The 56,761-nt window shown below is 49.9% G+C and carries 61 protein-coding genes (2 of these 61 cut by a window edge); 47 read left to right on the top strand and 14 right to left on the bottom strand.

Going from position 1 to position 56,761, the window contains the following annotated elements:
- From thiM to C7B16_RS05460, 9 genes are all read left to right on the top strand, one after another.
- Positions 1-295, top strand: partial view of a hydroxyethylthiazole kinase gene (gene thiM / locus C7B16_RS05495; RefSeq protein WP_107179453.1) — the 3' portion only. Its footprint begins 494 nt before the window's first position; 295 of the gene's 789 nt are visible here — the last part of the coding sequence; its start codon lies beyond the left edge, outside the window; its stop codon occupies positions 293-295.
- Complete coding sequence (thiD, locus tag C7B16_RS05490) at positions 292-1,092, top strand: bifunctional hydroxymethylpyrimidine kinase/phosphomethylpyrimidine kinase (RefSeq protein WP_016248946.1); 801 nt, start codon at positions 292-294, stop codon at positions 1,090-1,092. The genes thiM and thiD overlap by 4 nt, the downstream gene beginning before the upstream one ends.
- 65 nt (positions 1,093-1,157) lie before the next feature.
- On the top strand, positions 1,158-1,973 hold the full coding sequence (locus C7B16_RS05485; protein WP_016248945.1) for a glycoside hydrolase family 25 protein: 816 nt from the start codon (positions 1,158-1,160) through the stop codon (positions 1,971-1,973).
- Between the two features lie 85 nt (positions 1,974-2,058).
- Positions 2,059-4,602 (top strand): DUF6493 family protein, encoded by a 2,544-nt coding sequence (locus C7B16_RS05480; RefSeq protein ID WP_107179452.1) that lies wholly within the window; start codon positions 2,059-2,061, stop codon positions 4,600-4,602.
- Positions 4,603-4,629: 27 nt separating this feature from the next.
- Positions 4,630-4,890, top strand: coding sequence for a DUF6493 family protein (locus tag C7B16_RS25215; protein ID WP_258182528.1), 261 nt, complete (start codon positions 4,630-4,632; stop codon positions 4,888-4,890).
- 26 nt (positions 4,891-4,916) lie between these two features.
- Positions 4,917-7,286, top strand: coding sequence for a DUF6493 family protein (locus tag C7B16_RS05475; RefSeq protein WP_258182527.1), 2,370 nt, complete (start codon positions 4,917-4,919; stop codon positions 7,284-7,286).
- Positions 7,287-7,325: 39 nt separating this feature from the next.
- A complete protein-coding gene (locus tag C7B16_RS05470; protein WP_107179451.1) occupies positions 7,326-10,010 on the top strand; it encodes a DUF6493 family protein in 2,685 nt (894 codons plus the stop codon).
- Entirely contained in the window at positions 10,011-11,363 is a 1,353-nt protein-coding gene (locus tag C7B16_RS05465) for an SWIM zinc finger family protein (RefSeq protein ID WP_107179450.1), read from the top strand.
- A 45-nt stretch (positions 11,364-11,408) separates the two neighbouring features.
- Positions 11,409-12,155 carry a GntR family transcriptional regulator gene (locus tag C7B16_RS05460; protein ID WP_000434029.1) on the top strand — a complete coding sequence of 249 codons (747 nt, stop codon included), beginning with the start codon at positions 11,409-11,411 and terminating at the stop codon, positions 12,153-12,155.
- Here the strand turns inward: C7B16_RS05460 and C7B16_RS05455 are convergent.
- From C7B16_RS05455 to C7B16_RS05445, 3 genes are read right to left on the bottom strand one after another with little or no spacing between them, the layout of a single operon-like run.
- Entirely contained in the window at positions 12,129-13,094 is a 966-nt protein-coding gene (locus tag C7B16_RS05455; protein ID WP_107179449.1) for a carbohydrate kinase family protein, read from the bottom strand. The genes C7B16_RS05460 and C7B16_RS05455 overlap by 27 nt on opposite strands.
- Entirely contained in the window at positions 13,091-14,095 is a 1,005-nt protein-coding gene (locus tag C7B16_RS05450) for an ADP-ribosylglycohydrolase family protein (protein WP_000846195.1), read from the bottom strand. Before C7B16_RS05450 ends, C7B16_RS05455 begins: the two co-directional genes overlap by 4 nt.
- Positions 14,092-15,369 carry a nucleoside permease gene (locus C7B16_RS05445; protein ID WP_107179448.1) on the bottom strand — a complete coding sequence of 426 codons (1,278 nt, stop codon included), beginning with the start codon at positions 15,367-15,369 and terminating at the stop codon, positions 14,092-14,094. Before C7B16_RS05445 ends, C7B16_RS05450 begins: the two co-directional genes overlap by 4 nt.
- 256 nt (positions 15,370-15,625) lie before the next feature.
- On the opposite strand from C7B16_RS05445, the gene fbaB reads away from it, so the two are divergent.
- The gene (gene fbaB, locus C7B16_RS05440) at positions 15,626-16,678 is read left to right on the top strand and encodes a class I fructose-bisphosphate aldolase (protein ID WP_000129564.1); all 1,053 of its coding nucleotides are present in this window, start codon (positions 15,626-15,628) and stop codon (positions 16,676-16,678) included.
- Between the two features lie 115 nt (positions 16,679-16,793).
- Here the strand turns inward: fbaB and yegS are convergent, their stop codons facing one another.
- From yegS to C7B16_RS05425, 3 genes are all read right to left on the bottom strand, one after another.
- The gene (gene yegS, locus C7B16_RS05435) at positions 16,794-17,693 is read right to left on the bottom strand and encodes a lipid kinase YegS (protein WP_000753102.1); all 900 of its coding nucleotides are present in this window, start codon (positions 17,691-17,693) and stop codon (positions 16,794-16,796) included.
- 191 nt (positions 17,694-17,884) lie between these two features.
- On the bottom strand, positions 17,885-18,898 hold the full coding sequence (locus C7B16_RS05430) for a tyrosine-type recombinase/integrase (protein ID WP_107179447.1): 1,014 nt from the start codon (positions 18,896-18,898) through the stop codon (positions 17,885-17,887).
- A gap of 115 nt (positions 18,899-19,013) precedes the next feature.
- Positions 19,014-19,313: a helix-turn-helix domain-containing protein gene (locus tag C7B16_RS05425; protein ID WP_000020919.1), complete on the bottom strand. Its 300-nt coding sequence runs from the start codon at positions 19,311-19,313 to the stop codon at positions 19,014-19,016.
- A 121-nt stretch (positions 19,314-19,434) separates the two neighbouring features.
- Between C7B16_RS05425 and C7B16_RS05420 the strand changes: the two genes are divergently transcribed.
- From C7B16_RS05420 to C7B16_RS05375, 11 genes are all read left to right on the top strand, one after another.
- Entirely contained in the window at positions 19,435-19,710 is a 276-nt protein-coding gene (locus C7B16_RS05420) for a regulatory phage cox family protein (RefSeq protein WP_001081582.1), read from the top strand.
- Positions 19,711-19,720: 10 nt separating this feature from the next.
- On the top strand, positions 19,721-19,891 hold the full coding sequence (locus C7B16_RS24770) for a hypothetical protein (protein ID WP_001005162.1): 171 nt from the start codon (positions 19,721-19,723) through the stop codon (positions 19,889-19,891).
- Entirely contained in the window at positions 19,888-20,388 is a 501-nt protein-coding gene (locus C7B16_RS05415) for a hypothetical protein (protein WP_000217677.1), read from the top strand. The genes C7B16_RS24770 and C7B16_RS05415 overlap by 4 nt, the downstream gene beginning before the upstream one ends.
- Positions 20,389-20,451: 63 nt before the next feature.
- Complete coding sequence (locus C7B16_RS05410) at positions 20,452-20,676, top strand: DUF2732 family protein (RefSeq protein ID WP_000557703.1); 225 nt, start codon at positions 20,452-20,454, stop codon at positions 20,674-20,676.
- Positions 20,676-20,975: a DUF5405 family protein gene (locus C7B16_RS05405; protein WP_001277898.1), complete on the top strand. Its 300-nt coding sequence runs from the start codon at positions 20,676-20,678 to the stop codon at positions 20,973-20,975. The genes C7B16_RS05410 and C7B16_RS05405 overlap by 1 nt, the downstream gene beginning before the upstream one ends.
- Positions 20,976-20,977: 2 nt before the next feature.
- Entirely contained in the window at positions 20,978-21,202 is a 225-nt protein-coding gene (locus C7B16_RS05400; RefSeq protein ID WP_001113264.1) for a TraR/DksA C4-type zinc finger protein, read from the top strand.
- On the top strand, positions 21,199-21,474 hold the full coding sequence (locus C7B16_RS05395; protein ID WP_107179446.1) for a DUF5405 family protein: 276 nt from the start codon (positions 21,199-21,201) through the stop codon (positions 21,472-21,474). Before C7B16_RS05400 ends, C7B16_RS05395 begins: the two co-directional genes overlap by 4 nt.
- On the top strand, positions 21,464-23,737 hold the full coding sequence (locus tag C7B16_RS05390) for a replication endonuclease (RefSeq protein ID WP_088895536.1): 2,274 nt from the start codon (positions 21,464-21,466) through the stop codon (positions 23,735-23,737). The genes C7B16_RS05395 and C7B16_RS05390 overlap by 11 nt, the downstream gene beginning before the upstream one ends.
- A gap of 122 nt (positions 23,738-23,859) precedes the next feature.
- Complete coding sequence (locus tag C7B16_RS05385; protein ID WP_024174129.1) at positions 23,860-24,768, top strand: hypothetical protein; 909 nt, start codon at positions 23,860-23,862, stop codon at positions 24,766-24,768.
- Between the two features lie 13 nt (positions 24,769-24,781).
- The gene (locus tag C7B16_RS05380; RefSeq protein WP_000548273.1) at positions 24,782-25,246 is read left to right on the top strand and encodes a hypothetical protein; all 465 of its coding nucleotides are present in this window, start codon (positions 24,782-24,784) and stop codon (positions 25,244-25,246) included.
- A 1-nt stretch (position 25,247) separates the two neighbouring features.
- The gene (locus C7B16_RS05375; protein WP_000051061.1) at positions 25,248-27,269 is read left to right on the top strand and encodes a hypothetical protein; all 2,022 of its coding nucleotides are present in this window, start codon (positions 25,248-25,250) and stop codon (positions 27,267-27,269) included.
- A 311-nt stretch (positions 27,270-27,580) separates the two neighbouring features.
- Here the strand turns inward: C7B16_RS05375 and C7B16_RS05370 are convergent, their stop codons facing one another.
- Together C7B16_RS05370 and C7B16_RS05365 are read right to left on the bottom strand one after the other, a co-directional pair.
- The gene (locus C7B16_RS05370) at positions 27,581-28,615 is read right to left on the bottom strand and encodes a phage portal protein (RefSeq protein ID WP_107179445.1); all 1,035 of its coding nucleotides are present in this window, start codon (positions 28,613-28,615) and stop codon (positions 27,581-27,583) included.
- A complete protein-coding gene (locus C7B16_RS05365; protein ID WP_107179444.1) occupies positions 28,615-30,387 on the bottom strand; it encodes a terminase ATPase subunit family protein in 1,773 nt (590 codons plus the stop codon). Before C7B16_RS05365 ends, C7B16_RS05370 begins: the two co-directional genes overlap by 1 nt.
- 173 nt (positions 30,388-30,560) lie before the next feature.
- Here C7B16_RS05365 and C7B16_RS05360 point away from each other — a divergent pair, with 173 nt between their 5' ends.
- From C7B16_RS05360 to ogrK, 26 genes are all read left to right on the top strand, one after another.
- Positions 30,561-31,415 (top strand): GPO family capsid scaffolding protein, encoded by an 855-nt coding sequence (locus C7B16_RS05360; protein WP_001085975.1) that lies wholly within the window; start codon positions 30,561-30,563, stop codon positions 31,413-31,415.
- A gap of 58 nt (positions 31,416-31,473) precedes the next feature.
- Positions 31,474-32,547 carry a phage major capsid protein, P2 family gene (locus C7B16_RS05355; RefSeq protein ID WP_001601068.1) on the top strand — a complete coding sequence of 358 codons (1,074 nt, stop codon included), beginning with the start codon at positions 31,474-31,476 and terminating at the stop codon, positions 32,545-32,547.
- 3 nt (positions 32,548-32,550) lie between these two features.
- Positions 32,551-33,294: a terminase endonuclease subunit gene (locus C7B16_RS05350; protein ID WP_107179443.1), complete on the top strand. Its 744-nt coding sequence runs from the start codon at positions 32,551-32,553 to the stop codon at positions 33,292-33,294.
- Between the two features lie 99 nt (positions 33,295-33,393).
- Complete coding sequence (locus C7B16_RS05345) at positions 33,394-33,903, top strand: head completion/stabilization protein (RefSeq protein WP_000988646.1); 510 nt, start codon at positions 33,394-33,396, stop codon at positions 33,901-33,903.
- Positions 33,903-34,106, top strand: coding sequence for a tail protein X (locus C7B16_RS05340; protein ID WP_000846409.1), 204 nt, complete (start codon positions 33,903-33,905; stop codon positions 34,104-34,106). Before C7B16_RS05345 ends, C7B16_RS05340 begins: the two co-directional genes overlap by 1 nt.
- Positions 34,107-34,109: 3 nt before the next feature.
- Positions 34,110-34,391 (top strand): phage holin family protein, encoded by a 282-nt coding sequence (locus tag C7B16_RS05335; RefSeq protein ID WP_000123123.1) that lies wholly within the window; start codon positions 34,110-34,112, stop codon positions 34,389-34,391.
- Positions 34,391-34,888 carry a glycoside hydrolase family 104 protein gene (locus C7B16_RS05330; RefSeq protein ID WP_001144101.1) on the top strand — a complete coding sequence of 166 codons (498 nt, stop codon included), beginning with the start codon at positions 34,391-34,393 and terminating at the stop codon, positions 34,886-34,888. The genes C7B16_RS05335 and C7B16_RS05330 overlap by 1 nt, the downstream gene beginning before the upstream one ends.
- Positions 34,889-34,902: 14 nt before the next feature.
- Complete coding sequence (locus C7B16_RS05325) at positions 34,903-35,328, top strand: DNZ54_00345 family protein (protein ID WP_052936137.1); 426 nt, start codon at positions 34,903-34,905, stop codon at positions 35,326-35,328.
- Positions 35,316-35,741, top strand: coding sequence for an Rz-like lysis system protein LysB (lysB, locus tag C7B16_RS25210; protein ID WP_107179442.1), 426 nt, complete (start codon positions 35,316-35,318; stop codon positions 35,739-35,741). The genes C7B16_RS05325 and lysB overlap by 13 nt, the downstream gene beginning before the upstream one ends.
- Positions 35,623-35,886, top strand: coding sequence for an Rz1-like lysis system protein LysC (gene lysC / locus C7B16_RS24975; RefSeq protein WP_228551202.1), 264 nt, complete (start codon positions 35,623-35,625; stop codon positions 35,884-35,886). Before lysB ends, lysC begins: the two co-directional genes overlap by 119 nt.
- Positions 35,849-36,316 carry a phage tail protein gene (locus C7B16_RS05310; protein WP_107179441.1) on the top strand — a complete coding sequence of 156 codons (468 nt, stop codon included), beginning with the start codon at positions 35,849-35,851 and terminating at the stop codon, positions 36,314-36,316. Before lysC ends, C7B16_RS05310 begins: the two co-directional genes overlap by 38 nt.
- The gene (locus C7B16_RS05305) at positions 36,309-36,761 is read left to right on the top strand and encodes a phage virion morphogenesis protein (protein ID WP_107179440.1); all 453 of its coding nucleotides are present in this window, start codon (positions 36,309-36,311) and stop codon (positions 36,759-36,761) included. The genes C7B16_RS05310 and C7B16_RS05305 overlap by 8 nt, the downstream gene beginning before the upstream one ends.
- Before the next feature lie 66 nt (positions 36,762-36,827).
- Positions 36,828-37,463: a phage baseplate assembly protein V gene (locus tag C7B16_RS05300; protein ID WP_020233499.1), complete on the top strand. Its 636-nt coding sequence runs from the start codon at positions 36,828-36,830 to the stop codon at positions 37,461-37,463.
- The gene (locus C7B16_RS05295; protein WP_000127163.1) at positions 37,460-37,807 is read left to right on the top strand and encodes a GPW/gp25 family protein; all 348 of its coding nucleotides are present in this window, start codon (positions 37,460-37,462) and stop codon (positions 37,805-37,807) included. The genes C7B16_RS05300 and C7B16_RS05295 overlap by 4 nt, the downstream gene beginning before the upstream one ends.
- Before the next feature lie 4 nt (positions 37,808-37,811).
- Complete coding sequence (locus C7B16_RS05290) at positions 37,812-38,720, top strand: baseplate assembly protein (protein WP_001121478.1); 909 nt, start codon at positions 37,812-37,814, stop codon at positions 38,718-38,720.
- Entirely contained in the window at positions 38,713-39,243 is a 531-nt protein-coding gene (locus C7B16_RS05285) for a phage tail protein I (protein WP_001285334.1), read from the top strand. The genes C7B16_RS05290 and C7B16_RS05285 overlap by 8 nt, the downstream gene beginning before the upstream one ends.
- Positions 39,244-39,253: 10 nt before the next feature.
- Entirely contained in the window at positions 39,254-41,878 is a 2,625-nt protein-coding gene (locus C7B16_RS05280) for a phage tail protein (RefSeq protein WP_107179439.1), read from the top strand.
- Entirely contained in the window at positions 41,878-42,456 is a 579-nt protein-coding gene (locus tag C7B16_RS05275; RefSeq protein WP_107179438.1) for a tail fiber assembly protein, read from the top strand. The genes C7B16_RS05280 and C7B16_RS05275 overlap by 1 nt, the downstream gene beginning before the upstream one ends.
- Before the next feature lie 132 nt (positions 42,457-42,588).
- Positions 42,589-43,779 carry a phage tail sheath protein gene (locus tag C7B16_RS05270; RefSeq protein ID WP_107179437.1) on the top strand — a complete coding sequence of 397 codons (1,191 nt, stop codon included), beginning with the start codon at positions 42,589-42,591 and terminating at the stop codon, positions 43,777-43,779.
- Positions 43,780-43,791: 12 nt separating this feature from the next.
- Positions 43,792-44,310, top strand: a complete 519-nt coding sequence (locus C7B16_RS05265; RefSeq protein ID WP_032153542.1) for a phage major tail tube protein — start codon at positions 43,792-43,794, stop codon at positions 44,308-44,310.
- Positions 44,311-44,366: 56 nt separating this feature from the next.
- Positions 44,367-44,642: a phage tail assembly protein gene (locus C7B16_RS05260; RefSeq protein WP_001031312.1), complete on the top strand. Its 276-nt coding sequence runs from the start codon at positions 44,367-44,369 to the stop codon at positions 44,640-44,642.
- Positions 44,639-44,794 (top strand): GpE family phage tail protein, encoded by a 156-nt coding sequence (locus tag C7B16_RS05255; RefSeq protein WP_000143830.1) that lies wholly within the window; start codon positions 44,639-44,641, stop codon positions 44,792-44,794. Before C7B16_RS05260 ends, C7B16_RS05255 begins: the two co-directional genes overlap by 4 nt.
- Positions 44,787-47,234 carry a phage tail tape measure protein gene (locus C7B16_RS05250; protein ID WP_107179436.1) on the top strand — a complete coding sequence of 816 codons (2,448 nt, stop codon included), beginning with the start codon at positions 44,787-44,789 and terminating at the stop codon, positions 47,232-47,234. The genes C7B16_RS05255 and C7B16_RS05250 overlap by 8 nt, the downstream gene beginning before the upstream one ends.
- Positions 47,235-47,248: 14 nt before the next feature.
- A complete protein-coding gene (locus C7B16_RS05245) occupies positions 47,249-47,728 on the top strand; it encodes a phage tail protein (protein WP_107179435.1) in 480 nt (159 codons plus the stop codon).
- Positions 47,728-48,891 (top strand): phage late control D family protein, encoded by a 1,164-nt coding sequence (locus C7B16_RS05240; protein ID WP_094324057.1) that lies wholly within the window; start codon positions 47,728-47,730, stop codon positions 48,889-48,891. The genes C7B16_RS05245 and C7B16_RS05240 overlap by 1 nt, the downstream gene beginning before the upstream one ends.
- 81 nt (positions 48,892-48,972) lie before the next feature.
- Positions 48,973-49,191, top strand: coding sequence for a prophage transcriptional regulator OgrK (ogrK, locus tag C7B16_RS05235; RefSeq protein WP_000468308.1), 219 nt, complete (start codon positions 48,973-48,975; stop codon positions 49,189-49,191).
- Between the two features lie 272 nt (positions 49,192-49,463).
- Here ogrK and yegQ read toward each other — a convergent pair whose 3' ends face one another.
- The 6 genes from yegQ to mdtC form a co-directional block, all read right to left on the bottom strand.
- Positions 49,464-50,825: a tRNA 5-hydroxyuridine modification protein YegQ gene (gene yegQ / locus C7B16_RS05230; RefSeq protein ID WP_000476033.1), complete on the bottom strand. Its 1,362-nt coding sequence runs from the start codon at positions 50,823-50,825 to the stop codon at positions 49,464-49,466.
- A 343-nt stretch (positions 50,826-51,168) separates the two neighbouring features.
- Positions 51,169-51,501 (bottom strand): YegP family protein, encoded by a 333-nt coding sequence (locus C7B16_RS05225; protein ID WP_001516646.1) that lies wholly within the window; start codon positions 51,499-51,501, stop codon positions 51,169-51,171.
- A gap of 207 nt (positions 51,502-51,708) precedes the next feature.
- Positions 51,709-52,431, bottom strand: coding sequence for a two-component system response regulator BaeR (gene baeR, locus C7B16_RS05220; protein WP_000137876.1), 723 nt, complete (start codon positions 52,429-52,431; stop codon positions 51,709-51,711).
- The gene (gene baeS / locus C7B16_RS05215) at positions 52,428-53,831 is read right to left on the bottom strand and encodes a two-component system sensor histidine kinase BaeS (RefSeq protein WP_000675181.1); all 1,404 of its coding nucleotides are present in this window, start codon (positions 53,829-53,831) and stop codon (positions 52,428-52,430) included. The genes baeR and baeS overlap by 4 nt, the downstream gene beginning before the upstream one ends.
- Positions 53,828-55,243: an MFS transporter gene (locus tag C7B16_RS05210; protein ID WP_107179434.1), complete on the bottom strand. Its 1,416-nt coding sequence runs from the start codon at positions 55,241-55,243 to the stop codon at positions 53,828-53,830. The genes baeS and C7B16_RS05210 overlap by 4 nt, the downstream gene beginning before the upstream one ends.
- Positions 55,244-56,761: the 3' end of a multidrug efflux RND transporter permease subunit MdtC gene (gene mdtC, locus C7B16_RS05205; RefSeq protein WP_107179433.1), read on the bottom strand. Its footprint extends 1,560 nt past the window's final position; 1,518 of the gene's 3,078 nt are visible here — the last part of the coding sequence; its start codon lies beyond the right edge, outside the window; its stop codon occupies positions 55,244-55,246.

The following is a 56,761-nucleotide window of genomic DNA, read 5'->3' as shown; positions in this document are numbered from 1 at the left end:
GGCTGTCGTCGTGGTCACGGGCGAGGTAGATTATGTTACCGATGGTCGTCGCATCGTTGGCATTCACGGCGGCGATCCGTTAATGACCAAAGTAGTAGGAACTGGTTGTGCATTATCGGCAGTTGTCGCTGCCAGTTGTGCATTACCGGGCGATACGCTGGAAAATGTTGCATCTGCCTGCCACTGGATGAAACAAGCCGGAGAACGTGCGGTCGCCAGAAGCGAAGGGCCGGGCAGTTTTATCCCCCATTTCCTTGATGCGCTCTGGCAACTGACGCAGGAGGTGCAGGCATGAAACGGGTTAACGCTCTGACGATTGCCGGTACTGATCCGAGTGGTGGTGCGGGGATTCAGGCCGATCTTAAAACTTTCTCGGCACTTGGCGCTTATGGTTGTTCGGTAATCACCGCACTGGTGGCGCAAAATACCCGCGGTGTACAGTCGGTGTATCGCATTGAGCCTGACTTTGTTGCCGCACAACTCGACTCAGTGTTCAGCGATGTGCGAATCGATACCACCAAAATCGGCATGCTGGCAGAGACGGATATTGTTGAAGCGGTGGCAGAACGGCTGCAACGTTACCAGATCCAAAACGTGGTGCTGGATACCGTTATGCTGGCTAAAAGCGGTGATCCGCTGCTTTCACCTTCGGCGGTTGCCACGCTACGCAGTCAATTATTGCCGCAGGTTTCATTAATCACCCCAAATTTGCCGGAGGCTGCTGCTTTACTCGATTCTCCACACGCGCGTAATGAACAGGAAATGCTGGAGCAGGGGCGTGAATTATTGGCGATGGGCTGTGGTGCCGTGTTGATGAAAGGTGGTCATCTGGATGATGAGCAAAGCCCGGACTGGTTGTTTACCCGCGACGGCGAACAACGGTTTACCGCACCGCGTATTATGACCAAAAACACGCATGGCACTGGTTGTACATTATCTGCGGCGCTGGCAGCGCTGCGTCCGCGTCACACGAATTGGGCTGACACCGTACAGGAAGCAAAAAGCTGGCTATCAGCGGCGTTAGCCCAGGCCGACACGCTGGAAGTTGGCCACGGGAATGGTCCGGTTCACCACTTTCACGCCTGGTGGTGAGCATCATACTATAGCTGCTTTGGCATTTTTCAGCGTGTTCGCGCTGAAATTCAGGGATGAAACCAATGCAGCTAAAAATAGCCAGTCGAAAAAAATTCACCGCCTTGTTCTGCGCTCTGGGGCTAATTTCCATCGTGGCGATTTATCCTCGTCAGACGGTGAATTTTTTCTGGTCGACAGCAATTCAGATTAAAGACTACATCCACTTTTATGGTTATCGCCCGGTCAAATCTTTTGCTATTCGAATCCCTGCCAATTACACCATTCATGGTATTGATGTTTCACGCTGGCAGGCGCGGATCGACTGGCAACGTGTCGCAAAAATGCGCGACAATGGTATCCGCTTACAGTTTGCTTTTATTAAGGCTACGGAAGGCGAAAAGCTGGTAGACCCGTATTTCTCGCGTAACTGGCGTCAAAGCCACAAAAATGGCTTATTGCGCGGGGCATATCACTATTTTTCTCCGTCGGTCTCAGCTTCCGTTCAGGCGCGATTATTTCTGCAAACGGTGGATTTCTCACAAGGCGATCTGCCAGCGGTGCTGGACGTAGAAGAACGTGGGAAATTATCGGCAAAAGAATTACGCAAGCGGGTAAGTCAGTGGCTAAAAATGGTTGAAAAGAGCACGGGCAAAAAGCCGATTATTTATGCGGGGGCGACGTTTTATCACACGAATCTGGCGGGATATTTCAATGAATACCCGTGGTGGGTGGCCCATTATTATCAGCGACGCCCGGACAATGACGGCCTGGCCTGGCATTTCTGGCAGCATTCCGACCGTGGACAGGTGGATGGCGTAAATGGTCCGGTGGATTTTAATGTGTTTAATGGCACGGTGGAGGAGCTGCAGGCATTTGTGGGAGACACACTTACGAAGTAAATTATAAAAATCAGAATTTCGGGGGCTGATAAAACAGGTAAACAACTTGGTATCATTGATAAAATTTCATGGAAGAGACTATCTGATGATACCTGTAGAACTCATTCAACAAAAAAATTATTCAGCCATTGTAGACTGGGCATTGTCATTAACCGAAGTTGAGCGAATTACTACCTTAAAGGAATTGTTGACGCTTGATTATAAATCACTTTGTTTGGGTGAATGTGTAGACGATGTAATCTCTTTGACAAAAATTGTTTGTGCTCGCAGTTATGCAGAACAAAAAATGTTTCCAGTTAGCTGGCCAGTGAAACATACATTGCTTCATGAAGTTAGCAGAAGTCGTTATCATACTATACACGATGCACTAATTACTTTTTTTACCCATTGCCCTCCTGATTATCTGGATAGTGTGCTTAAGGATTGTTTGCGCACGCCGCATACATACCCAGATATCCGCCTTCTATGGAGCTGCTATAAACATGGTTGGGTTATTTTTGACGAATCAGCATTTGCCAACGCATTATTTCACATTGAGATTTATACTCGTAATGCTCAGAATGAAATTGTTTGGATGCGGGAGAATTCACAGGTAATAGAAAAGGTCATTTTACCATTCCCGCAATATGACGTCCCAGTGCTTTTGCAAAGCCACTTCCATAAGGCCGACAACTCACATCAGTGTGGTGTTGTTACCGAGTACTGGGATGATGTGTTTATGCAACTGATTGCGGAAAATCTTCTGCCTCGTCAATTAATCAAGGAATTATTAACTTCATTAACAAATAACTTTAAAAAAGATCGCCTTAACTGGCATATTCGTCTAATAAAGATGTTTAACCCGCAAGAGGATGAATGGATTGCTAACCAGCAATTATTATTTTTAGGACTGAATGCCAGTAATAATACGGTAGTAAATTTTGTTATTCAGATGATACAAACATTTTGCTGTCATCCTGAGTTTGACCATTCATCATTTATGCAGTATTTTCCGGTTATTAGCGGACGTGAAAAATGCGATAAAATATTATTCTTAGCACTTGATATTGCCGAGGTGTTGGCAGAACGCTATCCCCAATATCGTACAACACTGGCGAAAAACGTATCTGGCACCTTAATTCAGCGCACCGAAAAATTACAACTACGCACAGTTGAATTAATGATGAAATACCAATCAGCACAGGATGTGGCCGCGTTAGCTGAGCCATGGTTGGGGAGCTTAAAGCACAGTGTACTGGCACTGTTGCAATGTGATTCACCGTTGGGCGAAGGTTATGTAATTCCCATGCTACAACATGAGATGGTCATTATTCCTGATAGCTGGGATGGGGTGTTGTTTCAAACAGGAAAAATGTTGGAAAATAAAGAAGAACTGGATATTGAGATTTTTTATGCCGGGATTATTGCTTTGCAAGATAAACTTCCTGGTGATTATAAAAAACAATTGCAACCCTATTATAAAAAATTGCATAAAAAGTATCTCGGATCATCAATACTCTATAGCCTGCGGGATTTTTTTCAGCAGTGGTTTAATGATGAATACGCATCAACGCCAGAGTGGCATGAACGGCGTTTACCGCATTTACAGAACCAAAACCAACTGGTGCTGGCGCGACTGCGTGATAACTGCCACTTAACGTTACTGGCAACACCAAGTCACACGCCGTTCTATGTTTCGCCGCAAATATTGGTGGAGCGATTATTGGCCCACGAACGCGAGAATTATCCGGTTGATCTTGATGATTTAATTGTCGCCTGTAATCGTATTTTGCCTGGCGAGATAATAGCAGAAGTGAAGCAACAGGCATTAATGTTAACAGGGAAATATGCCCAGGCGGTGCAATATTTGTTGGGGATCACTGATGAAATATCGGCAACAAATGATGCGTTTTTACCACTCTGGACGCAGATTACACGTACCCGAAGTACAAACGGGGTGTTTCCACAATATGAATCTATCGCCAAAGAGCTGGTGAGTTGGCCTGGCATCCTCCAACCATTTACCTGTACATATCGCATATTAATTGATAAGAATAAATATAAAACCTGGTACAGACTGGTATTAAATAACAGTGTGATTCATTACGGGAAGAGAGATAGTCTTCACTCTTATCCTGCTCATTATTACTATATTAGTCTCCGTCGTGATGAGTGTTGTCACTGGAAGGACTTTTTGTATTATTTATCCCTGGTGCCAAATTATCCAGATTGCTGGTTAAGTTTTTTTGTTCCAGATACAGCAACGGGAAACGAAGTCGATGGGGTTGAAGAATGTTTATACCCTTTGCAATATTTACTTGAAAAACAACTTCACGTTCATCACGCAGGTTGGATCTACATTGCAGTTTGTTTACTTTTTGAGAAAAAAATTAGCCGCAATTTGGCCGCTGAATATATACAATTGGCTATCCAGCATAACTTTATAGACAGTCACTATCTGTCTGAATGTATTGCTTATTTATTGATGAATAAGTATGCTCCGGTTAATAGATTTATAGAATATCTTGATAACCACAACAGCGATCCAGCAGTACGAAAATTCCAAAAGAAAATTGTTGAGAATTGCATCACACTGGCTGGTGACAAAGAACTCCCCATTAATTATAAAAAAATTAATAGCTTATCTTAATGAATTTACTCTACAAGGATGTGAAGAGTGACCGATATTAAAGAACAATACACTAATATTATTGAGTCGGGAAATTCAGAGCAGTTTATTGCTTTCTTGAAAACGCAGGATGAAAAACTGCGCAATACGTTGGTGCCGTTGATTAAAAGGGATGTAAAACGGTTATACGAACAGTTTGACCGACAAAGTGGGCGGTATAAGGCTACTGCTGTTCAATTAGATATGTTAGGTGTCGCTATACTAAGTTGTTTTACGTGGAATGATATAAAAAACTTTCGCCACAATTAGTTCGCCAAAATAATACTATTAACAGAGTGCTTCAATGGTATTGTCCACCATGGTTTGCTAAATTTATAAACTTGTATATACAGGAATCTCATAAACGTGGCTACGGTTTTATATTTTATGAAGAGTTAGCCGAATGGTTAAGTCAGGGGTATCTGGAACGTCAGACTCTGGAGGATGAAACAATAGCACAAACATTAGTTCCTCCACATGAGTCACTGGAAAAGTATCCCTTTTATTTTGAAGAGCATATCTGGTTAGTATTTCACTATCCGAACTATCTTTCTACCCGATGGCTGGAGTCTATAAAAACATACACAAAAAACCAACGCTTAGATCGCTTCCGCCTTCTTAATGAAAGCCTTCTGGCCGTTAATCGTGGTTTTAATAAAGATCAAACGAATTTTTATGCCACATTATTCAGCGCACTGGAGCCGACTGGTGATGAATGCTTGCAACTTCAGGATGAACTCATAGCAACATTTTGTTGTCCGCATAGTAAACCTGTTACGACGTCCCTACAGGCTATCAAAAAGATCCTTGATAACGACGATTTTCATCGTGATGAGTTTCTTACCCAATTACCATTACTGTTATCGTCAACGACCAAAGGCGTTGTTGATAGCACTTTAACCATTACCGATAAACTTGCGAAGCAGAATCCCGAGAAAAGGGCGGAAATCTGTCAACATCTGACGGGAGTCTTTATAAATAAAGATGCCAGTTTGCAAAATAAAGCAGCAAAATTAATTTCCAAATACGGTAGCCCTACTGAACCTGAACTAAGCTCACTATTAATGAGTTACTCCGATAACATACTTATTGGCGCTCGGGAATTATTAACTGACTTTCTTGATACCAAACCCATGGTTGTTGATGAAACGGTACAATTGTACCCGGTTATGCCGCTGATTCGTGATGATAATCGTATCCCCGAAATTGAAACCTGGGATGATTTTATTTTCCTGGTTGGTAGGGCGTTTCATAATCTTGACTCCTTTTCTTTTGACCAACTCCCTGCGGCACTGTTACGTTTTTCAGAACAAATTAATAAAGACAATATTGAACAATTGAAACCCGCTTTTGCCAATGCTTTGAAAACACTTCATACCTGGTCAGGTACTCAAGGAAGTTTCGATAAAATACTGGCAAGTTTCTTTATGGAGTTTGCAGATTTTATCCAAACAAAATATCACAATGAAAATATTGACAGGCAATGTCAAAAATATCATGAGCTAATTAATCATCAAGATAAGTATCAAAAGCTAAATTGGGGATTTAATGAGTGGCAGAAATCAACGAAAGCAGTATTTCAGCCATGGATTAATATTTTATTAAACACACTTACATTACTTAAAAAATCAAGCGGCCTACCGTTGCTTTCGACACCAACTCATCTTCCCTGTTTTATTGAACCACGTATTTTAATTGACCGTCTATATCGATATCAGCAGGCTGGAGAATCACCTTGCGGATTCGATTTTCAACTCGCGATACAGCGATGTGTTCCAGGCACAGAAAGCCTGTTGCCCAATGATTTTAACCGCCAATATTCAGAACTGATGAACTACTTGCGCTCTGGTAATGTTTCTTCTCTGGACGCCGTAAATGATGATGATCTAGTGCTTACTGCAATTTTAACACGTCAGGTTTTTTTACCCGATGTTGATTCTTATACCAGAGGGAATTTGTTATTGGCGAAGCGAGACACTCCGGTAGAAATATTGAAAAATAAGTATGATTGGAAATTATTAACAAAAGTTAACCAGAATCAATATACCAATAAAGAAATTGTTTATAAGCAACTCCATTTTGATATTCCCCGTTATTGGCACGATGAAAATTCAACATTATTTTATGAATATAGTTTTATGCGGTTTCCTGAAGGGCATAGTGCAGATCGAAAGCGAATATTATTCTCTTTCCCCTGGCATAGTGAGGCAATGCTGGCGCGCTTCATAGCAATTAATTTTAAAAATGCTTCTAAAGAAGCCAGAGAGATCATTAACCTGCTTCAGGCCATGCTTGAACTGCCTTTGCCACTTTCACCCATGGGTCATCTACTTACCGCTTTTTGCATGCTTCACGCCGACAAAACGGTGCGTGCTCTTGCTGGCGAACTATGGATTGAAAAGCTGCGTTATCCACAAGGTGTGAATTCTACCCATATCGGCGACATCCTTGGACGGTTGGAAAAAGAGAGCTGGGCACCACTCAAACGCTTTACCGATCTCGCCATGCAGTCGCTTATCAATATCAGTTTCCGGCACAATCAGGCATTACTTGAGATGGTATGTGCAATGGATAGCCATTTGAGCACGGTAAAAATCACCAATTACAAAAAGCTGACTGAACTACGGCAGGAACTTGAAGGTTTGGTGCTGCATTGTAAAAGCTAATTTAGTACGTATAAAAAAAGATATTCAGAGAGGAGAATAATGGATACGACTCAAGAGCATTACAGCAAAATCATTGAATCAGGGAATTCAGAACAATTATTAGCATTTCTGAAGTCGCTGGATGATAAGCAGCGGAAAAATTTAGTGCCGCTTATAAAGAAAGACGTGAAACGATTAGGCGAGTATCAATGGCATGAAGTAAGCATCGGTGGTTTTCGTGGAAGAACTTACCAGCAAGATGGTACAAAAAATCAGTTAGAGATGCTTAGCGTGGCGATCATCAGTTGCTATGCACGAAAAGACTGTAAAAATATTGAACGTAACTTGTTGAGTTCTAATGAGGCAGTTAAACAAACACTCAAATGGCACTGCCCGGAATGGCTTACTGATTATATTAATGGTGATATTAAAGGTGGAGATTTTTCAATAGATTATGCCACTCTCTGCGACTGGATTGCCGAAAAATATGTTGGTAATATTACACCGCAGGTTATTGTTAATAAAATTACTTCAGCATCAACTCTTGAAAACCATCGTTTTTCTTTAGACGATCATATCTGGATGGTGTTTAATTATCCGTGCAGTGTTTCATGGTCAGATCAGTGGTATCCAAAGGAAAGTAAACCTGAGGATGCCGGGGAACGAAAATGGATATATTTCTTCAAAAAATATATCACGGAAAAACGCATCAACAGAATAAAAGTATTAAAAGAAAGTTTGCTCGCGGTTAATCGTAATTTTAATCGTGAACAAACATGCTGGTACGCAACGTTATTTTCTTCACTGCAACCGACAGCGGACGAATGTTTGCAACTTCAGGAGGCGCTATTTTCAACATATTATTGCCCGCACAGTAAACCTATCACTACGGCATTGCAGGCAATCAAAAAAATATCCGAACATCCTCAATTTCACCATGATGAGTTTATCTCCTGCCTTCCACAGTTATTTTCTTTCACCACTAAAGGTATTGTCGATAGCGCATTAACGATTGCTGATAAACTGGCGAAACTGCACCCTGATAAAAAATTTGAAATCTGCCAACACCTCACCACGGTATTCCTCAGCAAAGATGTCGGGCTACAAAATAAAGCAGCGAAGTTAATTGCAAAATATGCCAGTCCCTTAGAACCAGAAATAAGTTCGTTATTAAGTCGTTATGGCGATAATCTGCTTACAGGCGCTCGTGATTTATTAACCGACTTTCTTGATGTTACGCCGCTTACGTCCGATAAATCTGCTGAACTTTCTCCCGTATTTCCACTGATTCGTGAAGATAACCGTATCGCAGAAATTGAAACCTGGGATGATTTTGTCTTCCTGGCAGGCCAGGCATTTCATAACGTCGAGTCGTATCACTTTGACCTGTTACCAGCCGCATTATTACGTTTTGCTCCTGAAATTAATGAAGAGAATGTGAACCAACTGGAACCGGCGTTTATGCAGGCGCTTGAGGCATCTGAACATATTTCTTTTTTTGAAGGAATGCTGGGCTTTTTCTTTATGGAATATGCGGCAGAACTTATCTCACGTTTTCCACTACAGACAGCAAAAATTAAAATAATGTATGAAGATTTTAAGAGTTTAAAAAATACAACTGACAAATGGAAAAAGATAGACTGGGGGTTTCATTCCTATGATACAGAGAACAAAAAACGAAACCGCTCATGGATTGCGTTTTTCAAAAATATTCTGTTGTTATTAACAAACCAGGCAAATCTGCCTTTGCTTTCAACACCCACGCATCTACCTTGCTTTATTGACCCGGCGGTGTTTGTTCAGCGCCTTTTGCAATACCAGAATGCGGGTGTGGAGCCTTGTAGTCAGGATATGCAACTTGCGATTCAACGGTGTGTATTTATTGGCAATCAGCCTGACATTTCACAACTTAACCCCGGATATGCTGCATTAGTGCGATATTTGTTATCCGGTGAGCAAGACGCATTAGCACACGTTGCGCATGATGAATGGAAACTGGCGGCCATTATTACCCGCAGTGCGGTGAACGCTGATACAACCTCTTTTGATGTAGGGTATGCATTGCTGGAAAAACATGCGTTACCGATGGCGTTATTAAGCAATATGTTCCCCTGGTTCATCAAGGAAAACAAAGCTCACCTCCCTGTTCGAACATTCAACTTTGACGTCACAACGGCTGTTCAAAATCTGGAGATGACTTTGTTCTATGCTGACAGTTTCATGCCTTGCGATAAATACAGTTACTTTGGCGGAGAGTATAAGCGGCGAACGCTGTATGCTTTCCCCTGGCAGGGTGATGTCACACTCATGCGTTATATTGAAATGAATTTTCATGATCCAAACATTTCATCAACGAAATCGAATCTGGAGATCCTTCAGGCCCTGTATGATCTACCATTGCCACTTTCTCCAGTAGGGCATTTGCTTACCGCGCTTTGTATGCTTCACTCTGACAAAACTGTCCGTGCACTTGCCGGAGAGTTATGGATTGAGAAGCTACGTTACCCACAAGGTATCAATTCTGCCCATATCGGCGACATTCTGGGGCAGCTTGAAAAAGAGAGCTGGGCACCACTCAAACGCTTCACCGATCTCGCCATGCAGTCGCTTATCAATATCAGTTTCCGCCACAATCAGGCATTACTTGAGATGGTAAGTGCAATGGATAGCCATTTGAGTACGGTAAAAATCACCAACTATAAAAAGCTCAACGAGCTGCAACACGAACTTACAAGGAAGTCATAAATGGAAGAGATACTCACTTATAGTTACAACATCCCATCCGCTTTGCACAAAACGAACGGTAAAGATGAATTACGCCTGGCGAAATACAGCGAGATTCAAAAGGCGTCTGACGCGCCCTGTTTTTTTATCGGCCAGGTCAGGCAACCTTTTATGATGGCGCGCTGTTTAATTGCACTTTCCAATGTGGTGAAGTCGAGTTTTAACCTTTCGCCTGCGCAACTGGCGCAACTGGCGCTACTGAAAGATCCTATTGTCAGCGCAGGATATGAACGGGTGCGTTTTGAAGGCTTTTCTCATTGTGCCGGAGTTTATGCGCGGCTTGATATTTTGCCCGATGGCTTAAACGGTGAGTTTTTACAAAGCGGCACGACCAATGTCGATTTTAACCAGCCCATGCTTTCGGCATTAGCGGGGGTAAGCAATAGTGGAGATGTTACATTATCCGTCGGTCAGAAATCGGTGGGGTTACATCTGGAAAATCACAAGGTTATTGAACGCAAAGTGCCACTTCCGGTGAAATGGATCAAAGGCTTGAGTAGTGTGCAGGTCTATCTTGCGCAATCAGCAAAAGGTCACCAGTTCACAAAAGTCCAGGCGCAGCAACTGTTTCGCTCATTACCCAAAGGGCAGGTGAAAACCGATTACTATTTACAGGTGCGTGGTACGACACCACAGTTTTCGCCCGTAAAATCAGTCAATGCGATTTGTATTGGCGGGCTGCATCGTCTGCGCTTACTGGAACCCTTGTTACCTTTTGCTGATTGTTTGCAGGTCTTCGCGCAACCAGATATGCAATCCACCACCTGGCAACTCTGGTTTGGCGATCTGCGTTTTACGCTTTCTTTATCTCGTGATTGCTGGCGTGGATTTTCTGGCGAAGGGGCGACGCTGGATGCGCTAAATGAGGGGATTGATGAGAGTTGGCTGACTATTTTTGATGAGCATGCACAGGCCAACCAGACCATTAGCCCGGCATTTTTTGCTTCTGGTGGCAGTCAGTGGCTGGGAAAAACCGACACCCTGGCCGCGCAACTGGCGGCAATGGGATTACTGGGTTATGACCTTACCGATAATGCATATTTTTATCGCCAGTTGCCGTTCAAACTCTCCCGCATAATGACTCTGAATCCCCGTCTGAAAGGGGCAGATAAATTACTGCAAGAGAACAAAGTTGAAATTATTAGCCAGCAGCCAGCCAGAACAGAGGCGCGAGTTGAAGGAAGTGGGGTACGACATACCGTCATTCTCGATGCAAATGGTGAACGCTGTACCTGTGAATGGTTCAGTAAATATCAGGGCGAAAGAGGGCCGTGCAAACATGTGCTGGCGGTGAAGAAACTGCTAAGGCAATAGGTGCGTGATATACTCCTACCAGACTCCCCGGCAGGAAAAAGACAAATGGAACAAGCGCATACCCAGCTTATCGCTCAACTGAACGAACGTATTTTAGCGGCGGACAACACGCCGCTTTATATTAAGTTTGCCGAAACGGTAAAAAATGCCGTGCGCAGTGGGGTGCTGGAGCATGGAAATATTTTGCCCGGCGAGCGTGATTTAAGTCAGTTAACCGGCGTTTCGCGCATTACGGTGCGCAAGGCGATGCAGGCGCTGGAAGAAGAGGGAGTGGTGACGCGTTCGCGTGGCTACGGAACGCAGATCAACAACATCTTCGAATACTCGTTGAAAGAAGCGCGAGGTTTTTCTCAGCAGGTGGTGTTGCGTGGGAAAAAACCCGATACGTTGTGGGTTAATAAGCGAGTGGTAAAGTGTCCCGAAGAAGTTGCGCAGCAACTGGCGATTGCCGCGGGCAGCGATGTCTTCTTGCTTAAGCGTATTCGCTATGTGGATGAAGAAGCGGTATCGATAGAAGAGTCGTGGGTTCCAGTGCATTTAATTCATGATGTTGATGCCATCGGTATTTCTCTCTATGACTATTTCCGCAGTCAGCGTATCTTTCCCCTGCGCACCCGTTCCCGCGTTAGCGCCCGAATGCCGGATGCCGAGTTTCAGTCACATATTCAGTTAGATAGCAAAATACCGGTGCTGGTGATCAAGCAAGTGGCGCTTGACCAACAGCAACGGCCTATTGAGTACAGCATCAGCCACTGTCGCAGCGATCTATACGTTTTTGTGTGTGAGGAGTAGTTCTTCGCGCGTTGGCGCGCAATCACCGCCGCGATGTCCGACAACCCACGACGCTACCGCATTGCCCAGCAATACGGCGTCTGCCAGTGGGAGACCGGAGGCCAGTCCGGCAAGCACGCCACCAGCATGGCTATCACCTGCGCCAATAGTGTCCACGACTTGCGTTGGAAATGCCGGAACGCAATCAGAAGCGTTGTTGCTGAAATACCACGCGCCTTCTTTATCGAGACGAACGATCAGCGGCGCGGCAAATTTCTCCTGCCATTGCGTGCCAAGCATTGTGATATTTGCGGATAAAGCAAAACGTTCGGCGGCAATCTCAGCTTCCTGGCGATTGAGCGACACCAGTGGCCGACAGGCCATGATGCGCGCAAGCAATGCATCCGAGATATCGTCAATCCGCGGGCCGAAATCAATAAACGGCGTCACGTCTTGCAGTCCTTCCAGCCATTCCACTAACAATTCGCCACAGGGCGAGGACAGTTGATAACCGGAAAAATAGAGCAGGCTATCTGGTGCAACGGTTAATCGCGTCAGCCACTGGCTATTCCACTGATTTTCCACACCGCTGAACGACATAAAGGTACGTTCACCATCAGGTTCAACCAGCGCCAGACACCAGCCGTTATCGCCTTCGGCGTTATCGAGCAGGCTGAGCAATCCCTCTTTTGCCATCCGGTTACGAATAATCTCCGACCACACCCCCTGACCGAGCGGCAGGGCGTTATCCGCTTCTATACCGAGGCGTTTTAACGTCACGGCAATGTTCAGCGCACAGCCGCCAACATTTACGCTCTGCTGTTTCAGTTCGATATCGCACCCGCGCCAGGGCAGGGCGTAAGCGTCAGCGATCACATCAATGACAGCCGCACCGACAACCATCACCGGTTGACGCGTAGTTAATTGCGACAGCAGCGTGTGTAACCTGGTGCCGCTCATACCGCCTCCCGTTGTTGGCGATACTTCGCCAGCGCCGTGGCATAGCGGTTGAAATCAAGCTGATTAACCGCATCCAGCTCAGCCTTTAATGCCGGATCGATAGCATTTACGCCATGCAATGCGCCACAAATCGCCGTCGCCATAGCGCCGATGGTGTCAGTGTCACCACCAAGATTGGCGCACAGAATAGCGCAGCGGTTCGGATCGGTTTGTGCCAGTTCAACCAGCGCAATGGCGCACGGAACGGACTCAATAGTGCTGGTGCCTGCGCCAATCACTTGATATAGCTGTTCGCTGGCAGATTCGGTGCCGTCGGCGTGACGAACGATTTTTAGTGCAATCTCCAGACGTGCCGCCAGTGAGGCGCTGAAGGTAGTGATGCGTTTTTGTTGAGCATGTCGCGCAATCGAGGGTAGAGAATCAACAATCGCTGACCAGCTTTCGCCGTCAATGGCACGAGAAATCGCCCATGCAATAACCACCGCCCCCGCAATCGCCAGATCGGATTTATGGGTCGGGCTGGACGCCAGCGCCACATCATCAATAAAGGAATCAACATCACGCGCCGGGAGTAAACACCCCAATGGTGAGACGCGCATCGCCGCACCGTTAGTCACACCGTTGTTTTCCAGTTCAGCGACGGGTTTACCGTCGCGAATGGCGTTAAGCGCAATTTTTGAGGTCGGGCCAAGCACGTTTTTGTTGAAGGCGTCGAAACGCAGTGCCCAGTCGAGGATTTTACGCCCAATCAGATCCGGGTCGATCTCGCCTTCGCGTTCCAGCAACGCATCCGCCAGGCACAGCGCCATCGAGGTGTCGTCGGTAAATTCGGCGCGGTTAAAATAGCAGGCCGCGTTATTCTCCTTTGGGCCGGGCAGAAAACGGTCAATCCAGCCAAAATGCGCTTTGACGCGGCTGCGCGGCCAAAGCTCGGAGGGCATCCCCATCGCATCCCCTAACGCCTGCCCGTAAAGAGCACCGAGAATACGTTCTGTTTTCATTTTGCTTCCCCTTGTGTCAACGCAATATCGCGATCATCGACCCTAATAGCCGTAATTTCGTTGTCGGATTCGCGGAAAAAAATCATGAACAGCACGGCGATAATGGCAATCATCACCGCACCGAAAGCCCATATCCCGGCCCAGTTGAAGGTCAGCCCGTTGACTGGTTCCTGATAAGCGAACATCATTTCCATCATCACGCCGCCAAGACGATAGCCGAGCAAACTACCGAAACCTTGGCAGCAGAGCGTAATCAACCCCTGCGCGGCAGTACGCATGTGCACGGGGGCTTTTTTGTCGACATAGATGTATGCGGTAACGTAGTAAAAATCGTAACTTACGCCGTGCAGCAAAATGCCGAGGAACAATAGTGCGTAGGTGAAATATTCATCCGCGCTGCCGTAAATAAAGAAGCCATAACGAATCGCAGCGGTGACCAGACCAAGTAATAATACCTTTTTGATACCAAATCGTTTGGTGAAAAACGGCAATGCCAGCATAAAGAAGATTTCAGAGAACTGGCCGAGCGTCATCCAGCCGGTCGCGTTTTTCATACCGACTTCGGTCAGATAACCGTTGGCAAAGATGTAATAGAACGCCAGCGGCATAGCAAACAGGAATGAACAGAAGAAAAAGACGAGGAAGTTTTTATCGCGCAGCAGGATCAGTGCATCCAGGCCAAGCATGACTTTAATATCCATTTTGCCAGTGCTTTTTGGTGGTGTGTCGGGTAGGAAACATGCAAACACACCGAGCAGAGCAGAACTTCCGGCGGTAATCAGCAGCGGAATATTAGTCGGTGAGATATCGGCATAACCCAGCATTTGCGGCAAGAATCCACATGCCAGACCAGAGGCAATCCAGCCGATAGTACCCATCACACGAATGCGTGGGAAATCACGTTCCACATCCGGCACGTTGGCAAAGGCGATGCTATTAGTCAGTGCAATGGTCGGCATATAGGTTAGCGAGTAGGCCAGCAGTAACGGGAAGAATCCGGCAAAAGTGGTCTGTTGCGCAGCGAAATACATCAGCACTGCACCAGCGAACATCAATACAGCCAGCACTTTCTGCGCCGAGAAAAAGCGGTCAGTGATGGAGCCAACCAGAATAGGGGACAGGATCGCCGCGATGGCGGTACAGGCATACGACCAGCTAATTTCTCCGGCACTAAACCCGCTTTTACTTAACCACAGCCACAATGGTACAAACCACGCGCCCCAGATAAACCATTCAACAAACATCATGAACGACAGCTTTGCTGTTGTTTTCATCTTTTGATTCCTTCATGACAGGTAATGTAAGGTACGCGCTGACAATACCATTTGGTGATACCTTTTAAATACCTTTGTGGTGAAATCTTGACCGTGGTAACACTTTTTCTGATGAGTCGTGCCAACAGGAAACGCTGAAAAAACAGCCGAAAGATGGAAAAAATAGCTCATAACGACCAGGATTATAATTGCCCGCAAAAGGTGGGCCAGGACAATCCATAGCCGATATCCAATCGGAATTTACGGGAGCATAGTAATGACAGATATTGCGCAGTTGCTTGGCAAAGATGCCGACAACCTTTTACAGCATCGTTGTATGACTATTCCTTCTGACCAGCTTTATCTCCCCGGACATGACTACGTAGACCGCGTGATGATTGACAATAATCGTCCGCCAGCGGTGCTGCGTAATATGCAGACGCTGTATAACACCGGGCGTCTGGCCGGAACCGGGTATCTTTCTATTCTGCCGGTTGACCAGGGGGTCGAGCACTCCGCGGGGGCTTCATTTGCTGCTAACCCGCTCTATTTCGACCCGAAAAACATTGTTGAACTGGCGATAGAAGCGGGCTGTAACTGTGTGGCGTCAACTTATGGCGTGCTGGCATCGGTATCGCGGCGTTACGCTCACCGCATTCCATTCCTCGTCAAACTCAACCACAACGAGACGCTAAGTTACCCAAACACCTACGATCAAACGCTGTATGCCAGTGTAGAGCAGGCGTTCAACATGGGAGCAGTGGCAGTTGGCGCGACCATCTATTTTGGCTCGCAAGAGTCACGTCGGCAGATTGAAGAAATTTCTGCGGCCTTTGAACGTGCACATGAGCTGGGCATGGTGACCGTGCTGTGGGCTTATTTGCGCAACTCCGCCTTTAAGAAAGAGGGCATCGATTACCATGTTTCCGCTGACCTGACCGGTCAGGCGAACCATCTGGCGGCGACCATTGGCGCGGATATTGTCAAACAAAAAATGGCGGAGAATAACGGCGGCTATAAAGCGATTAATTACGGTTATACCGACGATCGCGTTTACAGCAAGTTAACCAGCGAAAACCCGATTGACCTGGTGCGTTATCAGTTAGCTAACTGTTATATGGGGCGCGCAGGGCTGATTAACTCCGGCGGTGCCGCGGGCGGTGAAACCGACCTTAGCGATGCGGTGCGTACTGCGGTTATCAACAAACGCGCGGGCGGAATGGGGCTGATTCTCGGGCGTAAAGCGTTCAAGAAATCGATGGCCGACGGCGTGAAACTGATTAACGCCGTGCAGGACGTTTATCTCGATAGCAAAATTACGATTGCCTGATGTGCTTCATTTATCTGGCCTGCGAACAACACACCTCCCGTAGGCCGGATAAGGCGTTCGCACCGCATCCGGCAAAAATTGATGTACCCCTGTTCAGGAGAGAATAAATTTTTGACTAGCGCAATAACGGGCAGTCCGGCGGTAATCGACAACGCAACGCCGCCGGAAGTATTTCTATATGAAAACGTTGGCCACTTAATGGTTCGCCATCAAGGTTAAAGGTGATTTCATGCGGCGCTTGTATCTCGAACCACGCCGAAGCGCCTTCAACAATATTCGGGTTTTCTTCATCAGGTTTTAAGGTTGAGAAGAGAGCGGGAAGAATTTCGTCACCGGTGAAAATACGCAGTTGCAATAACCCATCGTTAATCAGCGCATTCGGGCACAGTTGCTGACCGCCACCGGCCTGACGCCCGTTGCCAATACCAATAACCAGCGCATCGCCTTGCCAGTGAAAATTTTCACCACGGATTTCGCAGCGGTCCGGTTGCAACGTATCCATGCGCATTAAGCCGTGAATGATGTAAGAGACGCCACCCAGCGCGGCTTTTAATTTCTCCGGTGTTTCGGTGGTAATGCGCGTACCAAATCCGCCCGTCGCCATGTTGATAAAACAGGTTTGTTTGTTGACCTGCGCCATATCAATCGCAATAGCGTTACCGGCAATTGCCAGTTTAAGTGCCTTATCCAGCGCTTCAGGAATACCCACACTGGTGGCAAAATCGTTCGCTGTACCTAGCGGCAATATTCCCAAAGCAGGAATGTCATCACCTTCGCACTGAATCAATGCCGTGGAGACTTCATTAATAGTGCCATCTCCACCTCCGGCAATTACCGTTGCAACGCCAAGCTGACGGGCTTCAGCAACATAACGCGCGGCATCATCTTTCTCCCAGGTGGTTCGTACATGGATCGTCATTCCTTCCTCACGCAACAGCATAATCGCTTCGCGCAATATCTCATTGCCAGCACTTTTGCCGTTAAGAATCAGTAAGCTGGCGGGAAAATCTGCCATGGTCGTCTGCCTTTATGATTGGTCTGTAGATAGTGTAGAGCAGAAAAGAAAAGGCGGAGTCAGAACAGGATGAAAGCGTGGTACAAAAAAATAAGCCCGTGTAAGGGAGATTTAGGGTGTCACCAGTAGGGGCTTTCAACGGTACAATGCGGGTTTGAGCGGCATAAATTACCACTGAAAGCCCTTAAACGTTACTCTACTGTGGACACTGTGTGGACACTCTCGGCCTCAGTACCACCTCTTAGCGGATTAAGAGAAATGGCGTCCTGAAGGTACTCTGGCGCAAAATGAGCGTAAACCATAGTTTGCTCAATCCGCGTGTGACCTAGTATCCGTTGTAGCGTGATAATACTTCCTCCATTAATCATGAAATGAGTGGCAAAGCTGTGCCTTAGTGCATGTGTGGCTTGCCCCGTTGGCAAATCCGGTTTTATTGCTTTCATTGTTCGTCTGAAGCGAGGGTAATCAGCTTCAGGGAATAAAAAACCTCGTTTGTTATCCGCGATCATTTTGGCAACAGCCTCTGAGATCGGGACGGTGCGTGGTTTGTTTGTTTTCGTTTTAACAAACGTGACGCGGTTATGGATGATATTTTCTGCTTTCAAACGAGCTGCTTCTCCCCAACGTGCTCCTGTACTCAGGCAAAGAATCGCAATCTTTTTATTGTCGCCGTCAAGTGCTGCAAGCAGTAAGGCAATTTCTTCCTGTGTGAGATAGCCTGTTTCTGGTTTTTCCTCCTTAAGCCTCTTTGTCCCTCTGATAGGGTGCTCACCAAAGAATAACTCCGCTTCAATCAGGGCTGTAAACATGCCGCTAATACATGTTAAATCACGATTGATACTCGAAGGTTTAATACCCTGACTTCTTCGGGTGGCGCAGTACTGGCTGATAAGGGATTTCGTGATTTGAAATGCGCATGGGTCATTCGTTATTTTTGTGAAGATTTCAATTTTTCCAAGATTAGATTTCCCATGCTCTTCGTGTTTACCCTTTAAATCCCACCAGATCTGTGTCAGTTCCGACAGACGTCGTTTGTCTGTTGGTTTTGATAGCCATTCTTTATTGTGGTGGTTGTACAACGTGTATTTTTCGAAAGCGACAGCTTCGCTTTTCTTATCAAACTTCCTACGGATGCGTTTTCCGTTACGTCCAGTAGGGCGGATGTCCACTTCATATCGACCATCATCGAGTTTTTTGATTGCCATCAGAAAACCCTCCGAGTGGTACTTTTTTTTGCTACTACTAATCGCTTTTTTCGTGGTGGCTGAAATTTAGCCACCAATAGTAGGCACTTGTGATGAATATATTCACGATAAATTGTTAACCAGTCTTTTGACCGGAGTGGGGCGACGTTGTTTCGTTTTGCCCAAAGTGTGCGAGAGCGGGCGCAATTTGCCCGGCTTCTGGAGCTACCTGATCAGTCATGAACCACAAAGTATATTTAGTAAATCTAGGATGTTGTAAGACCTTCATTATGGCTTCAACTCCAGCGTTTTTTGACCGGCTCTCATAGCTCGAAAGTGAGCTGTAGGCTACACCAGTTAATTCACTGAATTCTTTACGGTTTAACCTTTCAGATTCACGGATTAGCTTCAACTTCTCCGAAACGTCTATTGACATAATTACTCCGATTGCGTAATTTCTTGCTGATGGTATGAAATGTTGTGCTTCTGGAGTTATCCTTTTAGGCAATAATTAGCCATTAGGAGCCATTAGAAGCACTAAGGGAGAATCGTAGCAGATGAATAGACAGCTTGTAAGCGTGACTGATGCCGTGCCTTATCAGGAGTTTGCAAAACTCATTGGCAAAACTCCAAGAGCTGTAAGGGGCATGATTGAGAAAGGGAAATTACCAGTTATTGAGATTACTGACCCTCAGTCAGTATCGGGGCGTGCTGGTGAATATTGGGTATACCTTCCGGCATGGAATAACGGACTAAAACTGGCTTATGAAAGCCGTCCTAAAGAGATTCGTGACGGCTGGTTGATGTGGTTAGGTCTCGGTGAACCACGTTAAGGAGAACCGTATGAATGAGCCTCGTTGTATTGCTCAGTTATTGCGTAACGAAAGCCCCAGGGCGATTGACTTCACCATCACCCACGGTAAGGGGCGTAAGGGAATCATTATCCGCACCAAAAAACAGAGTCCGTTAAAAAAGGCTCTGACCTTTCTGAAAAGCCGGAGGGTCTGGAAATGACAGTGATGACGCTTAATCTCGTTGAAAAACAGCCAGCAGCTATGCGCCGGATAATTGGTAAGCATCTGGCCGTCCCTCGCTGGCAGGAGACATGCGATTATTATAATCAGATGATGGAACGCGAACGGCTAACGGTTTGCTTCCATGCGCAGTTAAAACAGCGTCACGCAACGATGCGTTTTGAAGAAATGAACGACGTCGAACGTGAACGGCTGGTTTGCGCAATTGATGAATTGCGTGGGGCATTCTCAAAACGCCGTCAGGTTGGCGCAAGTGAGTATGCATATATTAGTTTTTTAACAGTCAGTCAGCGTCGTACTTTATTTATGCATGCCGGATTGACTGAAAAAGAATTCAACCAGCCATACTGGCGAATTAATGAAGAATCATGTTACTGGCGTGATGCTTTATTCCGTGCATTACGTGAATTGTTCAGCCTGTTTGAGTATGCACCGACAATTCTGACGTCGGTAAAACCAGAGCAATATCTGCATTAAGTAATTAACCAGAGTTTTTAACGCACTTAATTGTGCGGGGCTTCTTTTTGCCTGGAGAAAGTCATGCATACAGTTTCTGAAAATCAGTGCGGTAAATACGCATTACTGCTGCAACAGGCCAGAACCGAAGCACAGGCCGACGCAGCGACACGCTTTTCTTCTCATCTTGACGCCATGATTCGCCATATCACAAAGGCGGAGTTATCCCGCGTGGAGATAGTCGAGCTGCTCAGTCAGGAGTCGGAAAAATTTCACAATATCGGATTGTCTCGCGGGGAGGTGCTTTGATGTCCTGTTCTCATTCAGTTGTATTACTGAATAACGCCTTAAAAATCGCCGTTATGAAAAATGGCGATTTGTCTCTTATTCAACTTTGCCTTGATAAAGAAAAACGCGACATAACTGAATCTGTTATCGCGATTTATCAGAATGAATTAAACCTCCTGTCTGATGTGGTCAATTTACTTGTTAAACGCGCTGTATTCCACAAGCAAATTTCCTCAGTGGATGAACTGACAAAATTAACGACAGAGCTTGCCAGTTATTGCGCTGATGTATCCAGGAAACTTAACGATAAAAGGAGCTGATAATGCCGGACAACGTAGATTTTATTCAGGAACAACAGGCTGAATTACTGGAGCGCCAGATTAACGCGGCAAGGGTAAAACATTGCGGTGCTTCTGCGCTGGTTTGCGAAGAGTGTGACGCGCCAATACCTGCTGCCCGTCGTGCGGCTTACCCGTCAGCCACGCGTTGTGTTTCCTGTCAGTCAGTCTTTGAAGCAAAAAACAAACATTACCGGAGAACGGCATGAGTATTCGTATTGAAATTGGCGAACGTTATGTCGTTACCAGTGACAGCTTTCAGTTTATTCTCCACCAGAAAAAGAGAGCGGAAAGCGGTAAAAACGCCGGTCAGGAATGGCTGGCGGTGGTTGGTTATTACCCGAAATTAAGCCAGCTCGTTTCCGGCCTGATGCATCACGATATTCTGACCGGAAGCGCAAAGTCTTTTGCTGATTTAAACGCGCAGGTTGAGCAACTCAGCAGGCGTTGTTCAGAGGCTTTTGGCTCATATGGCCGTTAAAGCCTCCGGGCGTTTTGTCCCTCCGTCAGCATTTGCCGCAGGCACCGGTAAGATGTTTACCGGTGCTTATGCATGGAACGCGCCACGCGAGGCTGTCGGGCGCGAAAGACCTCTTACACGTGATGAGATGCGTCAGGTGCAAGGTGTTTTATCCACGATTAACCGCCTGCCTTACTTTTTGCGCTCGCTGTTTACTTCACGCTATGACTACATCAGGCGCAATAAAAGCCCGGTGCACGGGTTTTATTTCCTCACATCCACTTTTCAGCGTCGTTTATGGCCGCGCATTGAGCGCGTGAATCAGCGCCATGAAATGAACACCGATGCGTCGTTGCTGTTTCTGGCAGAGCGCGACCAGTATGCGCGCCTGCCGGGAATGAATGACAAGGAGCTGAAAAAGTTTGCTGCCCGTATCTCATCGCAGCTTTTCATGATGTATGAGGAACTCTGCGATGCCTGGGTGGATGCGCATGGCGAGAAAGAATCGCTGTTTACGGATGAGGCGCAGGCTCACCTCTATGGTCATGTTGCTGGCGCTGCACGTGCTTTCAATATTTCCCCTCTCTACTGGAAAAAATACCGTAAAGGACAGATGACCACGAGGCAGGCATATTCTGCCATTGCCCGTCTGTTTAACGATGAGTGGTGGACTCATCAGCTTAAAGGCCAGCGTATGCGCTGGCATGAGGCGTTACTGATAGCTGTCGGGGAGGTCAATAAAGACCGTTCTCCTTATGCCAGTAAACATGCCATTCGGGATGTGCGTGCACGCCGCCAGGCAAATCTGGAATTTCTTAAATCGTGTGACCTTGAAAACAGGGAAACCGGCGAGCGCATCGACCTTATCAGTAAGGTGATGGGCAGTATTTCTAATCCTGAAATTCGCCGGATGGAGCTGATGAACACCATCGCTGGAATTGAGCGTTACGCCGCCGCAGAGGGTGATGTGGGGATGTTTATCACGCTGACCGCGCCGTCAAAGTATCACCCGACTCGTCAGGTCAGAAAAGGCGAAAGTAAAACCGTTCAGCTTAATCACGGCTGGAACGATGAGGCATTTAATCCAAAGGATGCGCAGCGTTATCTCTGCCGCATCTGGAGCCTGATGCGCACGGCATTCAAGGATAATGATTTACAGGTCTACGGTTTGCGTGTCGTCGAGCCACACCACGACGGAACGCCGCACTGGCATATGATGCTTTTTTGTAATCCACGCCAGCGTAACCAGATTATCGAAATCATGCGTCGCTATGCGCTCAAAGAGGATGGTGACGAAAGAGGAGCCGCGCGAAACCGTTTTCAGGCAAAGCACCTTAACCGGGGCGGTGCTGCGGGATATATCGCGAAATACATTTCAAAAAATATCGACGGCTATGCACTGGATGGTCAGCTCGATAACGATACCGGTAAGCCGCTTAAAGATACTGCCGCGGCTGTTACCGCATGGGCGTCAACGTGGCGCATCCCGCAATTTAAAACGGTTGGACTGCCGACAATGGGGGCTTACCGTGAACTACGCAAATTGCCTCGCGGCGTCAGTATTGCTGATGAGTTTGACGAACGCGTCGAGGCTGCTCGCGCTGCCGCAGACAGTGGTGATTTTGCGTTGTATATCAGCGCGCAGGGTGGGGCAAATGTCCCGCGCGATTGTCAGACTGTCAGGGTTGCCCGTAGCCCGTCGGATGACGTTAACGAGTACGAGGAAGAAGTCGAGAGAGTGGTCGGCATTTACGCGCCGCATCTCGGCGCGCGTCATATTCATATCACCAGAACGACGGACTGGCGCATTGTGCCGAAAGTTCCGGTCGTTGAGCCTTTGACTTTAAAAAGCGGCATCGCCGCGCCTCGGAGTCCTGTCAATAACTGTGGAAAGGTCACCGGTGGTGATACTTCGTTACCGGCTCCCACACCTTCTGAGCACGCCGCAGCAGTGCTTAATCTGGTTGATGACGGTGTTATCGAATGGAATGACCCGGAGGTCGTGAGGGCGCTCAGAGGTGCATTAAAACACGGACTGAGAACACCAAATCGTCAGCAAAGAAACGGAAGCCCGTTAAAACCGCATGAAATAGCGCCATCAGCCAGGCTGACCCGGTCGGAACGATTGCAAATTACCCGTATCCGTGTAGACCTTGCTCAGAACGGTATCAGGCCGCAGCGATGGGAGCTTGAGGCGCTGGCGCGTGGTGCAATTGTGAACTATGGCGCAAAAGAATTTCATTACCATGTTCAGAAGGCGTGGGAAGCATTTTCGAGGTGGTAATCTAAATATGAAAAATCTGCACACCGAAACACTCTTGTAGGTTGATAATTTGCAAACTAGGTGGATTTACTCTTTGATGTGTAAGAAGTTATACTACAAAAAATTGATTTATGGGCTTGGCGATGTATAACGATCCTTATAGTGACCCAAAAGCGTGGGAATCATATTTCAAAAATATTGTTTGGCTACATTATAAGCCTGCTAACTGTTGTGACTTGCCAGATGAGCATGGAGGCGACTTTGGGCTGGAGTGTTACACTCTGAGTGGTCATGTTTTTCAGTGTTACTTGCCTGAGCAGTCGAGTGATATTGATAAGCTTTATAAAGCGCAACAAAAAAAGATTTATACTGATATAAAAAAGTTTTCTCAGGATAACATTAAAGAATTAGAGGAGCTTTTTGGCACATTAAAAATTAGCCGCTGGATATTAGCTACACCATATAATAAATCGGCGAAATTAAGTCAATATTGCACAAAAAAATCATTAAAAGTAAGAGAGTTAGGGATTTCTTACGTTGCTGATGATTTTCAAATAGTAGTGCAAACAGATCGAAATTATATAGAAGAAGCGTTCTTTCTTCGCAAAAATAACTATCAATTAAGCTTTAATATAAATGATGCGACGGCTGAGAATGCTGCTAACTTTATTAGTGAAAATACATCTTTTTTAGATAAGCTAAATTTAAAATTACCTAAGATAAATGATGATGTATCTAGGCAGGGTTTATATAGAGAGTTTTTAATACAAAAATATCTTGATTATCAAAACTTGCTGGATGCTTTGAAGAGAGACTGGGTTGATATCTATGAAATTATCTATAACTGTGTTCAACATAGAGAACGTAATTTGGTAGGTCTCTTTCTTCTTACTTCATCAGATGCGAAACCATCAGATATAATGAAAGATGAAATCGCTTTGTTAAAGAAATGTATTGAAGAGGAAGTTAGTACGCTTAAACAGGCTGACTTGGATAAGATAACATGGGGAGTTATTTCTGATTGGCTTATAAGATGCCCTTTAGATTTTTAGAATGGAAAAGCAAATGCATATAACGATAGATGAAATAATAGGAAGGCCGTTTACGTTTAATAAACGACCTGAACATTTGCCATGTGATATGAGACCATTGTGGCGTTGCAGTTTGTTGCTGATAATATTCCTTGTCACAGGGAGAGCTGGTTGCTGTTCTTTAAAAAAACTTCATTTAATTAATTGGATGTTAAAGTCAGAGAATAATGAAGCAATGTTTGAATTCTGGCTTTTAAACAAAGAAGGTTTAAAGCCTGAAGTAAGATTGGATCCAACTTTAGATAGAGCAATACAGCTATTATTAGCAGAGGATTTTATTTTGAGAAATGAACGAGCGTTCAAAATAAATGAAAAGGGGCTTAAGGTCGCTGAGAAATTGCTTTCTCTTGATGTGTTCAAAGAAGAAAGGTTGGTGCTAAATAAACATAAGGCTGGACTGTCCGAAACTAACATTAATAAAATATTTCAGGTGGGTTAATATGTCGTTGGAAATTATTTCATTGGAGTTAGTAGCAAATACTTCGGATGGGCGTTATGGTGTTAGTATACCTTTTTCAAATGGCTTGTTTTTATTAAGAGTTGAGAATTCTCATGGTAAATCAACTTGCATGAATGGGATTGCATATGCACTTGGGATGGAAAAGGCATTAGGTGTCGGTTCTGGAAAAATCCCATTCCCTCCATCTTTGACTAGAGCACTAACGACAAAAGATAATGTTGAAGTTAGTGTAATATCATCTTATGTTTTGCTAAAAATAAAGAATCATAAGGGAATAGAAGCATCTTTGAAAAGGAATATTATCGGTCACGATAATAATAATGTTATTTATATAGATGAGAAGAATAATGTAAAAAGTAAGAGTGGTACTTATTTTTTACATAGAGAGGGCGATACTGAAAGGGAACGTGGTTTCTATAAGTGGTTAGCTGATTTTATAGGTTGGAGTTTGCCAAATGTTCCAAACCATAATGGGAAGGACACTATTCTTTATCCATCCGTACTTTTCCCTGCATGGTATGTTGAGCAAAAAAAAGGATGGTCGTCAATTATGGCGACTGTACCAACACAATTTGGAATTAAAGAGCCAAAGAAAAGAGCTCTAGAATTTTTAATGTCTCTTGATGTTAATGATAATATTTTATTGCGTAGTTCGTTAAGAAATGAACTTGATATTATTTATCATGATTGGAAGTTAATTAAACACAATGCAGAAGTTATTGCTTCTAAATTGTCGTCAGTTGTCACAGGGATTCCTGAACAACCAGTGGCAAAATTTGATCATTATAAGATAGATTTGATTATTAAAAATGGTAGTGTCGTTAGATCTATTGTTGATGTTCGTAATGAACTGGAAAAAGAGTTGCAAGAAATTAAGTTTGACACTCTTGGTGAGCAAGAAGAACAAACTTTACAATTATCAGTGGTTAAGTTATTAGGTCAAAAAAATGATGAAATTAACTCTCTGGAATTAAAGATTAAAGAGATTTGTGAGCATAGAAGTTATATTCAATATCAAATTCAGGCGACCAAAAACAGATTGTATAATCTGTTGGAAGATAAAAGGAAGTATGAAGATTTAAAGAAAATATCATCTTCGGATGCGTATAAGTCAACAGATTTAATGTCAAATATTTGTCCGACTTGTGGTGCAAGTTATAATGATAATTTGCTAAGTTTTTCATCGCAAGAAAATCTGATGACATATGAAGATAGTTTGAACTTTATTAAAGAGCAAGTAAAAGCATTTGAGTTTGTTCTGTCGGATAGTGAAAAGCAATTAAAGCTTAAAGATGTTGAGAGGAGTGATTTAGAGGGGGAAATAGCCAAGATTAGAGTTGATATTAATGCATTAAGGGAGTCAAAATATCCCTCAATGGTTGTTCAGGAGGAGTTTCTGAGACGTAAAATAAACATTGAGAATAAAATTAATGCCATTAACGATGGCATTAAAAGTATATTGGACATTAGACTGGAGTTGGATTCATTACACCGTAGATATAAAAAGCTTATCGCGAAAAGAAAAGGATTGCCAGATAATTTCTTGTCGCGTAATGATGCCGATAAGTTAAAATTTCTTAATAAAGAAGTCGTTGCACGATTAGAAAAATATAATTTTACAAGTTTTGATTCTAAACTTGTGTCAATATCAGAAGATAATTACTTACCTACTAGGGAAGGATATGATATAGGTTTTGACACATCAGCTAGTGATGGAATAAGAATCATTTGGGGTTATTTAATAAGTTTATTTGTTGTTGGTTCTAAATTTCAAACAAATCACCCTGGATTGATTGTGTTTGATGAGCCTCGTCAACAAGAAGCAAATAAAGTAAGTTTTGCCGAGTTACTTAAAGATGCTGCAGAAACAACAAAAGGACAAGGGCAGATCATTTTTGCTACATCAGAAGATGAAAATGTCTTAAAAGAGGCATTAGAAGGGTATGACTATACAATGATATCCTTTGATAAGAACAATGGGAAATTGTTGAGGAAATTATAAACTTTTATGTTGCTGCATTAGAATGCATGATTATTGTTTATCTGTTAAGAGTGCTCCGTGCCAGTGTCGGCGCGGAGAAATCATGTCATGCACCTGCATTAAAACCGACCCATGAAGCGGGCGGGCGAGGCGGGGAAAGCACTGCGCGCTGGCGGTGGTGCTGATTTTATTTTTTCAGCGTCTGAGCGCGTCGTGATGGCGTTTAGATTGTGTGCCGGGGCGTTGGTTTGTCTGCGGGCTGTTTTGCGCGGTGGTGAGCGTGTGAGGGCGTGATGACGGGGTGTAAAAAAGCCGCCCGCAGGCGGCGATGTTCAGCCGTTGTCAGTGTCCAGTGAGTAGTTTTTAAAGCGGATGACCTCCTGACCGAGCCAGCCGTTTATTTCCCGAATCCTGTCCTGTAGCGGGATAAGCTCATTGCGGACAAAGACCTTTGCCACTTTCTCAATATCGCCCAGCGACCCGACATTCTCCGGCTTACCGCCCATCAACTGAAAGGGGATGCGGTGTGCGTCCAGCAGGTCAGCGGCGCTGGCTTTTTTGATATTAAAAAAATCGTCCTTCGTTGCCACTTCACTGAGCGGGATAATTTTAATACCGTCGGCTTTTCCCTGTGGGGCGTAGAGAAACAGGTTTTTAAAGTTGTTGCGGCCTTTCGACTTCACCATGTTTTCGCGAAGCATTTCGATATCGTTGCGATCCTGCACGGCATCGGTGACGTACATGATGTATCCGGCATGTGCGCCATTTTCGTAATACTTGCGGCGGAACAGCGTGGCCGACTCATTCAGCCAGGCAGAGTTAAGGGCGCTGAGATATTCCGGCAGGCCGTACAGCTCCTGATTAATATCCGGCTCCAGCAGGTGAAATACGGAGCCGGGCGCGAAAGGTGTCGGCTCGTTGAAGGACGGCACCCACCAGTAAACATCCTCCTCCACGCCACGGCGGGTATATTTTGCCGGTGAGGTTTCCAGTCTGATGACCTTACCGGTGGTGCTGTAACGCTTTTCCAGAAACGCATTACCGAACACCAGAAAATCCAGCACAAAGCGGCTGAAATCCTGCTGGGGCAGCCACGGATGCGGGATAAATGTCGAGGCCAGAATATTGCGTTTGACGTAAATCGGGGAGCTGTGATGCACGGCAGCACGCAGGCTTTTTGCCAGACCGGTAAAGCTGACCGGTGGCTCATACCATCTGCCGTTACTGATGCATTCGACGTAATCCAGAATGTCACGGCGGTCGAGTACCGGCACCGGCTCACCAAAGGTGAATGCTTCCATTTTCGGGGCGCTGGCGGTGATTGTTTTTGCCGCAGGTCGCGGTGTTTTCCCTTTTTTCTTGCTCATCAGTAAAACTCCAGAATGGTGGATGTCAGCGGGGTGCTGATACCGGCGGTGAGTGGCTCATTTAACAGGGCGTGCATGGTCGCCCAGGCGAGGTCGGCGTGGCTGGCTTCCTCGCTACGGCTGGCCTCATAGGTGGCGCTGCGTCCGCTGCTGGTCATGGTCTTGCGGATAGCCATGAACGAGCTGGTGATGTCGGTGGCGCTGACGTCATATTCCAGACAGCCACGGCGGATAACGTCTTTTGCCTTGAGCACCATTGCGGTTTTCATTTCCGGCGTGTAGCGGATATCGCGCGCGGCAGGATAGAACGAGCGCACGAGCTGGAACACGCCGACACCGAGGCCGGTGGCATCAATACCGATGTATTCGACGTTGTATTTTTCGGTGAGTTTGCGGATGGATTCCGCCTGGGTGGCAAAGTCCATGCCTTTCCACTGGTGACGCTCAAGTATTCTGAATTTGCCACCGGCCACCACCGGCGGTGCCAGCACCACGCATCCGGCACTGTCGCCACGGTGTGACGGGTCGTAACCAATCCATACCGGGCGGGAGCCGAACGGATTCGCGGCAAACGGCGCATAGTCTTCCCATTCTTCCAGCGTGTCGACCATGCAGCGTTGCAGCTCCTCGAACGGGAACACCGACGCCTTGTCGTCAACAAATTCACACATGAACAGGTTTTTAAAATCGTCGGCGCTGTTTTCACGTTTGAGCTGCTCAATGTCGAACAGTGTGCAGCCACCTTTCAGGGCATCTTCAATGGTGACAATCTGCCGCCACTGGCCGTCCGCACAGAGAAGCCCTCCGGCAAGGGCGTTATGACTGACGTTGATTTCCACGCGTTCGGCGGCGCTGGCGCGTCCCCGGTTGAACAGTTCACCTGACCAGAACGGGTAGGCGTCGTGCGCCAGCGTGGACGGGGTGGAGAAATAGGTCGAGCGCAGGTGACTCTGTGAGGCCATACCTGATGCCACCTTACGCAGTACCTGAAAATTCGGGATCCAGAAAATCTCGTCGACGTACAGGTCGCCGTTATGGCTCTGCGCGGTGTTGGAGTTGGTGCCGAGAAAAATCAGTTTTGCGCCGTTATTGCCCAGGACAATCGGGTCACCGGTCAGGTCAACGTCAACCAGACGGGCAAAGGCGATGATGTATTCACGGAATACATACGCCTGCGTTTTACTGGCCGACAGAAAAATCTGGTTATGACCGGTTTTCAGGGCACGCAGCAGCGCCTCGCGGGAAAAATAAAACGTCGCGCCAATCTGGCGGGATTTCAGGATATCTCGGATGCGGTGCTCAAGCCCGGCGCGATACCAGTGCAACTGATAGTCGAAAGACTGCTCAAAGAAAATCTGCTCCAGCTTTTCGATGGCCTCGTCACTGAAAAAATTCTTTTTCGGTTTGCGCCGCCCGCCTTTGTTGCGGTTAGCGACGTTCGGATTAAGGTCTGCTTCGTTGCCGGTCTGACTGTAGCGGTTTACCCGTGCCAGTCGTTCAATCTGGCGTCCGAGCAGGTCAATTTCCTTGAAGTCACCGCCGGTTTTCTGCGGTTTGATGATGAGCTGGGTCAGCCGCGCTTCCAGACTCATTTCGACACGGCTGATGGGGGCTACGCTGTCCCAGCCGTCGCGCTGTTTCCAGCTCTGCACCGTCGGGCGTTTCATCTGCAACATGGCGGCAATCTGCGGCACGGAAAACCCCTGCCAGTACAGCAGCGCCGCCTGACGACGCGGGTCGTGTAAAAGAGTGGTGTCTGTGGTGATGGTCATGAATACCTCGCCGTGATGAATACACGGCAAGGCTACTGAGTCGCGCCCCGCGATTCGCTAAGGTGCTGTTGTGTCAGTGATAAGCCATCCGGGACTGATGGCGGAGGATGCGCATCGTCGGGAAACTGATGCCGACATGTGACTCCTCTAATCACTATTCAGGACTCCTGACAATGGCAAAAAAAGTCTCAAAATTCTTTCGTATCGGCGTTGAGGGTGACACCTGTGACGGGCGTGTCATCAGTGCGCAGGATATTCAGGAAATGGCCGAAACCTTTGACCCGCGTGTCTATGGTTGCCGCATTAACCTGGAACATCTGCGCGGCATCCTGCCTGACGGCATCTTTAAACGTTATGGCGATGTGGTCGAACTGAAGGCCGAAAAGATTGACGATGATTCGGCGCTGAAAGGCAAATGGGCGCTGTTTGCGAAAATCACCCCGACCGATGACCTTATCGCGATGAACAAGGCCGCGCAGAAGGTCTACACCTCAATGGAAATTCAGCCGAACTTTGCCAACACCGGCAAATGTTATCTGGTGGGTCTGGCCGTCACCGATGACCCGGCAAGCCTCGGTACGGAATACCTGGAATTCTGCCGCACGGCAAAACACAACCCCCTGAACCGCTTCAAATTAAGCCCTGAAAACCTGATTTCAGTGGCAACGCCTGTTGAGCTGGAATTTGAAGACCTGCCTGAAACCGTGTTCACCGCCCTGACCGAAAAGGTGAAATCCATTTTTGGCCGCAAACAGGCCAGCGATGACGCCCGTCTGAACGACGTGCATGAAGCGGTGACCGCTGTTGCTGAACATGTGCAGGAAAAACTGAGCGCCACTGAGCAGCGCCTCGCTGAAATGGAAACTGCCTTTTCCGCTCTTAAGCAGGAGGTGACTGACAGGGCGGATGAAACCAGCCAGGCATTCACCCGCCTGAAAAACAGTCTCGACCACACCGAAAGTCTGACCCAGCAGCGCCGCAGCAAGGCCACCGGTGGTGGCGGTGACGCCCTGATGACGAACTGCTGACCGGCGTCAGTCAGTCCGGGAAAACCTTCACGATTAACCCTTAATTTCAGGAAAAACTATGCGCCAGGAAACCCGCTTTAAATTTAATGCCTACCTGTCCCGTGTTGCCGAACTGAACGGCATCGACGCCGGTGATGTGTCGAAAAAATTCACCGTTGAACCGTCGGTCACCCAGACCCTGATGAACACCATGCAGGAGTCCTCTGACTTTCTGACCCGCATCAACATTGTGCCGGTCAGCGAAATGAAAGGGGAAAAAATTGGTATTGGTGTCACCGGCTCCATCGCCAGCACCACCGACACCGCCGGTGGCACCGAGCGTCAGCCGAAGGACTTCTCGAAGCTGGCGTCAAACAAGTACGAATGCGACCAGATTAACTTCGATTTTTATATCCGCTACAAAACGCTTGACCTGTGGGCGCGTTATCAGGATTTCCAGCTCCGTATCCGTAACGCCATTATCAAACGTCAGTCCCTTGATTTCATCATGGCCGGTTTTAACGGCGTGAAGCGTGCCGAAACCTCTGACCGCAGCAGCAATCCGATGCTGCAGGATGTGGCGGTCGGCTGGCTGCAGAAATACCGCAATGAAGCCCCGGCTCGCGTGATGAGCAAGGTCACTGACGAGGAAGGCCGCACCACCTCTGAGGTCATCCGCGTGGGTAAGGGCGGTGATTATGCCAGCCTCGATGCACTGGTGATGGATGCGACCAACAACCTGATTGAGCCGTGGTATCAGGAAGACCCTGACCTTGTGGTGATTGTGGGGCGTCAGCTACTGGCGGACAAGTATTTCCCCATCGTCAACAGGGAGCAGGATAACAGCGAAATGCTGGCTGCTGACGTCATCATCAGCCAGAAACGCATCGGTAACCTGCCAGCGGTACGCGTCCCGTACTTCCCGGCGGATGCGATGCTCATCACGAAGCTGGAAAACCTGTCCATCTACTACATGGATGACAGCCATCGCCGCGTGATTGTGGAAAACCCGAAACTCGACCGCGTGGAGAACTACGAGTCAATGAACATTGATTACGTGGTGGAAGACTACGCCGCCGGTTGTCTGGTGGAAAAAATCAAGGTCGGTGATTTCTCCACACCGGCTAAGGCGACCGCAGAGCCGGGAGCGTAACCGATGACGAGTCCCGCACAGCGCCACATGATGCGGGTCTCGGCAGCGATGACCGCGCAGCGGGAAGCCGCCCCGCTGCGACATGCAACTGTCTATGAGCAGATGCTGGTCAAGCTGGCCGCAGACCAGCGCACACTGAAAGCGATTTATTCAAAAGAGCTTAAGGCCGCGAAAAAGCGCGAACTGCTGCCGTTCTGGTTGCCGTGGGTGAACGGTGTGCTGGAGCAGGGCAAAGGTGCACAGGATGACATTCTGATGACGGTCATGCTGTGGCGTCTGGATACCGGCGATATTGCCGGTGCGCTGGAGATTGCCCGTTATGCCCTGAAGTATGGTCTGACCATGCCGGGGAAACACCGCCGCACCCCGCCGTACATGTTCACCGAGGAGGTGGCGCTCGCGGCCATGCGTGCCCACGCTGCCGGTGAGTCTGTGGATACCCGCCTGCTGACGGACACCCTTGAACTGACCGCCACGGCTGACATGCCTGATGAAGTGCGCGCAAAGCTGCACAAAATCACCGGTCTGTTTCTGCGTGACGGTGGTGATGCCGCCGGTGCGCTGGCTCACCTGCAACGTGCGACACAGCTCGACTGTCAGGCAGGCGTCAAAAAAGAGATTGAACGACTGGAGCGGGAGCTGAAACAGAAGCCGGAGCCACAGCCAAAAGCGGCCACCTGCGCCCCGCGTAAGACCCGGAGCGCGACACCGGCAAAACGTGGACGCCCGAAAAAGAAAGCCAGTTAACAACCGAATGCGCCCCGCGCCAGGGCGGCACGCCGGTCAGTGAGGGTGAATCACCTGACCCTGCACCGGCGTCCACCGCCCGACTTTTCAGAGGTAGTCATGATGACGCTGATTATTCCGCGAAAGGAGGCTCCCGTGTCCGGTGAGGGTACGGTGGTCATCCCGCAACCGGCAGGCGACGAGCCGGTGATTAAAAACACGTTCTTTTTTCCCGATATCGACCCGAAGCGCGTCCGGGAACGTATGCGCCTTGAGCAGACCGTCGCCTCCGCCCGTCTGCGTGAGGCCATCAAGTCAGGCATGGCGGAGACGAATGCGGAGCTGTACGAGTACCGCGAACAGAAAATTGCCGCCGGTTTTACGCGTCTGGCGGACGTTCCGGCGGACGACATCGACGGCGAAAGCATCAAAGTTTTTTACTACGAGCGCGCCGTGTGTGCGATGGCGACCGCGTCGCTTTATGAGCGTTATCGCGGTGTGGATGCCAGTGCGAAAGGCGACAAGAAGGCTGACAGCATTGACAGCACCATTGATGAGTTGTGGCGGGATATGCGCTGGGCAGTGGCGCGCATCCAGGACAAGCCGCGCTGCATCGTGAGTCAAATCTGATGAAGACCTTTGCGCTACAGGGCGACACGCTCGACGCCATTTGTGTCCGGTATTACGGGCGCACTGAGGGCGTGGTTGAGACCGTGCTCGCCGCAAATCCGGGACTGGCTGAACTGGGTGCGGTGCTGCCACACGGCACCGCCGTCGAACTGCCCGACGTTCAGACCGCGCCCGTGGCTGAAACTGTCAATCTGTGGGAGTAACGCATGACAGCAGAAGAAAAAAGCGTCCTGTCGCTTTTCATGATTGGGGTGCTGATTGTTGTCGGCAAGGTGCTTGCCGGTGGTGAACCCATCACCCCGCGTCTGTTTATCGGGCGCATGTTGCTCGGTGGTTTTGTCTCGATGGTTGCCGGTGTTGTTCTGGTGCAGTTTCCTGACCTGTCACTGCCTGCGGTGTGCGGCATCGGCTCCATGCTGGGTATCGCCGGTTATCAGGTGATTGAGATTGCCATTCAGCGCCGTTTTAAGGGCAGGGGGAAACCGTAATGCCGGTAATTAACACGCATCAGAATATCGCCGCCTTTCTCGACATGCTGGCCGTGTCCGAAGGGACGGCGAATCATCCGCTGACGAAAAACCGGGGCTATGACGTGATAGTCACCGGACTGGACGGAAAGCCGGAAATTTTCACCGACTACAGTGACCACCCGTTCGCGCATGGCCGACCGGCGAAGGTGTTTAACCGTCGCGGTGAAAAATCCACGGCCTCCGGTCGCTATCAGCAGCTTTACCTGTTCTGGCCGCACTACCGCAAACAGCTTGCCCTGCCGGATTTCAGTCCGTTGTCACAGGACAGACTCGCCATTCAGTTGATCCGCGAACGCGGTGCACTGGATGACATCCGGGCGGGACGTATTGAGCGCGCCATTTCACGCTGTCGCAATATCTGGGCGTCCCTGCCGGGTGCCGGTTACGGTCAGCGTGAGCATTCACTGGAAAAACTGGTCACCGTCTGGCGTACCGCCGGCGGCGTACCGGCTTAAACGGAGTAAACGCCATGAAGAAATTATCCCTTTCACTGATGCTGAACGTGTCGCTGGCGCTGATGCTGGCACTGTCCCTGATTTACCCGCAGAGCGTGGCCGTCAGTTTTGTCGCTGCCTGGGCGGTTCTGGCGACGGTTATCTGTGTGGTTGTCGGTGGTGTCGGCGTGTATGCCACGGAGTATGTACTGGAACGCTACGGGCGGGAGCTGCCACCGGAATCGCTGGCCGTGAAGATTGTCACGTCGCTGTTTTTGCAGCCGGTGCCGTGGCGCAGACGGGCGGCGGCTCTGGTGGTGATGGTGGCGACGTTTATCTCGCTGGTCGCTGCCGGGTGGATTTTTACCGCGCTGATTTATCTCGTGGCGTCGCTGTTTTTCCGGCTGATACGTACGGCCTGCCGTCAGCGTTTTGAGGGGCGGGAACCATGTCAAAGCTGATGATTGTGCTGGTTGTGTTGTTATCACTGGCGGTGGCCGGTCTGTTTCTGGTGAAACACAAAAATGCCAGCCTGCGCGCCTCGCTGGACAGGGCGAACAGTGTCGCCAGCGGGCAGCAGACGACCATCACCATGCTGAAAAATCAGCTTCATGTTGCCATCACCAGGGCAGACAAAAACGAGCTGGCGCAGGTTGCACTGCGTCAGGAGCTGGAGAACGCCGCGAAGCGTGAAGCACAGCGCGAGAAAACCATCACGAGGTTACTGAATGAAAACGAGGATTTTCGCCGCTGGTATGGCGCTGACCTGCCTGATGCTGTGCGCCGGTTGCACCAGCGCCCGGCCTGCACCGACGCCAGTGATTGTCCACAACGCCTGCCCGAAAGTGAGCCTTTGCCCGATGCCGGGCAGTGACCCGCAGACGAACGGCGATTTAAGTGCCGATATCCGGCAGCTTGAGAACGCGCTGGCACGCTGTGCCAGCCAGGTAAAAATGATTAAACACTGTCAGGACGAAAACGATGCTCAAACCCGACAGCCTGCGCAGGGCGCTGACTGATGCCGTCACGGCGTTGAAAACTAACCCCGATATGCTGCGGATATTCGTGGATAACGGGAGTATTGCCTCCACACTGGCGGCGTCGTTGTCATTCGAAAAGCGTTACACGCTCAATGTCATTGTGACCGACTTTACCGGTGATTTTGACCTGCTCATCGTGCCGGTGCTGGCGTGGCTGCGGGAAAATCAGCCCGACATCATGACCACCGACGAAGGCCAGAAAAAGGGCTTCACGTTTTATGCAGACATCAACAATGACAGCAGCTTTGATATCAGCATCAGCCTGATGCTGACCGAGCGCACGCTGGTCAGTGAGGTTGGCGGCGCACTGCATGTGAAGAATATCCCGGAACCTCCGCCGCCGGAGCCGGTCACCCGCCCGATGGAGCTTTATATCAATGGCGAACTGGTGAGCAAGTGGGATGAATGAGTTTAAGCGTTTTGAAGACCGGCTGACCGGACTTATTGAGTCGCTGTCACCGTCAGGGCGTCGGCGGCTGAGTGCAGAGCTGGCGAAGCGTCTGCGGCAGAGTCAGCAGCGTCGGGTGATGGCACAGAAAGCCCCGGACGGCACACCCTACGCGCCACGCCAGCAGCAGAGCGCCAGAAAAAAGACCGGTCGTGTTAAGCGAAAAATGTTTGCGAAACTTATCACCAGTCGTTTTTTGCATATCCGCGCCAGCCCGGAACAGGCATCAATGGAGTTTTACGGCGGGAAGTCACCGAAAATAGCCAGTGTGCATCAGTTCGGTCTGTCGGAAGAAACCCGGAAAGACGGTAAGAAAATTGATTATCCGGCGCGTCCTCTGCTCGGCTTTACCGGTGAGGATGTGCTGATGATTGAAGAGATTATTCTGGCTCACCTCGACCGTTAGTTGTGCCATTCCTGACACCTCATCGTCACATTGCCGCCGGTATGACCCGGCGGCATCCTTCCCGTTATGAACACTCTCGCAAATATTCAGGAACTCGCGCGCGCACTGCGCAACATGATTCGCACCGGCATTATCGTCGAAACCGACCTTAACGCCGGTCGCTGCCGCGTGCAGACCGGCGGCATGTGCACCGACTGGCTTCAGTGGCTGACCCATCGCGCAGGACGTTCGCGCACATGGTGGGCACCTTCCGTGGGGGAGCAGGTGCTGATTCTGGCCGTGGGCGGTGAACTCGACACGGCGTTCGTTCTGCCGGGGATTTATTCCGGCGATAACCCTCCGCCGTCTGCGTCGGCGGATGCCCTGCATATCCGTTTCCCTGACGGGGCGGTGATTGAGTATGAACCCGAAACCAGTGCTCTGACGGTAAGCGGAATTAAAACGGCCAGCGTGACGGCTTCTGATTCTGTTACTGCCACGGTGCCGGTGGTCATGGTGAAAGCATCAACCCGCGTCACCCTGGACACACCGGAGGTGGTCTGCACCAACAGGCTGATTACCGGCACGCTGGAAGTGCAGAAGGGCGGGACGATGCGCGGCAACATTGAACATACCGGTGGTGAACTCTCATCAAACGGGAAGGTACTGCATACCCATAAACACCCCGGCGACAGCGGCGGCACAACCGGGAGTCCTCTATGACAGCGCGTTATCTCGGAATGAATCGCAGTGATGGCCTGACTGTCACTGACCTTGAGCATATCAGCCAGAGTATCGGCGATATCCTGCGCACACCGGTCGGCTCACGGGTGATGCGTCGTGATTACGGCTCGTTGCTGGCGTCAATGATTGACCAGCCGCAGACCCCGGCGCTTGAGTTGCAGATTAAGGTCGCCTGTTACATGGCGGTACTGAAATGGGAACCCCGCGTCACCCTGTCATCTGTCACCACGGCGCGCAGTTTTGACGGGCGAATGACTGTCACTTTGACCGGCCAGCACAACGACACCGGCCAGCCACTTTCGTTAACCATCCCTGTGAGTTGAAACCATGCCGATTATCGACCTGAACCAGCTACCCGCACCGGATGTGGTCGAGGAGCTGGACTTTGAAACCATTCTCGCCGAACGCAAGGCGACACTGATTTCCCTTTACCCGGAAGACCAGCAGGAGGCGGTCGCCCGTACCCTGACGCTGGAATCCGAGCCTCTCGTCAAACTGCTGGAGGAAAATGCTTATCGTGAGCTTATCTGGCGTCAGCGTGTGAATGAGGCCGCACGGGCGGTGATGCTGGCCTGTGCAGCCGGTAATGACCTTGATGTGATTGGTGCCAATTACAACACCACGCGCCTGATTATCACCCCGGCAGATGATTCGACCATCCCGCCGACACCGGCAGTGATGGAATCTGACACCGATTATCGTCTGCGTATTCAGCAGGCGTTTGAAGGTTTAAGCGTCGCCGGGTCGGTGGGTGCCTATCAGTATCATGGCCGCAGTGCCGACGGGCGTGTCGCGGATATCTCTGTCACCAGTCCGTCTCCGGCCTGCGTCACCATCTCTGTGCTGTCACGTGAGAATAACGGTGTGGCATCCGAAGACCTGCTGGCTGTGGTACGTAACGCCCTTAATGGCGAGGATGTCAGGCCGGTGGCCGACCGCGTGACCGTGCAGTCTGCCGCCATCGTTGAATACCAGATAAACGCCACGCTTTACCTTTACCCTGGTCCCGAAAGCGAACCCATCCGCGCGGCCGCAGTAAAAAAACTGGAAGCGTATATCACGGCACAGCACCGGCTGGGGCGCGACATCCGTCTGTCTGCCATTTATGCCGCTTTGCATGTGGAAGGCGTGCAGCGTGTCGAACTGACTGCACCACTGGCTGACATCGTGCTCAACAGTACGCAGGCGTCTTTCTGTACCGAATACCGCGTCGTGACCGGAGGCTCGGATGAGTGATTCGCGACTGCTGCCGACCGGCTCATCACCGCTTGAAGTTGCTGCCGCAAAAGCCTGTGCGGAAATTGAAAAAACGCCGGTCAGTATTCGTGAGCTGTGGAACCCGGATACCTGTCCGGCAAATCTGCTGCCGTGGCTGGCGTGGGCGTTTTCGGTCGACAGGTGGGATGAAAAGTGGCCGGAAGCGACAAAACGCGCCGTTATCCGCGATGCGTATTTCATTCATTGTCATAAAGGCACTGTCGGCGCAATCCGGCGTGTGGTGGAGCCGCTCGGCTATCTCATTAACGTAAAGGAATGGTGGGAGACAAACGACCCGCCCGGAACCTTTCGCCTTGATATCGGTGTGCTGGAAAGCGGTATCACGGAGGAGATGTATCTGGAAATGGAACGGCTGATTGCCGATGCCAAACCCGCAAGTCGCCACCTTATCGGTCTGAACATTATCCAGGACATTCCCGGCTATCTGTATACAGGCGGTGTGGTCTGTGATGGTGATGTTATTACTGTTTATCCCGGATAAGTGAGAAACAATGAGCACGAAATTTAAAACCGTTATCACTACTGCCGGAGCCGCAAAGCTGGCAGCCGCCACTGTCCCCGGCGGGAAAAAAGTAAACCTGTCTGCAATGGCCGTGGGTGACGGTAATGGCAAATTGCCGGTGCCGGATGCCGGTCAGACGAAACTGGTGCATGAGGTCTGGCGTCACGCTCTGAATAAAGTCAGCGTGGATAACAAGAATAAAAACTATATCGTGGCTGAACTGGTTGTACCGCCCGAAGTGGGCGGCTTCTGGATGCGTGAACTTGGTCTGTATGACGATGCCGGAACACTGATTGCGGTATCCAACATGGCAGAAAGCTATAAGCCAGAACTGGCTGAAGGCTCCGGACGTGCGCAGACCTGCCGCATGGTTATTATTCTCAGCAACGTGGCGTCCGTTGAGCTGAGTATTGATGCCAGCACAGTGATGGCGACGCAGGATTACGTCGATGACAAAATCGCAGAGCATGAGCAGTCCCGCCGCCATCCTGACGCCACGCTGACAGAAAAAGGTTTTACTCAGTTAAGCAGTGCAACAAACAGCACCAGTGAAAAGCTGGCGGCAACGCCAAAGGCAGTAAAAGCAGCCTATGACAATGCTGAGAAACGTCTGCAGAAAGACCAGAACGGTGGCGATATTCCAGATAAGGGCGCTTTTCTGGACAATATTGGCGTTACCAGCCTGACGTTTATGAAACACAATGGAATGATTCCAACCACTGACAATCTTGACTCCTATGGCCCAGAAGAAAAATATCTTGGAACGTGGTCATGTCCGTCACAATCCACTGCAAAACCAGAGTCTGGTTACCCTGAAGATAAAGGCAATGGGGTTCTGGAAGTATTCAATGCTGGTCGCTTTCACTGCACACAACGCTACACCACCCGAACCGGTAATATTTACATTCGGATGCTTGATGCAGAATGGAACCCAGCCAGTCCAACATGGAGTGCATGGAGAGTTATTACAAGCGGGACTCGACCATTAAGCACGTCAATTGACCTGAATTCTTTAGGTGGTGCGGAACACCTGGGAATATGGCGCAATAGCAGTACATCAATAGCCTCATTTGACCGTCATTTCCCGGAGGAAGGGAGTTTGGGGCAGGGTATTCTGGAAGTCTTTGAAGGCGGTCTGTATGGGAGGATGCAACGTTACACCACCCGTAGTGGGACTATGTACATTCGCGGACTGACAGCCTCATGGGATGCAGAAAATCCACAATGGGAGGACTGGATTGCTGTTGGGTATCAGTCCACGGGATGGACTTATTCAGGGGATCTTGATGACCTTTTAAAGCCTGGTATTTATAGCGTCACGAAACAGGCCACAAATGCACCTGTCACCGACTCTAAAGATCTTGCTGTTGGCTCAATAGTTGAGGTGAAAAAACGTTGTGATATTGAATCGTATATCCAGACATATACGACTGTTTCAGCAACGGATGCCTATAAAAACCGGACATTTCAGCGAACCCGCGCCACCGGTGAAACTGACTGGGGGGAATGGGCGGAAGTATACAACTCAAAATCATTACTCACTAAATTAGGTGTCGGCGGTGTTACCGACAGGTTATCCAGTCTGGACTGGCAGACCTACGACTTTATACCGGGCAGCATGATAACTGTCAGGCTTTCAGATATGACCAATATTCCCGATGGGATGGAATGGGGCGTCATTGATACTAACCTGATAAATATCACTGTTGGCCCCAGTGAAGGCGGAGGTGTCGCCCGTTCAATGCATGTATGGCGCAGCACTTCAAACAAAACCAACTATCGTTTTTTTACAGTCCGCTTATATGGCAATCCTGGGGAGCGTAGCTTCAATATTCGTCGGCTACCAATTATCGACGAAGCCCAGACATGGGAGGCAAAACAGACATTCAGTGCAGGCCTTTCTGGTGAACTGTCCGGCAATGCGGCTACAGCAACAAAGCTGAAAACGGCAAGGACAATTAACGGCGTAAAATTTGACGGCTCGGCAAATATTGAAGCGTTTCCGCCTGGTGTTCCGCTGCCGTGGCCATCAGATACACCACCTGCAGGATATGCAATCATGCAGGGGCAGACGTTTGATAAGGCTGCATATCCGAAACTGGCTATTGCCTATCCTTCTGGTGTTATTCCAGATATGCGCGGCTGGACAATCAAGGGCAAACCCGCCAGTGGGCGAGCCGTATTGTCTCAGGAACAGGACGGGATTAAATCGCATACTCACAGCGCCAGTGCGTCAAATACGGACTTAGGAACGAAAACGACCAGTTCATTTGATTACGGGACGAAGACAGTCAGTACGTTTAACTACGGAACAAAAACCACTAATACCACTGGTAACCATACACATACCATTTACAGAGGGAATGCCAATACTAATGGTGAAACCGGTAAAACAGGCTTTGACAACCCATCGTTTAATGGCACATCAGGAGCTGCCGGGAATCATGCCCACACGGTAGATATTGGTGCACATAATCATACGGTTGGTATTGGTGCACATTCACACACGGTTGCTATTGGCTCTCACGGGCACTCTATTACCGTTAATGCTACAGGTAATACAGAAAACACCGTCAAAAACATCGCATTTAACTATATTGTGAGGCTTGCATAATGGCTTTCAGAATGAGTGCAGAAGCACAAACTATCCGCGTATTCAATTTGCTGGATGGAAGCAATGAATTTATTGGCGAAAGTGATGCATATATTCCGCCGCATACAGGTCTGCCTGCAAACAGTACAGACATTGCACCGCCTGATATTCCTGCTGGTTATGCAGCCGTTTTCAATGCAGATGAAATGAAATGGGAGTTGATGGAAGATCATCGCGGAAAGACTGTCTACGAAACGAAAACGGGAGCAGCCATTTATATTTCTGAACTTGGCGTATTACCTCCAGACGTGACAGCCATTTCCCCGGATGGGGATTATCAGAAATGGAACGGAAATGCGTGGGTGAATGATGAGAATGCAGAGCGCGATGCACTTGTCAGAGCGGCGGAGTCTCAGAAGAAAGAGCTGATTGCATATGCCGGTGAAATTATTGCCACGCTGCAGGATGCTGTCGATTTAGATATGGCTACCGAGGAAGAAAAGTTAAGCCTGACACACTGGAAAAAATACCGTGTGCTACTGAATCGCGTTCAGCCGGAAAATGCCCCGGATATTGAATGGCCGGAACTACCGCAATAAACACAGGCGGGCTGATTGCCCGCCTTTTCTTTACCGGTGGTTGTGCTGTTGATTAGCCAACCGGGACAAATAGCCTGACATCTCCGGCACAACTGAAAATACCACTCACCCATTAACCACGGAGTTAAACGGATGAGTGATTATCATCACGGCGTGCAGGTGCTGGAGATTAACGACGGCACCCGCGTCATTTCCACCGTATCAACCGCCATTGTCGGCATGGTCTGCACAGCCAGCGATGCGGATGCGGAAACCTTCCCCCTCAATAAACCGGTGCTGATTACCAATGTGCAGAGCGCAATTGCAAAGGCTGGTAAAAAAGGCACGCTGGCGGCATCGTTGCAGGCCATCGCCGACCAGTCAAAACCGGTCACCGTTGTCGTGCGTGTGGAAGACGGCACCGGCGACGACGAGGAAACGAAACTTGCGCAGACCGTTTCCAATATCATCGGCACTACCGACGAAAATGGTCAGTACACCGGACTGAAAGCCCTGATGGCGGCGGAGTCGGTAACCGGTGTTAAACCGCGTATTCTCGGCGTGCCGGGACTGGACACCAAAGAGGTGGCAGTTGCACTGGCATCAGTCTGTCAGAAGCTGCGTGCTTTCGGGTATATCAGCGCATGGGGCTGTAAAACCATTTCCGAGGTGAAAGCCTACCGCCAGAATTTCAGCCAGCGTGAGCTGATGGTCATCTGGCCGGATTTCCTCGCATGGGATACGGTCACCAGTACCACCGCCACCGCGTATGCCACCGCCCGTGCGCTGGGTCTGCGTGCCAAAATCGACCAGGAGCAGGGCTGGCATAAAACGCTGTCCAACGTCGGGGTAAACGGTGTTACCGGCATCAGTGCCTCTGTATTCTGGGATTTGCAGGAGTCCGGCACCGATGCTGACCTGTTGAACGAGTCAGGTGTCACAACGCTGATTCGCCGTGACGGTTTCCGCTTCTGGGGTAACCGTACCTGCTCTGATGACCCGTTGTTCCTCTTTGAAAACTACACCCGCACCGCGCAGGTGCTGGCCGACACGATGGCTGAGGCGCACATGTGGGCGGTGGACAAGCCCATCACCGCAACGCTGATTCGCGACATCGTTGACGGCATCAATGCCAAATTCCGTGAGCTGAAAACAAACGGCTATATCGTGGATGCGACCTGCTGGTTCAGCGAAGAATCCAACGATGCGGAAACCCTCAAGGCCGGAAAACTGTATATCGACTATGACTATACCCCGGTGCCTCCTCTCGAAAACCTGACCCTGCGCCAGCGTATTACTGATAAATATCTGGCAAATCTGGTCACCTCGGTTAACAGCAATTAAGGAGCCTGACCGATGGCAATGCCGCGCAAACTCAAATACATGAATGTCTTTCTGAACGGCTACAGCTATCAGGGCGTTGCAAAGTCCGTCACGCTGCCAAAACTGACCCGTAAGCTCGAAAACTATCGCGGTGCGGGGATGAACGGCAGCGCACCGGTAGACCTCGGCCTTGATGATGATGCTCTGTCAATGGAGTGGTCGCTCGGTGGATTCCCGGATTCGGTTATCTGGGAGCTTTACGCTGCAACCAGTGCTGATGCCGTACCGATTCGTTTTGCTGGTTCTTACCAGCGCGACGATACCGGCGAAACGGTGGCCGTCGAAGTGGTCATGCGTGGGCGTCAGAAAGAAGTCGACACCGGAGAGGGTAAACAGGGAGAGGATACCGAATCGAAACTCCCGGTGATTTGTACTTATTTCAAGTTGACGATGGACGGTAAGGAGCTGGTCGAAATCGACACCATCAACATGATTGAGAAGGTGAACGGCGTCGACAGGCTGGAGCAACACCGCCGTAATATCGGCCTGTGATTTTCATACGGTCAGCCAGGCTGACCGGTTAACCCTGATTCAGAAGTGAGAAAACCATGAACAAAGAAAATGTCATTACCCTGGAAAATCCGGTCAAACGTGGTGAGCAGGTTATCGAACAGGTCACGCTGATGAAACCCAATGCCGGGACGCTGCGCGGTGTCAGTCTGGCTGCGGTTGCAAACTCCGAAGTCGATGCACTGATTAAGGTGCTGCCGCGCATGACGGCACCGATGCTGACCGAGCAGGAAGTCGCCGCGCTGGAACTGCCTGACCTTGTGGCGCTGGCCGGTAAGGTGGTCGGTTTTTTGTCGCCGAACTCGGTGCAGTGACGTTTCCGAAAAATCTGTCGGTCGATGACCTGATGGCGGATGTGGCAGTGATATTTCACTGGCCGCCATCAGAACTGTATCCCATGAGCCTGACCGAACTCATCACATGGCGCGAAAAGGCGCTCCGGCGAAGCGGAAACACGAATGAGTAACAATGTAAAATTACAGGTATTGCTCAGGGCTGTTGACCAGGCATCCCGCCCGTTTAAATCCATCCGCACAGCGAGCAAGTCGCTGTCGGGGGATATCCGGGAAACACAAAAATCACTGCGCGAGCTGAACGGTCACGCATCCCGTATTGAGGGATTTCGCAAGACCAGCGCACAGCTCGCCGTGACTGGTCAGGAACTGAAAAAAGCCAGACAGGAAGCCGCAGCTCTGGCTGTCCAGTTTAAAAATACTGAACGACCGACAAATGCACAGGCAAAGGCAATGGAAGCCGCGCGTAAAAATGCGTCTGAGTTACAGGCGAAATATAACAGCCTGAGATTGTCGGTACAGCGCCAGCGTCAGGAATTGAGTCAGGCGGGTATTAATACCCGTAATCTGGCGCATGATGAACGAGGGCTGAAAAACCGTATCAGTGAAACCACCGCACAGCTTAACCGGCAGCGTGACGCGCTGGCGCGTGTCAGTGCACAACAGGCAAAACTTAATGCAGTAAAACAGCGTTATCAGGCCGGAAAGGAACTGGCCGGAAACATGGCCTCAGTGGGCGCTGCTGGTGTGGGGATTGCGGCGGCGGGAACGATGGCCGGAGTTAAGCTGCTGATGCCCGGCTATGAGTTTGCGCAGAAAAACTCAGAATTGCAGGCCGTGCTCGGAGTGGCAAAAGACTCCGCCGAAATGGCCGCGCTCCGCAAACAGGCGCGCCAGCTCGGCGACAATACCGCCGCCTCGGCGGATGATGCAGCCGGTGCGCAGATTATCATTGCGAAAGCGGGTGGAGATGCTGCGGCTATTCAGGCGGCAACGCCGGTCACGCTGAATATGGCGCTGGCGAACCGTCGCACGATGGAAGAAAACGCCGCCCTGCTGATGGGGATGAAATCCGCCTTTCAGCTTTCAAACGATAAGGTCGCTCATATCGGGGATGTTCTCTCCATGACGATGAACAAAACCGCCGCCGATTTTGACGGTATGAGCGATGCGCTGACCTATGCCGCACCTGTGGCAAAAAATGCCGGTGTCAGCATTGAAGAAACCGCCGCAATGGTCGGGGCACTGCATGATGCAAAAATTACCGGTTCAATGGCGGGGACGGGAAGCCGTGCCGTGTTAAGTCGCCTGCAGGCACCAACGGGAAAAGCATGGGATGCACTCAAAGAGCTTGGTGTGAAAACCTCAGACAGCAAGGGGAATACCCGACCAGTATTTACCATTCTGAAAGAAATGCAGGCCAGTTTTGAGAAAAACCGGCTCGGTACTGCCCAGCAGGCTGAATACATGAAAACCATTTTCGGGGAGGAGGCCAGTTCAGCCGCCGCCGTGCTGATGACTGCCGCCTCAACCGGAAAGCTGGACAAACTGACCGCTGCGTTTAAAGCCTCAGACGGAAAGACCGCAGAGCTGGTAAATATCATGCAGGACAACCTCGGCGGTGACTTTAAGGAGTTTCAGTCCGCTTATGAGGCGGTGGGGACTGACCTGTTTGACCAGCAGGAAGGCGCACTGCGTAATCTCATGCAGACAGCCACAAAGTATGTGCTAAAACTCGACGGCTGGATCCAGAAAAACAAATCACTGGCGTCAACCATCGGCCTCATTGCCGGTGGCGCGCTGGCGCTTACTGGCATCATCGGTGCAATTGGTCTTGTAGCCTGGCCGGTTATCACTGGCATCAATGCCATCATCGCGGCAGCAGGCGCAATGGGGGCAATCTTCACGACGGTTGGCAGTGCTGTTATGACGGCCATCGGGGCGATTAGCTGGCCGGTTGTGGCCGTGGTGGCCGCCATTGTCGCCGGGGCGTTGCTTATTCGTAAATACTGGGAGCCTGTCAGCGCATTCTTTGGCGGTGTGGTTGAAGGGCTGAAAGTGGCATTTGCGCCGGTGGGGGAACTGTTCACGCCACTTAAGCCGGTGTTTGACTGGCTGGGTGAAAAGTTACAGGCCGCGTGGCAGTGGTTTAAAAACCTGATTGCCCCGGTCAAAGCCACTCAGGACACCCTGAACAGTTGCCGTGACACGGGGGTCATGTTCGGGCAGGCACTGGCTGACGCGCTGATGCTGCCGCTTAATGCGTTCAACAAACTGCGCAGTGGTATTGACTGGGTACTGGAAAAACTCGGTGTTATCAACAAAGAGTCAGACACACTTGACCAGACCGCCGCCAGAACTCAAGCCGCCACGTATGGCAGCGGTGGTTATATTCCGGCGACCAGCTCTTATGCAGGCTATCAGGCTTATCAGCCGGTCACGGCACCGGCTGGCCGCTCTTATGTAGACCAGAGTAAAAACGAATATCACATCAGCCTGACGGGTGGTACTGCGCCGGGGACACAGCTTGACCGCCAGTTACAGGATGCGCTCGAAAAATACGAGCGGGATAAACGTGCGCGCGCCCGTGCCAGCATGATGCATGACGGTTAAGGAGGTGACGAAAAATGATGCTCGCGTTAGGTATGTTTGTTTTTATGCGCCAGACGCTGCCACACCAGACCATGCAGCGTGAATCAGATTATCGCTGGCCGTCAAATTCCCGTATCGGCAAACGGGATGCCTTTCAGTTTCTCGGTGTGGGTGAGGAAAACATCACGCTGGCCGGTGTGCTTTATCCCGAACTGACCGGCGGCAAGCTGACGATGACCACGCTCAGGCTGATGGCAGAGGAAGGCCGGGCGTGGCCGTTGCTGGATGGCACCGGCATGATTTACGGCATGTATGTCATCAGTAAGGTGAGTGAAACAGGGAGTATTTTCTTTGCAGACGGCACACCCCGAAAAATTGATTTTACGCTGTCGCTCACCCGCGTTGATGAATCACTGGCCACGCTTTATGGCGATATCGGTAAACAGGCGGAATCGCTCATCGGTAAGGCTGGCAGTATGGCGACTAAATTCACGGGTATGACGGGGGCGGGATAATGCTGGATGCGCTGACATTTGATGCAGGCAGTACGCTGACGCCGGATTACATGCTGATGCTCGACAGCAGGGATATTACCGGCAATATCAGCGACCGTCTGATGAGCATGACCCTGACGGATAACCGGGGCTTTGAGGCTGACCAGCTTGATATTGAACTGAACGATGCCGACGGGCAGGTCGGGCTGCCGGTTCGTGGCGCTGTCCTGACGGTGTATATCGGCTGGAAAGGTTTTGCCCTGGTATGCAAAGGGAAATTTACCGTTGATGAGGTTGAACACCGGGGCGCACCGGATGTGGTCACCATCCGCGCCCGGAGTGCAGATTTTCGCGGGACGCTCAATTCCCGCCGGGAAGGCTCATGGCATGACACCACGCTCGGTGCGATTGTTGAGGCGATAGCCTCCCGTAACAAGCTGGAAGCCAGTGTCGCTCCGTCACTGGCCGGAATTAAAATTCCGCACATCGACCAGTCGCAGGAGTCTGATGCGAAATTCCTGACCCGTCTTGCAGAGCGCAACGGCGGTGAGGTGTCGGTAAAAATGGGAAAACTGTTGTTTCTCAAAGCGGGGCAGGGGGTGACGGCAAGCGGTAAAAAAATCCCGCAGATTACCATCACCCGCAGCGACGGCGACCGTCATCATTTTGCGATTGCTGACCGTGGAGCCTATACCGGCGTAACAGCAAAGTGGTTACACACCAAAGACCCGAAACCGCAAAAGCAGAAGGTAAAACTGAAACGCAAAAAGAAAGAGAAACACCTGCGCGCACTGGAGCACCCGAAAGCGAAACCGGTCAGGCAGAAGAAAGCGCCTAAAGTACCGGAAGCGCGCGAAGGTGAATACATGGCCGGTGAGGCTGACAACGTTTTTGCCCTGACTACGGTATATGCCACGAAAGCGCAGGCCATGCGCGCCGCTCAGGCGAAGTGGGATAAACTGCAACGGGGTGTGGCGGAGTTCTCCATCAGCCTGGCTACCGGTCGGGCAGATATTTACACGGAAACACCGGTTAAAGTGTCAGGCTTTAAGCGCGTCATAGACGAGCAGGACTGGACAATCACTAAGGTGACACATTTTCTGAATAATAGCGGCTTCACGACGTCCTTAGAACTTGAGGTCAGGCTTTCTGATGTGGAGTACGAAACAGAAGATGATGAGTGATGTTTTTGTTTTATCTGTTTGTTTTATAAGGATAAATTAACTAAAATGGCACCATCAACAAAACCGGAAGAGGTGCTCGCGATGTTTCATTGTCCTTTATGCCAGCATGCCGCACATGCGCGTACAAGCCGCTATATCACTGACACGACAAAAGAGCGTTATCACCAGTGTCAGAACGTGAATTGCAGCGCCACGTTCATCACTTATGAGTCGGTACAGCGATACATCGTGAAGCCGGGAGAAGTCCACGCCGTAAGACCGCACCCGTTGCCGTCAGGGCAGCAAATTATGTGGATGTAATTACAAACAGGAAGCCCCTCAGTCGAGGGGCTTTTTTGTCGATGTGGTCAATGTGTGGACGTGACCAGAAATAAATCCTTTTATTTCATTGTATTACGCGTAAAAAATAAGCCCGTGTAAGGGAGATTACACAGGCTAAGGAGGTGGTTCCTGGTACAGCTAGCATTTTATGGGTTATGTTTTTCAGCGAAACAGATAATAACCTTAATAAATGCAGCCGTATGTGATCGGTTTCTAAGAATTTTCTATCCGGGAAAAATAATCGAAATGAATCACTTACCGTGCGGGTTACGCGTGGTTTCCCCGGAGAAATTACGCATCAGCAGTGCGTAATTCAGCTCGAGATCCTGCGGAACCGGGAGCCACACGGTATAGCCATCGCCAGGTGCGACCGGCATCGCTTCACCTTTGGCGTTTTCCATGTGCTCAAGGGTAAAGTTGATATTGCCCTGTGGCGTCATCAGTTCCAGGCTGTCGCCAACGGAGAATTTATTTTTCACCGCTACGGCTGCCAGAGAGCCTTTACGCTCACCGGTAAACTCTCCAACAAACTGCTGGCGGTCAGAAACGGAATAACCGTATTCGTAGTTCTGGTAATCGTCGTGAGTATGACGACGCAGGAAACCTTCGGTGTAACCACGATGCGCCAGGCCTTCCAGTGTTTCCAGCAGGCTGGTGTCGAACGGTTTGCCCGCAGCGGCGTCATCGATAGCTTTACGATAAACCTGCGCGGTACGTGCACAATAGTAGAAAGATTTAGTGCGGCCTTCGATTTTCAGCGAATGCACGCCCATTTTGGTCAGGCGTTCAACGTGGGCGATGGCGCGCAGATCTTTCGAGTTCATGATGTAAGTGCCGTGCTCATCTTCAAACGCGGTCATATACTCGCCCGGGCGCTGGGCTTCTTCGATCATAAACACTTTGTCGGTTGGCGCACCGATACCCAGCGTCGGCTCGACGTTTTGCACCGGAATCGGCTCGTATTTGTGTACGATGTTGCCAACGTCATCTTCTTTCCCTTCCTGCACGTTGTACTCCCAACGGCAGGCGTTGGTGCAGGTGCCCTGGTTTGGATCGCGTTTGTTGATGTAGCCAGAGAGCAGGCAGCGGCCGGAGTAGGCCATGCACAGCGCGCCGTGAACGAAGATTTCAAGCTCCATATCCGGAACCTGATTGCGGATCTCTTCAATCTCTTCCAGCGACAGCTCGCGGGAGAGGATCACGCGGGTCAACCCCATTTGCTGCCAGAATTTCACCGTCGCCCAGTTTACGGCGTTGGCCTGCACGGAAAGGTGGATCGGCATTTCAGGGAAGTGTTCACGCACCAGCATAATCAGCCCCGGATCGGACATAATCAGTGCGTCCGGCCCCATTTCCACCACCGGTTTCAGATCACGGATAAAGGTTTTTAGCTTGGCATTGTGTGGCGCAATGTTGACCACGACATAAAACTTTTTCCCCAGCGCGTGGGCTTCATTGATGCCGAGCTGGAGATTTTCGTGGTTAAATTCGTTGTTGCGCACACGCAGGGAGTAACGCGGTTGCCCCGCATAAACAGCATCTGCGCCATAAGCGAAAGCGTAACGCATATTTTTCAGCGTTCCCGCCGGGGAAAGGAGTTCCGGTTTAAACATAATTCTCTCGTTCTGATGACAGGTCAGATCCGCTTCACCTGATGAAGCGGTTAGGGGAGTGTCCCCACTTTAAGGGCGGGCATTGTAGCGCAATCGGTGGGGTTGGCTCCAGTGCAAATGTCTGGTCGCGTCCTGGTTTTGGTAAGGATACGGATAACGATAATTTCTTCGGCACTTGCAGGAAATAAATAACGTGGCGTTCAAAAAGAAGAACAAAAATTCTTTCACCTGATATGAAACTTATCCTCCCATTATTTTAATGGCGCGGATTGATCCTTAGCATCAATAAGTAAGTGTTTATTAGAAATAAAGCCGGGCGCGTTATCCGCGCCCGGCATAACAATTAAGTCTTATCTTTCACAGTCTGGCTTACGCCATTGTTTTTTACTGAGGCAATTCCGATTTCGCGTGATTGAGCGGTGGCGTACATTTGACTGGAGCCGATTATCTGATGATTAGCGGCTTTCAGATTGAAATAAAATTTGCCGTTGCTCGCTGTTTTTTTCTCATAGCGTTCATCCTGCGGGCTGTTGCTTTGCACAGAGGCAATGCCCTTTTCCGCAGCGGCTTTTGAGGTATACAGTTCGCTGGTGAGAATAGTCTCACCGTTACCCGCTTTTAACACAAACCGGAACTGATTATCACTGCTCTTATTGAGTTCAAACCAACCAGCCATAATGACTCCTTGATTGAAATTGCGTATTGAAAACAGTATGTAACGATTTAAGTATGGGTGATATTCATAAGGTTGCCAATCAGGGGAATACCCCCCTAAAGGAGCTGTCTCTTGATCAGATCTCCTGATCAAGAGACAGCTCCTTTCAGAGAGGTGCATGACGGATTAATAAACAAGGAATTCAGCCCTCGCGAGGGCAAAGATACGTTAAACAATGCGGCAGGCGTCGGCTTCCCAGCGATAACCGACACCGTAAACGGCGCGGATAAATGACTGCTCTTCGTCCAGTGCTTCCAGCTTGCGGCGCAGGTTTTTAATGTGGCTATCGATGGTACGGTCGGTCACTACGCGGTAGTCGTCATAAAGATGATTGAGTAACTGCTCGCGGGAGAACACTTTTCCCGGTTCATGGGAGAGTGTTTTCAGCAGGCGAAATTCCGCAGGGGTCAGATCAAGCATTTTGCCGCGCCACGAAGCCTGAAAACGACCTTCGTCGATAATTAACGGGCTTTCTGCATCTTGCTGTTGCAACTCACGCTGCGGTTTGCAACGACGCAATATAGTTTTGACGCGCGCTACCACTTCCCGCGGGCTATACGGTTTACAGATGTAATCATCAGCACCGATTTCCAGCCCCAGCAGGCGGTCGATCTCTTCGATTTTCGCTGTCACCATAACAATGGGAATATCAGAAAAACGACGAATCTCCCGACACAGTGTCAGACCATCGGTGCCTGGTAGCATCAGATCTAACAGGATCAGATCCGGTGGCGTCTGGCGCACATACGGCAGTACCTGATCGCCGTGGCTAATCAACGTCGGCGCATAGCTTGCGGCACGCAGATAATCAATGAGCAACTGCCCCAGTTTGGGTTCATCTTCCACGATCAAAATACGCGGCGTGTTTTCGTCGATAGGTAACTCGGTCATACTTCTCTCTGTAAATCCCGTTCCAGCGGTAACTCTACTGTAATGCTAACCCCGCCAAAAGGCGAATGGGCGGCAACAATGCGACCATTATGTGCTTCAACAATGTTCAGGCAAATTGCCAACCCCAGCCCGGAGCCGCCGCTGGCACGGTTGCGGGAACCTTCCGTGCGATAAAAACGCTCAAACAATTTTTGTAACTGATCGTCGCTGACTCCCGGTGCGCTGTCGGCAAAGGTCAGATGCACCATTTTGTCGTGCTGTTCGGCGGAAATATGCAGGCCACCGCCACTGTCGGTGTAGCGCAGGCTGTTTTCCAGTAAGTTATTAAACAACTGCATTAAACGATCGCGATCGCCAAATACGGTAATGCTGTCCGGCAAGGAGAATTGCAGAGTCAACCCACGACTGGCGAAACGTTCGCGAAATGCGCCGCCCGCGACTTCAAGTAGTGGAACGAGATCCACCGTTGCTTTCTGGTAGGCGAGAGCGCCTTCATCAGACATCGACAACTGATGGAGATCGTCGACCAGTTTAGTCAACGTTCCGACCTCCGCCTGTAAAGAAGCCACTGTCTCTGGCGTGAATTTACGTACACCATCCTGGATGGCTTCCAGTTCGCCGCGCAGTACCGCTAAAGGCGTGCGCAGTTCGTGAGAAATGTCGGCCATAAAATCGCGGCGCATCTGCTGGTTTTTCTCCAGCGTACTGGCGAGCTGGTTGAAGTCCTGTGCCAGTTTGCCCAGTTCGTCTTCGCTGGTGGGCGTCACGCGAGTGGTGAAATCACCTGCTGCCAGTTTGTGCGTGCCGTCAACTAACCGTTTTACCGGTGCCAGCAAGCCGCGTGCCAGTGGGAACGTCGCCAGCGCTGCCAGTAAAGTAGATAAAGCCACAATCAGCCAACTGGTTTGCCGTTGTTGCTTATCAAAATTGATATCGGTATTGCGGGTCAGCCGCTCGACAGGGGAGGCGATCACCGCGCCGACTTCCAGACCATTGACCAGAATAGGCCGCCGTGTGCCGTCCGGTGGAATAGGTGAGCGAGGGCCAACCAGCACTTTGTTATTTTGATCGACCACCCAGAACTGGGTGCGCCAGCCGTGCGGCGGCATACCGGGGCCGGGCTTATCGTCGTTGCTATCATGTTCAAGTGAACGCAGGATCTGAAACACAAAACGATCGTTGTTACGCAGGAAGCGCCAGTTGCCATGCTGGGCGTACTGCTCGCCAAGTGCGTCGCCAAGCATTTGCAGCCGTTGCTCATTGCCATGCTTAATGTAATCGATAAAGCCGCGCTCAAAACTGATACGCACCGCCCAGTGCATCGTGATCAGCAAGACGATGCAGGTGGCGAAGATCGCCAGAAACAGTTTGCCGGTAATGCCGGGCCGCCAGAACTTCATTCAGTGCTCCTTTTGCGCCGCGAAATAGCCACATTTTGATGTGTATCGTTCGGAACTCTGGCAAAGATGAACGCCGGAAGGGCGATAAGAAACGCCATGCTTAGCCAGGTGTACATAAAGACGGTTTGTGTGGCACCGCTGTCGACGCTGACATGCTGCGAACCAAAAAGCCCAAGCAACAGCCCGGCGATGGTCACGCCGATACTCATCGACAATTGCATAATCATCGACAGCAGGCTGTTGCCACTGCTTGCCAGTTTGTCCGGCAGATCTTTCAGTGTCAGCGTGTTCATGGAGGAAAAACGCGTTGAGTTGACCATCCCTTGTAAAAACAGAACGAATGGTAAAACGTAGTACCAGCCAAGCAGCGCGGTGGCCATAAACAGCAGTGTGACCAGCGACAGGCCCAGCGTAGTCGCCACCAGTACCCGACGATAACCAAAGCGGTTCACTACCTGCACGACTATCCGCTTCATCCCCATGCTGCCGAGCACCATTGGGATCATCATCAATCCGGCATGAAAGGGTGAGAAGCCGAGACCAATCTGCAAGAAAACCGGCGTCATAAAGGGCAACATACCGCTGCCGATACGTCCGGCGAAGCTCCCCGCCAGGCCCAACGAAAAGGTACGGGTGCAGAACAGTTTCAGGCTGAACAGGGCGCGGGCGTTATTTCTGGCATGTATGAGATAAAGCATAAGCGCCACCACGCCAACAGCAACCAGGCCAGCAATCGCCAGCGGCGATAAGCCCGTACCTTTACTGCCATCCAGCGCCAGCGTTAATACCGCCATGCCAACCGCCAGCAACAGAAAGCCGGAGAGATCAAAGCGCCGCGTCTGCATGGTGTAGTTCGGCATTAACATTAGTGTGGCGATCGCGCCGATAATTCCAACCGGAATGTTGATCAAAAAGATCCAGTGCCATGACGCGTACTCCACCAGCAGTCCGCCCAGCGCCGGGCCAAGCAGTGGGCCAACCTGGCCAGGCAGCGTCACAAAGGTCATCGCCGCCATATATTGCTCGCGCGGAACAATTTTCATCACCGTCAACCTGCCAACCGGCACCATCATCGCACCGCCCACGCCCTGCAATGCGCGCGCCAGCAACAGTTCATTAAGGGTGCCGGAAAGCGCGCAAAACAGTGAACCAAGGGTAAACAGGACAATAGCGGTAAAGAAAATATTGCGCACGCCGACTTTGTCCGCCAGCCAGCCGCTGGCAGGCAGCATCACCGCCACGGTCAGCACATAAGAGACAATGACCATGTGCATATGCAGCGGGCTTTCCCCCAGGCTTTGCGCCATTGAGGGAAGGGCAGTGTTAACGATGGTGGTGTCCAGCGACTGCATAAAGAAGCCGAAAGCCACAATCCACAATTGCCAGCGGGTGCTGTCGGGAAGATCTGTCATTTACTCGGTTACCGTTTCTTTAGATTTTCGCGAAAAACGCAGTCGCAGACGGTCGAAAAAGAGATACACCACCGGCGTGGTATACAGCGTCAGGAGCTGACTCATCACCAGGCCGCCGACAATGGTGATCCCCAATGGTTGCCGCAGTTCCGAGCCATCGCCGCCCGACAATACCAGCGGCAGCGCGCCAAACAGCGCCGCCAGGGTCGTCATCATTATCGGGCGAAAACGCAGCAGGCAGGCCTGGAAAATGGCCTCCTGCGGCGTCAGATTAGCGTGGCGTTGGGCTTCAAGCGCAAAATCGACCATCATGATGGCGTTTTTCTTCACGATGCCGATTAATAGCATAATCCCTATCAGGGCGACCAGGCTGAACGGAGCATTAAACAGCTCCAGCGCCAGTAGCGCTCCAACGCCCGCCGAGGGCAGGGTGGAGAGAATGGTCAGCGGATGCACGTAACTCTCGTACAACATCCCCAGCACGATATACACCGTGGCGATGGCCGCGATAATCAGGATCACCTGCGAATTCATCGTCTCCTGGAACACCTGCGCCGTTCCGGCAAAACTGCCGCGCACCGTGGAAGGTACGCCAAGCTGCGTCATTGCGCGGTCGATTGCCGCACTGGCGTCCGAGAGTGATTTCCCGGTCGGCAGGTTGAACGAGATGGTTGAGGCTGCGGACAGTCCCTGATGATTCACTGACAGCGGCGCATTCGCCGGTTGCCATTTAGCGAAATATGACAGCGGGATCGCTTTGCCTTCGTTATTAATGACGAACATTTTTTCCAGCGCGCTGATGTCCTGGGTATAGCGCGGATCAACTTCCATCACCACTTTATACTGGTTCATTGGCTGGTAAATGGTCGAGATTTGCCGCTGACCGAAGGCGTTATTCAGCAGGCTGTTAGCGGCCTGCACGTCGATTCCCAATCGCGCCATCGTGTCGCGGTCGTAAACTAGGTTCATCTCCGCGCCGTTGTCTTGCTGGTCAGAGTTAACGTCCGCCAGTTCCGGCAACGTCGCCAGTTTTTTGCGGATTTTCGGCTCCCATTCGCGCAGTGCTGCCAGATCGTCAGACAATAACGTGTACTGGTAGCTGGCGTTCGACTGACGTCCGCCAACGCGAATATCCTGTACCGCCATCAGGAACAGATTCGCCCCTGGCTCTTTCGCCAGCTTCACGCGCAGACGGTCGATAATTTGCTGGGCGGTTTCGCTGCGTTCATCGCGCGGTTTCAGCGTGATAAACATCATTCCGCTGTTAACTCGCGAGCCACCGGTAAAGCCAGTGACATTATCCACCGCCGGGTCATCACGGATAATTTTCATGAAGTCCTGCAACTTACCGCGCATCGCCTGAAACGAAATGCTCTGATCGGCCTGTATCCCGCCCATCAGTACGCCGGTGTCCTGCTCCGGGAAGAAAGTTTTCGGGATCGAGATATACAGCCAGATATTCAGCGCAATGGTGCCAAGCAGCACTAAGCCTACCAGACGGGTGTGATTGAGAACCCA

It is taken from the genome of Escherichia sp. 20412-1 (assembly GCF_003027595.1).
Classification (GTDB): domain Bacteria; phylum Pseudomonadota; class Gammaproteobacteria; order Enterobacterales; family Enterobacteriaceae; genus Escherichia; species Escherichia marmotae.
The sequence above is the reverse complement of the archived record's forward strand: the minus strand, read 5'-3'. Positions and strand labels throughout refer to the sequence as shown.

What these genes read in the sequence shown, in the direction of transcription:
- thiD (WP_016248946.1), top strand. Translation starts at nt 292, where the DNA reads ATGAAACGGGTTAACGCTCTGACGATTGCCGGTACTGATCCGAGTGGT.
- C7B16_RS05485 (WP_016248945.1), top strand. Translation starts at nt 1,158, where the DNA reads ATGCAGCTAAAAATAGCCAGTCGAAAAAAATTCACCGCCTTGTTCTGC.
- C7B16_RS05480 (WP_107179452.1), top strand. Translation starts at nt 2,059, where the DNA reads ATGATACCTGTAGAACTCATTCAACAAAAAAATTATTCAGCCATTGTA.
- C7B16_RS05470 (WP_107179451.1), top strand. Translation starts at nt 7,326, where the DNA reads ATGGATACGACTCAAGAGCATTACAGCAAAATCATTGAATCAGGGAAT.
- C7B16_RS05465 (WP_107179450.1), top strand. Translation starts at nt 10,011, where the DNA reads ATGGAAGAGATACTCACTTATAGTTACAACATCCCATCCGCTTTGCAC.
- C7B16_RS05460 (WP_000434029.1), top strand. Translation starts at nt 11,409, where the DNA reads ATGGAACAAGCGCATACCCAGCTTATCGCTCAACTGAACGAACGTATT.
- C7B16_RS05455 (WP_107179449.1), bottom strand. Translation starts at nt 13,094, where the DNA reads ATGAGCGGCACCAGGTTACACACGCTGCTGTCGCAATTAACTACGCGT.
- C7B16_RS05450 (WP_000846195.1), bottom strand. Translation starts at nt 14,095, where the DNA reads ATGAAAACAGAACGTATTCTCGGTGCTCTTTACGGGCAGGCGTTAGGG.
- C7B16_RS05445 (WP_107179448.1), bottom strand. Translation starts at nt 15,369, where the DNA reads ATGAAAACAACAGCAAAGCTGTCGTTCATGATGTTTGTTGAATGGTTT.
- fbaB (WP_000129564.1), top strand. Translation starts at nt 15,626, where the DNA reads ATGACAGATATTGCGCAGTTGCTTGGCAAAGATGCCGACAACCTTTTA.
- yegS (WP_000753102.1), bottom strand. Translation starts at nt 17,693, where the DNA reads ATGGCAGATTTTCCCGCCAGCTTACTGATTCTTAACGGCAAAAGTGCT.
- C7B16_RS05430 (WP_107179447.1), bottom strand. Translation starts at nt 18,898, where the DNA reads ATGGCAATCAAAAAACTCGATGATGGTCGATATGAAGTGGACATCCGC.
- C7B16_RS05425 (WP_000020919.1), bottom strand. Translation starts at nt 19,313, where the DNA reads ATGTCAATAGACGTTTCGGAGAAGTTGAAGCTAATCCGTGAATCTGAA.
- C7B16_RS05420 (WP_001081582.1), top strand. Translation starts at nt 19,435, where the DNA reads ATGAATAGACAGCTTGTAAGCGTGACTGATGCCGTGCCTTATCAGGAG.
- C7B16_RS24770 (WP_001005162.1), top strand. Translation starts at nt 19,721, where the DNA reads ATGAATGAGCCTCGTTGTATTGCTCAGTTATTGCGTAACGAAAGCCCC.
- C7B16_RS05415 (WP_000217677.1), top strand. Translation starts at nt 19,888, where the DNA reads ATGACAGTGATGACGCTTAATCTCGTTGAAAAACAGCCAGCAGCTATG.
- C7B16_RS05410 (WP_000557703.1), top strand. Translation starts at nt 20,452, where the DNA reads ATGCATACAGTTTCTGAAAATCAGTGCGGTAAATACGCATTACTGCTG.
- C7B16_RS05405 (WP_001277898.1), top strand. Translation starts at nt 20,676, where the DNA reads ATGTCCTGTTCTCATTCAGTTGTATTACTGAATAACGCCTTAAAAATC.
- C7B16_RS05400 (WP_001113264.1), top strand. Translation starts at nt 20,978, where the DNA reads ATGCCGGACAACGTAGATTTTATTCAGGAACAACAGGCTGAATTACTG.
- C7B16_RS05395 (WP_107179446.1), top strand. Translation starts at nt 21,199, where the DNA reads ATGAGTATTCGTATTGAAATTGGCGAACGTTATGTCGTTACCAGTGAC.
- C7B16_RS05390 (WP_088895536.1), top strand. Translation starts at nt 21,464, where the DNA reads ATGGCCGTTAAAGCCTCCGGGCGTTTTGTCCCTCCGTCAGCATTTGCC.
- C7B16_RS05385 (WP_024174129.1), top strand. Translation starts at nt 23,860, where the DNA reads ATGTATAACGATCCTTATAGTGACCCAAAAGCGTGGGAATCATATTTC.
- C7B16_RS05380 (WP_000548273.1), top strand. Translation starts at nt 24,782, where the DNA reads ATGCATATAACGATAGATGAAATAATAGGAAGGCCGTTTACGTTTAAT.
- C7B16_RS05375 (WP_000051061.1), top strand. Translation starts at nt 25,248, where the DNA reads ATGTCGTTGGAAATTATTTCATTGGAGTTAGTAGCAAATACTTCGGAT.
- C7B16_RS05370 (WP_107179445.1), bottom strand. Translation starts at nt 28,615, where the DNA reads ATGAGCAAGAAAAAAGGGAAAACACCGCGACCTGCGGCAAAAACAATC.
- C7B16_RS05365 (WP_107179444.1), bottom strand. Translation starts at nt 30,387, where the DNA reads ATGACCATCACCACAGACACCACTCTTTTACACGACCCGCGTCGTCAG.
- C7B16_RS05360 (WP_001085975.1), top strand. Translation starts at nt 30,561, where the DNA reads ATGGCAAAAAAAGTCTCAAAATTCTTTCGTATCGGCGTTGAGGGTGAC.
- C7B16_RS05355 (WP_001601068.1), top strand. Translation starts at nt 31,474, where the DNA reads ATGCGCCAGGAAACCCGCTTTAAATTTAATGCCTACCTGTCCCGTGTT.
- C7B16_RS05350 (WP_107179443.1), top strand. Translation starts at nt 32,551, where the DNA reads ATGACGAGTCCCGCACAGCGCCACATGATGCGGGTCTCGGCAGCGATG.
- C7B16_RS05345 (WP_000988646.1), top strand. Translation starts at nt 33,394, where the DNA reads ATGATGACGCTGATTATTCCGCGAAAGGAGGCTCCCGTGTCCGGTGAG.
- C7B16_RS05340 (WP_000846409.1), top strand. Translation starts at nt 33,903, where the DNA reads ATGAAGACCTTTGCGCTACAGGGCGACACGCTCGACGCCATTTGTGTC.
- C7B16_RS05335 (WP_000123123.1), top strand. Translation starts at nt 34,110, where the DNA reads ATGACAGCAGAAGAAAAAAGCGTCCTGTCGCTTTTCATGATTGGGGTG.
- C7B16_RS05330 (WP_001144101.1), top strand. Translation starts at nt 34,391, where the DNA reads ATGCCGGTAATTAACACGCATCAGAATATCGCCGCCTTTCTCGACATG.
- C7B16_RS05325 (WP_052936137.1), top strand. Translation starts at nt 34,903, where the DNA reads ATGAAGAAATTATCCCTTTCACTGATGCTGAACGTGTCGCTGGCGCTG.
- lysB (WP_107179442.1), top strand. Translation starts at nt 35,316, where the DNA reads ATGTCAAAGCTGATGATTGTGCTGGTTGTGTTGTTATCACTGGCGGTG.
- lysC (WP_228551202.1), top strand. Translation starts at nt 35,623, where the DNA reads ATGGCGCTGACCTGCCTGATGCTGTGCGCCGGTTGCACCAGCGCCCGG.
- C7B16_RS05310 (WP_107179441.1), top strand. Translation starts at nt 35,849, where the DNA reads ATGCTCAAACCCGACAGCCTGCGCAGGGCGCTGACTGATGCCGTCACG.
- C7B16_RS05305 (WP_107179440.1), top strand. Translation starts at nt 36,309, where the DNA reads ATGAATGAGTTTAAGCGTTTTGAAGACCGGCTGACCGGACTTATTGAG.
- C7B16_RS05300 (WP_020233499.1), top strand. Translation starts at nt 36,828, where the DNA reads ATGAACACTCTCGCAAATATTCAGGAACTCGCGCGCGCACTGCGCAAC.
- C7B16_RS05295 (WP_000127163.1), top strand. Translation starts at nt 37,460, where the DNA reads ATGACAGCGCGTTATCTCGGAATGAATCGCAGTGATGGCCTGACTGTC.
- C7B16_RS05290 (WP_001121478.1), top strand. Translation starts at nt 37,812, where the DNA reads ATGCCGATTATCGACCTGAACCAGCTACCCGCACCGGATGTGGTCGAG.
- C7B16_RS05285 (WP_001285334.1), top strand. Translation starts at nt 38,713, where the DNA reads ATGAGTGATTCGCGACTGCTGCCGACCGGCTCATCACCGCTTGAAGTT.
- C7B16_RS05280 (WP_107179439.1), top strand. Translation starts at nt 39,254, where the DNA reads ATGAGCACGAAATTTAAAACCGTTATCACTACTGCCGGAGCCGCAAAG.
- C7B16_RS05275 (WP_107179438.1), top strand. Translation starts at nt 41,878, where the DNA reads ATGGCTTTCAGAATGAGTGCAGAAGCACAAACTATCCGCGTATTCAAT.
- C7B16_RS05270 (WP_107179437.1), top strand. Translation starts at nt 42,589, where the DNA reads ATGAGTGATTATCATCACGGCGTGCAGGTGCTGGAGATTAACGACGGC.
- C7B16_RS05265 (WP_032153542.1), top strand. Translation starts at nt 43,792, where the DNA reads ATGGCAATGCCGCGCAAACTCAAATACATGAATGTCTTTCTGAACGGC.
- C7B16_RS05260 (WP_001031312.1), top strand. Translation starts at nt 44,367, where the DNA reads ATGAACAAAGAAAATGTCATTACCCTGGAAAATCCGGTCAAACGTGGT.
- C7B16_RS05250 (WP_107179436.1), top strand. Translation starts at nt 44,787, where the DNA reads ATGAGTAACAATGTAAAATTACAGGTATTGCTCAGGGCTGTTGACCAG.
- C7B16_RS05245 (WP_107179435.1), top strand. Translation starts at nt 47,249, where the DNA reads ATGATGCTCGCGTTAGGTATGTTTGTTTTTATGCGCCAGACGCTGCCA.
- C7B16_RS05240 (WP_094324057.1), top strand. Translation starts at nt 47,728, where the DNA reads ATGCTGGATGCGCTGACATTTGATGCAGGCAGTACGCTGACGCCGGAT.
- ogrK (WP_000468308.1), top strand. Translation starts at nt 48,973, where the DNA reads ATGTTTCATTGTCCTTTATGCCAGCATGCCGCACATGCGCGTACAAGC.
- yegQ (WP_000476033.1), bottom strand. Translation starts at nt 50,825, where the DNA reads ATGTTTAAACCGGAACTCCTTTCCCCGGCGGGAACGCTGAAAAATATG.
- C7B16_RS05225 (WP_001516646.1), bottom strand. Translation starts at nt 51,501, where the DNA reads ATGGCTGGTTGGTTTGAACTCAATAAGAGCAGTGATAATCAGTTCCGG.
- baeR (WP_000137876.1), bottom strand. Translation starts at nt 52,431, where the DNA reads ATGACCGAGTTACCTATCGACGAAAACACGCCGCGTATTTTGATCGTG.
- baeS (WP_000675181.1), bottom strand. Translation starts at nt 53,831, where the DNA reads ATGAAGTTCTGGCGGCCCGGCATTACCGGCAAACTGTTTCTGGCGATC.
- C7B16_RS05210 (WP_107179434.1), bottom strand. Translation starts at nt 55,243, where the DNA reads ATGACAGATCTTCCCGACAGCACCCGCTGGCAATTGTGGATTGTGGCT.